Raw genomic sequence first — 44,867 nt, forward strand, 5'->3', positions numbered from 1 at the left:
GAATTTAATACTGATTGCAACAGCGATTAGTAACCAATTTGCTTGGTGACAATAGCGTTCTGGACCCACCTGACCCCATGCCGAACTCAGCAGTGAAACGGAACAGCGCCGATGATAGTGTGGCATTTGCCATGTGAAAGTAGGTCATCACCAGGCTCCTATTCAGAAAAACCCGCTCAATGAGCGGGTTTTTTACGTTTGGGACCCACCTGACTGGAAGGCCAGCCCCGCCCATGCCGAACTCAGTAGTGAAACGAAACAGCCGGATGGCCGGCCCCGGTCGATGATAGTGTGGCATTTGCCTTGTGAAAGTAGAACATCGTCAGGGCCTTATTAAACGAAGAACCCAGCCTAGTGCTGGGTTTTTTCGTTTTAAAGACGTGATGTTCTACTTGAACAGGTGACAAAAATGTCGGGAACATTTTTGAACGCCGAAGGCGGCCCGTAGGGCGGAGGGCAGGATAGCCCGGAGTAAAGTAGTCGCTACGAAGTAGCGAACCAGCGCCTTATTAAAGAAACCCGTTGCAGCAATGCAGCGGGTTTTTTGCTTTCTGGCTTATGACTACAAAGCGGTTTATAACCAAGCTATAACACTCGAATAGCTGAGCCTTATTGTTATATAAGAGGTGGCGCGGTTGAGAGTGGTTTCAACAATACTTCCCTGTAGCTTGGTTACATCGCTTGTCCCCCTCCTAGCAGACCTCGTCACCTTCAAGTGGCATGAGTGAAACTGTTCACTCACTTAATTCCACTTTCAGCCATGCAGTATTGAATACGTCCTGTACTCACCCCTTCGGGCCAGCTAACGCTGTTCAAATCTGTTCCAGACAGATTTGTCACCTCAGAAGCTTCGAAGCAGTGCTTCGGTCTTCTTCGTCTAACAAAACCTTACAATGAATTGTTTGCCTTAATAACAGGAAAAGCGATACAAATAGGTAATAATTAGGGTAATTCTTCACCGTTTGGCTTAATGGAGTGCCTATGCGAGTTGTGTTGTTATGCTTATTGCTTGCAGGTCTGCCCCTGGCTGCGTCGCAAGCGCCAATACAAACGGCTTACGACTGTACTGCCGTGGAAATAGATGAAATCGATCCGGCTACTTTGACTAAGCAGGAGCGTATTAAGTTAATGGAAAATGCGCTGCTTGATTCGGTAAATAAATACAGCACCTGTTTGGATAAGGTGCAGCAGCAAATGGCCAGCGATCAGGCCCAAGCCAGCGCATCGGCTCAGGGGCAGGAACAGCAAGACGCGCAGGCCCAGTCTCAGTCCCAAGGAACTAGTACTGAACAAATGACCCAAGAATTGCCCTTATCAACCCAAGATCCAGCGCTTACCAAGGAGCAGGAAAAAATGAAATCCGGCGGTGGTCGGGCGCAACAGGTGGTTAAGCCTAAGGATAACGATTCTATTATTTGCACCATGCTCTATGAAGAGATCACCAAAGAAACAAACGATGCCACCAAGCAGGCGTTAATTAAGCAATATGAAGACTACAATTGCACTAAGTAAGCAAAGGTATTGAGATATGATATCTAAGAACCCTTATAGGCTAGCTGCGCTGTTGATCATAATGATGGTCACCCTCAGTGCCTGCCAATCGACCTCAAACAAGAATACTCGTAATGCTCCCCTAGCGGTCGGTCCGAACGCAATGGGGCAGGACTCATACAGCACAGCTAAGGCGCTACCTCAGAGCGATATTTTTTTAGATGTTGCGGTGCCGGTATTTGATCCAGGCTTACCCATGGACGGCAATAAGGTCGATTATGATGAGTTGGATGAAATGGATATTTGGCCGCAATTGCGTCGTGCCGAGGCCAAGCGCTTTGCGGTAGAGACCAAGCGCGCCATTGCTGCTACTCAGGCTTTCGGCTCTGTGTCTGTGGTGCCCGATGCCAATACCAGTGCCGATTTATACGTGCTGGGTACGGTATTGCACTCTGACTCCGAGTTTGTGCGTCTTGAGGTAACCGTGGTCGATAGCAGTGGTGAGCCTCTGGATAGCGAAGAGTTTGAGCATCAGGTGTCCAAGAGTTATTTCCGCGACGCCTTAAATGAAGGCAAAGATCCCTATCAGCCGGTGTTTGATCAGGTGGCTGACTATGTTTACCGGCTGTTGATGGATCTTTCCGAGCAACAAAAGCAGACCTTGAAAAACACCACTTTAGTACGTTATGCCCATTATTATTCTCCCGAGGCCTTTAAGGACTATCTCAAGGTATCTATCGACCGTAAGAACGGCACCCGTTTTTACAAGTATGAGCTTAATGGCCTGCCAGCGGCTGACGATGCCATGTTGCAACGCATTGAGGTGCTGCGTAATCAAGAAATGTTGTTTGTCGATCGTCTCCAGGATCAGTTCGATGTATTCCAACAAAGCACAGATGATCCTTATCACGAATGGCAGCGTGAAACCTTACCCGAGGCTGTCAGGGCACGAGAGGCCCGTGCCGAGCGTAATACCAAGGCCGTGGTCGGTGCCCTAGGCTTTATAGCTGCCCTGGCGCTGGGCAACAACAGTAACTCAACTTCCACTTCGGTGGCTAAAACAGCAGGTGCCCTGGGCAGTGTTTGGCTGTTAAAGGATGCCTATCAAGCGAATCATAACCTTAAAGTGGCCTCAGCGGTGATCGATGAAATGGGTCAGGGTCTGGACTTAACCCTTAGTCCTCAGGTAATGGAATTTAACGAGCAGCAGGTTGAATTAAGCGGTACCGCCGCCGAGCAGTATCAGCAATGGAAAGCTCATTTAAGGAAGATGTATCATCTTGAAACCAGTGCCAATTAAGCGCCTGCCATTTTCAGTAATAAAGAACACAAGGTATTAGTGGTGGGCGAAGATAAGAAGACGAGCTTAGATCAGCAGCTGCAACAGCAAACCTCGGCCCGCGGGGCAAAGCTCAATACCTATATGCTAGTTGTTGCTGTAACTCTGGCTTTAGTGTTGGCGGTGAGTGTTTGGTATGCCTTAAGTGAGGATGCGGCGATGCCTTCGGCACACATCACATCAGTGCCAAGTGCTGAACTGGCTATTCCCCTTAATAGTGCTGCGAACGAGGTGCTGCGTGAGCAAGTGCAACAGGCCATTTTAACCTTTGAGCAGCAACACCAAGCCTTGCTAACTAACGAACAGGTGATTGCTTTCGCCCCCGAGCGACAAGTACAGGCCAAAGGTGCTTTTGAGGTTGCCCTCACGGCCTTTGCACAAGGCCAGTTTAGTCAGGCTCAGGTGTATTTACAGCAGGCCGATGAACTGGCAACCGAGTTATCAGTACAATGGCAGCAAGCCATAGATAGCTGGTATCAGCAGGCATTAAAGGCCCTAGAGGAGAAACGTCCGCAAGAAGCCAGGCTTTATGTGGATAAGATGTATGCGCTCAATGAAGAGGATGCGCGCATCGATACCTTGCAACAGCAGATCCAAGCCTTTACCCAGCAGCAAAGTCTAAGGCGTGATTATCAGGGGGCCGTGGCGGAGCGCGATATAGATAAACAGGCGGCGGTGTTGGCGCAACTTGTGGCACTGCAACCCGAAAACCAGGAGTTGCAGGATAAACTTAATGCTGCCGAGGAAAGCATACGTAAACGCCAAGTTGCCCAGGCGGTCAAAGAGGCGCAGCAGGCCTTGGTACAGCAAGACTTTATCTTGGCCGAGCAGGCGATTACACAATTGCAGCGTTTAAAAGCCGACGGCGACACCCTGAATTTATTGCGCGCGCAACTGAGTAAACAGCAGCGCCAGCTGAGTACCGAGCGCACCCGCGCCTTGTTAGTTGCCGCCAGCGAACAGCAAGAGTGGCAGCAGGTAGAGAGCCTAGCGCAGCAGTATTTGGCGCGCGCCCCCGGTGATAGCACCATTACCCACTTGTTGACCCGTGCCAAACAGGTATTGGCGGCGCAGCGCGCTTTAAGTATTTATACGGCGCGGCCCGAGCGTTTAAGCGACAGTAATATTCGCGCTCAGGCCGAGGCGGCGGTGACTAAGGCCCAGCCCTATGCCCCTTACTCGCAGCAATTGGCAAACAGCATCGAAGAGTTGAATCAACACCTGAGTCACTTTAGCACTCCCATCGCCGTGACCTTGCTGTCCGATGAGCAAACCCAGGTACGCATTTATGGCGTTGAACAGCTTGGCGAGTTTGCTCAAAAGCAAGTGATGCTCTTACCCGGCAGTTATACTCTTGAAGGGCGCAGAACGGGTTATGTCAGTGTGAAATATGAGCTTGAGGTGAGCGCAACGGATACGCCAATTACGCTTACCATAGCCTGTACACAAAGGATTTAGTGGTTATGTCAGAGCTAGACGCACAATTAAAACAACGACAAAAAAGCAGCTTGCTACCCTTGCTGATCGCCAGCTGCCTGGCGCTGATGAGTGTGGCGGCCATAGTGATCTATCTGTTTATCGCTAAGGGACATGCTATTAAGGTCTTGCCCGTCGAGGCCCAAGAGCAGGCGCAGGTTGAGATTACTGCTGGGTTTGGCTTTGTGACCGATGAGCTGGTCTATCGCTTTGCCAGCGACGTGAAAATTAAGGTCTCCTCTGCCACCTATTTTGCTCAGGAGCTAGTGCTGACAGACACCAGCCCCGCCGTCGTGACTATAGAGCTCAAACCCCGCCCAGGTACCTTGGTGGGCAAGGTCGCTCAGCCCTATGGCGAACATACCTTGTGGGTTGTTGATGGCCGCTTGCTGGCCAAAGGGGCGACCATTAGCGAGACACTGGGTGAAGGCGAATACACGCTCAGTATCGAAAATCCCTATTATCAAAACCAGCAGCAGGCGCTGATAATGGCACGGGCGCAAACGACCGAGGTAAGCCCTGAGTTAGCTCCCATCTCCGGGGTATTGGATCTGGCATCCATTCCCAATGGCGCAGAGGTCTATATGGGTGGTAAAAGCCTGGGTAAAACTCCTTTGCGACACACCTTGGCCGGAGGTAGTTATATTCTGGAGTTGCATAAGCCGGGTTATGAGCCGAGTATTGAGAATGTGGAAATTACCGAGCAATATTCGAGTGTTACCCGCCAATACCAACTTAAACCCGAACAAGCCTATTTGGAGATAACCCTGGATCCCGAGGGTGGCAGCCTGTTTATTGATGGTCAGAAGGTGGCGCCGGGGCATGTGGCCGTGGATGCCAATACCATGCACAGGGTGCGCTATGACAAGCCAGGCTATTACAGCTTTAACAGCAAGGTGATCCTGCCCCCCAAGGAGCAAAAATTCTACGCCATTACCCTAAAGCCGGAGCAAGGCAAGGTCAGCGTGCGCAGCAATGTCGAGGCCGAGGTCTATATTAATGGTCAGTTACGAGGTAAAACACCGCTGAGCAAGATCCTGCCTGCTACCGCTCATGAAATTAAGGTGAGCAAACCCGGGTACCGTACTGTGGTTAAAACCCTGACTCCAAGCGCCAAACACGCCTCTACGGTGGATGTCACCTTGCTAACGGAGTTTGATGCCCGCCGTCAGGAGGGGCGCCCCCTATTTGTTTCTACTCTGGGCATGGAGCTGCAGCAATTTAATATGACGCCCTTTACCCTGGGCTCACCAGCCAATGAAGTGGGTCGCCAGCGCAATGAGTTCCAGGTGCAGGTCGATTTCACCCGACCGGTCTGGGTGGGCAAACATGAAGTGACCGAGGCGCAATTTCATGCTTTCGATAAGCAGGTGCCTAAATCCCAATTGCCGGTAACTAATATCAGTTGGTTGGCCGCCGCACAATACTGTAACTGGCTCAGTGAACAAGAAGCCCTGGAACCCTATTACCGTATCGTTAAGAACCAGTTTACGGGTATCAATAAAAAAGCCCGGGGTTATCGTTTGCTGAGCGAGGCGGAATGGGAATGGTTGGCGAAAAAAGCCAAGCGTGCCCGCGCCAGCAAGTATGTGTGGGGCGACAGCGAGCGGGTGCCTAAGGAAGCGGGTAACTTTGCCGATGCCAACCTTAAGGGCAAGCAGGCATTTTATCTGGCTGACTATCAGGACAGCCACGCGGGTAAGGCGCCGGTGGGCAGCTATCGTGCTGATAAGGCCGGTCTTTATGACTTGGCCGGTAATGTTAGTGAATGGGTGTTTGATGTCAGCTCCTATGTCACCCCGGATTTGAACCGGGTGCACAAGGATTATCTTGGCCCAGGGGGTGGAGGTAACCATATTGCCAAGGGCGGCAACTATCAGTCCGGGCGACTGCAGGATTTACGGGCGGCGCTAAAAATCGTTACCGATGGTCCCAGTGAAACCATAGGCTTTCGCATCGCCCGTTATGAGAGGTAAGGTATGAAACGTAAAGGCATATTACTGGTGCTGGCCTTAGTCTTGGTCGGCGCCGTCACTTCGGTCGCGATGGCGGCAAAAATCAGTTTGGACTCACCGGCCACCTTCCCGGTGGATATCTAAGGAGCGCATTATGGTAACGGACAATACCCGCATGAATTTGCCGCCGCTGGTGTCTATCGGCATCTTTATTGTTACCGTCGTTGTGGTGCACTTGCTGTATCAAGGGGTGATCCGCCCTGCGGCGGAAGCCGCTATTGCCGCCCATGGCAGTGGTGCCACGACTAATCTTTGGGTGATCTTAAAAGATGCCGAGCAGCAGGCTTGTATGACCTTGGGGTTGTTCTGTCTGATCCTGATGGGCTACAAGTATTATCGTATCGTCACCAAGGAAGAGCCGGTCTTTACCTTTGACTATCTGCGCTCTTTCCCCAAGGAGGAGGAGCTGAATGTGGATGAAGCACTGGCGTTTTTAGAAGAAGGGGAGAGTGCAAAAAATAGCTCTGTGGCCACCTGGATCAATTGCTTACGTCGCTATAAAAACACCCAAAATGTGCAGCATGCCGCCGATGCTATTCGTGATAGCGTTGAATCTCTGGCGGCGCAACTGGAGGCGGGTAACGCCACCATTCGCTACTTTATCTGGGCCATTCCCAGTATTGGTTTTGTTGGCACCGTACGCGGTATTGGCTCGGCCCTGGCAAAAGCTGAAGAGGCGGTGGCCGGTGATATCGCCGGTATGGTGGATAAGCTCGGGGTCGCCTTTAACTCGACCCTAGTTTCGCTGTTGCTTTCTATCCTCTTGATGTATGTGCTATTTCATCTTAATAACCGCCAGGATGAAATGGTGCTCAAAACCAAGAACAACTGTGAAACCCATCTGTTAACCCATCTGCATAAGTAGCCAAGATGTTGAAGCGGCGCGGCGAACAAGGGTTAAACCTGTCCTTTCTCGATGTTATGGCTTGTGGCTTGGGCGCTGTTTTGATGATCCTGATCGTCATCAAGTTTCAGGCCTCAACCTCGATACCCAGCACCGAAATAGAGCGACTGCAGCAAAAGCTCGCCGCCACCGAGGAGCAGGCCAGTGCCTTGCAGCAGGAGCTGGATGAGGTGGCGCAAGCGCTGGCCGCGGCGCAAGCGCAAAACAGTGATAACGACGAGCGCGTGGCCGCGCTAAAACTCATGCAGCAAGCGGCCAGGCAGGCCTTGCAAAATCAACAAGCGGTGGTGGCGCAGTTACAGCAGTCGGTAGCCGCGGCGGCGCCGAAACAGGCGGATGATCCTATTGAGTTAAAGGGTGGTGGTGAGGAGAATTACTTATTGGGCCTCAAGGTTGAAGGTCAGCGTATAGGCATTTTGATCGATCACAGCGCCTCGATGACGGACGAGCAGCTGATCAAGGTGATACGCCGTAAGCTCGGCCCCGCCCAGCAAAAGCAACAGGGGCCAAAATGGCAGCGTACCAAGCGGGTAGCGAAATGGTTGCTGGCACGGGTGCCGAAGCAGTCTCAGGTCAGCGTGGTCGCCTTTAATTCCGGTGCTCAGGTGCTAGGCAACAGGGCCGTCAATTCGGCCAAGGTGGAGACCAGCATGCAGTCCTTGGTTAAGGACATTGACGCCCTGGTGCCGGAAAATGGCACCGACCTGTATACCGCCTTGAGCACCATCAAGAGCACCTTTGCCGATATGGATGCGCTCTATATTATCACCGATGGCTTGCCGACCATGATGTCCGGCGCCCAAGGGTTTCGTGAAACAAAAAACTGCCAACCCCTTACCGGTAATATGAAAACCATAGATGGCGATTGTCGTGCCAGAATCCATCAGTTCAGCATCGCCCAGGCCGCGCCCAAGGTACCGACCCACATTGTCTTACTGCCCTTGGAGGGGGATCCGTTGGCGCCGGCGCTTTACTGGAACTGGGCCAATAACACCGGCGGTTTGATGATAGCCCCGGCGCGGAGCTGGCCATGAAGCGGCGTGAACCGGTAGAAATCTTTAGCCTGTCTTTTTTAGACATTATTTCCTGTGCGTTTGGCGCTGTGGTGATGCTGATCCTGCTGGCTAAAAATGGCGATCAGGGTGAGTTTAATGACGCCAGTCAAATTGCCACCCTGGTTCGAGCCCTGGACGGGGCCGAGCGCAGCGTACAGCAATTACAGCAGGCCTTGAGCGAGGGTGCGGAGCAACTGGCCGCAGCAGAGGCGCAAGGGGCCAGTAATGCCGAGCAACAGCAAGCCTTACAGGTACAACTGACACGGGCCAAGGATAAGGTGCAGCAGTTGACCGATGCCGCCTCGGGGCTGGAGCAAACCCTGGTGGAGCGTCAGCGTGCCGCCATCAACGCCCCACGTGCCAGGGTGCGCGATGACGAGGTGGGCGGCATTCCCGTCGATAGCAATTATGTGGTCTTTATTATCGATACCTCGGGGTCGATGAAGACCATGTGGCCACGGGTGCTGAGAACCATGGACGAGGTGCTAAATAATCATCCCAAGGTGCAGGGCTTTCAAGTGCTGTCCGACAATGGAGAGGTGCTGGGCGGACGCTCCCTTGGTACCTGGCGCAGCGACAGTCGGGCGCAGCGCGCCGGGGTACTGCGAGGCTTACAGCAATGGCATGGCAGCTCGAACAGCTCGCCGGTGGAGGGCATTGCCGCCAGCCTCAAGGCCTATGCCCGCTATCAGGGGGATCTCGCCCTTTATGTCTTTGGCGATGACTTTACCGGTACCAGTTACGACGATGCCTTAGCGCAAATCAACCGGCTGAATCGCAGTACCGGCGGTACGCCTATCGCCCGTATTCATGGCATCGCCTTTAAGCGCAATATGGGCGCGTCACCGGATATGGTGAAGTTTTCCACCCTGATGCGTGAGGTGGCACGGCAAAATAACGGCACCTTTATGGGGCTGTAGTTTGATCTTCAGGTTGGCGCAATGGGTATAACCCTTTTTGTCATCGTACAAAGCATGTTTTAATGTCTCCCTCACACTAAAAAGACCCAGCAGCAGATGGAAAAATATCAATCTATTTATCAGCGTGCGCTTGAGCGCAAGGGCTCACAGGCGCAACTGGAAGCCTTACTCAGTAAGCCAAAAACCACCGAGCAATTAAAGCAACTAACCGATGATATCTGGTTAGAAGAGTTCACCCGAAAAATCTTTCAAAGTGGCTTTTATTGGGCGGTGATCAATGCCAAATGGCCGGGCTTTCGCGAGGTGTTCTGGGATTTTAGCGTTGAGAAATTACTGATGATGGCGCCGGAAATGCTGGAGCAAAAGGCCAGCGATGAACGTATTGTGCGCAACTTTAAAAAAGTGCAAACCTTGCCTATTAATTGTCTAATGATCCATGAAGTAGCACAAGAGCATGGCAGCTTTAGCGACTTTGTTGCCCAGTGGCCGAGCGAGGACATTACCGGCCTTTGGTTATATTTGAAAAAGCACGGCGCTCGCCTCGGTGGCAATACCGGCGCTTTTGCCCTGCGAGCTTTAGGTAAAGACACCTTTATGTTATCGCGCGATGTGGAAGCCTATTGCCGTGCCAATGAGGTGATCGACGGCGGTCTGCACTCGAAGCGCTCCCTGCAGGCCATACAAGGCATGTTTAATGAGCTGCAGCAGCAAAGTGGCCGCTCCTTAACGGAGCTAAGCCAGCTTATCGCCTTTAGCGTTGGCGACAATTATGTTGGTATGCAAACCAACTAAGGATAGCTATGAAGCTAGATAACCCCTATGCCCATATTGGCGCCCTGAGTCACAGCGCCCAGGTGCGTCAGTTTAGTCAGCCGCAGCTGTTGCTGTGGAATAGTGCGTTGGCGAAAACGCTGGGACTGAGCGAGGACGAAACCACTAAAGCCCAACTTGCCAGCGGTCAGTCTCATCCGGATGCTAATGCCTTGGCTTATGCCGGTCACCAGTTTGGCAATTACGTGCCCTTGCTCGGCGACGGTCGGGCTCATTTGCTTGGTGCCGTCACCGATCCTCAGGGGCTGAGCTGGGATCTGCAATTAAAGGGCTCAGGAGCAACCCAGTTTTCCCGTGGTGGTGATGGCCTCTGTGGTATTGGCCCGGCGGTGCGCGAATTTATTATGAGCGAAGCATTGGCGGCATTAAAGGTGCCTACCACGCGCTGTTTAAGTGTGGCGCTGAGCGGCGAGACGGTGATGCGACAACAGCCCAGCGCCGGCGCCATAGTGACGCGGGTGGCCAGCAGCCATATTCGCGTTGGCAGCTTTCAGTTTTTAGCCGCGCAGCAGGATGAGCAAGGCTTGGCCCAGTTGGTGGAGCTGACCATAACCCGTCATTACCCCGAGCTGGCCGCGCTGAGCGGGGATGAGCGCTTGTTGGCACTCTTTAGTGCGGTGATGGATAAGCAAATCGAACTGATTGTACACTGGCTGCGCATCGGCTTTATTCATGGGGTGATGAATACCGACAATACCCTGGTCAGTGGTGAAACCATAGATTATGGCCCCTGCGCCATGTTGAACGGCTTTGACTTTGGCCGGGTGTTTAGCTCCATCGACCGTACCGGTCGTTATGCCTTTGGCAATCAACCGCAGATCGCCAGTTGGAACCTGGCGCGCTTCGCGGAAACCCTGATTGACCTGTTTAGCGTAGAGCGCGACCAGGCGGTGGCAGAGTTAACCCAGGTGCTAGGCACCTTCGGCGACAAGTTTAATGCCGCCCTTAAAGCCATGTGGCTACAAAAACTGGGGCTCCTAGCCGAGGATAACGATGCCGAGGCGCTGGTGGATGAGCTATTGGGGATGATGCAAAAAGAGCAGTTGGATTACACTAATACCTTTGCGGCGCTCACCGACTACAGTCAACAGGGCAAAGGGCTGCCAGATACCCTGGCGTCAGCCTTGGGAGATTGGCTGGCGCGCTGGCAGGCGCGCGTAGCCGGGCACAAGGAGCACAGTGCGGCGTTGATGAGTGCAGCAAATCCGCAGGTGATCCCCCGTAATCATAGGGTGGAAGAGGTGATCGCCGACTTTGAGCGTCAGGGTCACAGCGACAAGCTGGCGCCGCTGCTGGCGGCCATTCGCAACCCTTATTGCCTTGACCCCGAGCATGCATATTTACAGCAGCCGCCAGAGCAGGGCGAAGACGACAGTTATCAAACCTTTTGTGGTACCTAGTGACCATTCTCCTTTGGCGTAACTAATAAAAAAGCCCAGGCAATTGCCTGGGCTTTTTTAGTAAAATGAGAAGGCTTAGTTAGCCTGGGCAAACGCCTCTGCTTGACGCCATACGCGCAGCATATTTTCGCCAAGGATCTTTTTGATATCCGCATCGCTATAGCCACGGTCCAATAAACCTTGTACCAGGTTAGGGTAGCTGGATACGTCTTTTAGGCCCACCGGCAGTGAGTCACCCACACCATCGTAGTCAGAGCCAATGCCCACATGCTCGATGCCGATCAGTTTCACCACATGGTCGATATGATCTAGCACCTGCTCCAGGCTGGCGAATGGGAAGGGGTTCTTCTTCAGGAAGGCCGCCTTAAAGTCGGTGGTGTCCTTGCCCGCTTCTTTGGCCTTATCTTGGGCCTCATCGCGACGGTCGTACCAGCTATTTGCGCTGCTGGTCACAAAGCTGGAACCGAAGTTAATTTGGATCACACCGCCGTTCTTTTTCAGCGCCAGCAGCATGTTGTCATCCATATTGCGCTCAAAACCCGGCGTGTATTTACGTAGCGAGGAGTGTGAGGCGATCACGGGCACCTTAGACAGCTCCATTACCTGATAGAAGGCCGCATCCGAGATGTGCGAGACATCGATCAGCATGCCGATATTATTCATCTCGGTGACCAGCTCTTTACCGAATGGGCTTAGGCCCTTCCATTTACGGCGGATATCATAGCTGGAGTCGGAAATATGGTTGCTTTGCGAATGCGCCAAGGTGATATAACGCACGCCACGCTCATAGAAGTGGTGCAGGTTCTTTATCTCGCCTTCGATGGGGGAGCCATTTTCCATACCCATGGCCAGCGACATCACGCCGTCTTTAAATTGCTTTTCTACATCTGCGACCGAGTCGGCAATGGCGAACTTATCGGGGGCGCGATAGGCCAGCGCTTCCATCATATCGATCAGCTGATTGGCCAGTTCATAGCTTTTACCTTTGCCTTCGAATTCCAAGTTGGCTGGAATATAGATAGACATGAAGGGCGCGTTTAAACCACCTTCAATGGCGCGAGGGTAATCGAAATCACCGCGCTCGGTGGCCTTGCTGACGTCATCCCATTTGTTATGAATGCGGTAAGGGACATCGATATGGGTATCGATAAGGATGTTTTCTTGCGCCAGTTTAATGGCTTTTTCTGATGCGTGGTAGTCATCCTGTGCTGCAACACTGGTGCTGCCCAGTGCTATTGCCAGCGCTGCCCCAAGGGTGGTGAGTTTCATAGTAGCCGCTCATTATTATTATCGAATTAAAGGCCCATTGTGGCGACATTTGCGGGGTATGACAAGGATATGAGATTAAAGTGTGCAGGCACGCAATAAGGTGCTCATAAACACAGAGTAGAGCGGCAAGGCAAAAGAGTATAAATCAAGGCGGATACCAATCCATACGTATTGTTGTACCGTAAAACACCTTCAACAAAATCGCGACAAACAGTGAATCAGCAATTTGATGAATAGAATAAACCCACGAAAACTAAGTAATAGTAAATGGACAGCCACTCAGCCGCGAAATAAAGAAAAGCACTTTTTAGTCACTGAGGTGGAATATGATGAGGACGGCACGGTGCTTTCGTGTACTTTGGAGGCGATCCTCTCGCGCAATGAATATGCAATCGATTGGACTGAGCTTAAAGATACCAGCCGATGGCAGCAAGGTTGGAAGTAGGGTGACACCTACATGCCATAATCCCGTTCGACTTTAGCGATGCGCAATTTAAACGCCGAATACCACTTTTTACGGCCGTTTTTTTGCGCTTCAAGGTGCTCCATATTCGCTTTCCAACTTTTTATTGCGGCTAAATCAGCCCACTAAGAAACCGTGATCCCCACTTCTTCACGAGCGGATTCAATGCCTAAAAAGCCGGTTTGTTCCTTGGCCAGCTCAACCATTCGTGCGGCGGTATCACCATAGCCTTCATCTTCTACCCCGCCCTGAAGAAACGTGCCATTATCGACACGGCGTGATTCTATCGCTTGGGGAGAAGATTGCAAAGTAAAGGAGTGAAGTATGGCTATGAATTTGAAAGCAAAAGCTAATCAACTTTCACCTTAGGCTCTTTAGATTGGCCACTTAGCAGTTTAGGTATGTCTATACCATTCACCGTATGAACTTTGTAGCCATCATAAGAAAATCCAAAAATGGATTGTTTACCATGGAGAGTTAATTTGTCACCTGGCGAAACCCAATGCCAATCAAAAGAACTTAAGCCGCAAAGACTGTTATTGAATAGCAGCTGATATTCTTTAATCAGTACGGAGCCATTGCAATGCTTTTGCTTATAGGAGCTGCTTTTTTTCTCAATTGTAACAACCATAGTCGCGTCATCCGCCAAGGAGTAGCTAAGATAATGCAGCGTTGTTGGGATACCTAAAGAGACAGCAATGAATACAAAGCCAGGAATTCCAAAAAGGCACATAAGCATATAAGCGACATATTGCATCCATGGACTTTTAAATTGCCCACGTGCTAATTGATAGCGCAGTTGAGAGTCCTTTTTGAAGAATGTGTAAGTCTGTAGTGCTATCAGGGCTAGCATAAGTGGAATGCTCAGCCACGCAAGTGGACGTGCAATGTGTTCATGAACGAGCACTTTTGCAGTAAAATGGAAAACTACCAGCCACAATATTACAATAATAAGGGTGAGTAACGTTATTGCCATCGCTTTATTTTGGTGATGTTTTGTTTTTACTTCCATGTATCACTCAGCTTCAAATAGATGTAACTCATCGCATCCCATCATCAGGGGGAGTTTTAGTTATGAGGTGGGTAACTAATCGATTCTCTTGCCTTGAAGGGTATGGAGTTTGTAGCCATCATATGAAAAACCAAAGACGGTCTCCTTACCATAAACGGTTATCTTGTCCCCCGGTGATAATAAACCCCATATTAAACTATTCATACCACACATGTTGCCATTAGTCGGAAGTTGATATTCTTTCAACCAAATAGAGCCGCGACATCTCCATTTCCCGGGCTTGTGGCTACTCCCTTTTCTGTCAATAGTAAGAACAAGGGTTGTGCTATTGGCAAAGGGGTAACAAATGTGGTGCAGTAGGGTTGGTATGCCAATGGCGATAGGGAAGTATACAAAGAACGGAATAAGTAAATATGCGACCGGTAGCACAAAATATTGGCCAAACTTTCCAGCTGTTTGTTCAAGTTTTTTGCGAAAGCTCTTTTTGAATAACGCATAAGTGAGTAGTGCTATTAGAGCCAGAGTCAAGGGAAGACTTAGCCATGCAAGGGCGCGTGCCAGCTCTTCATTGACGAAAACCCCTCCAAAAAGAGGGGGGAAAACTAACACACACATCGCTAAAGCAATGGCCTGAAAAAGTTTTTCCTGTTTTTTTGACAGCTGGGGTTTGCCTACTTTGCTTTTAACTTTCATGGTTCACTCAGCCCCAAATAAATGTAACTTATCACATCCCACCAGTAGGCATAGTTTCAATTGTGAGGTGGTTAGCCCATTGACTTCCCTGCCTTGCAGGGTATGGAGTTTGTAGCCTTCATAGGAAAAGCCAAAGACGGTTTTTTTACCATAGAAAATGACCTTGTCCCCCGGCGATAAAATATGCCAATAAGGTTTATACATACCACAAATAGAGTCATTGAAGAGAAGCTGATATTCTTCAAACCACATCCTGCCACTGCAACGTGTGCGCCTGTAACTAGACTCTTTATCCTTCACAGTAAGGACAAGAGTGGCTGGTTCAACCAAAGGTGAACTTAAATGGTGAAGGGTTGTTGGTATGCCCATAGCAACTATGATGTAAACAAAGTAAGGAATAGCCAAAAAGTAACCGAACAAGTATTTGAAGTATTGACAGAAAGTACTTTGGGAGCATCGTATTTTTAATTCGTAACGGAATTGGGAGCCCTTTTTGAAGAACAAGTAAGTTACCAGTGACATCAGACTTAGTGAGAGGAGTGCACTGAACCATCCGAGCGGGAGCGCCATTTGTTCATTAACGAAAATGGGCCAAATTACCGGTGATATCATGACACCAACCATTGCGAGGCCAATGACAGATTCAAGTATATTACGAGCTTTTGATTTCCTCGTCTTGTTCGTTTTGTTTTCCACTTCCATGTTTAATCCAATCCTCGAGGTTGTTACTTACATCCCATAATCCCGCTCGACTTTAGCTATACGCAACTTAAATGACGCATACCATTTTTCGCGTCCAAGTTTTTGCGCTTCTAGGTGCTCCATATTGCGCTTCCAGTTTTTTATCGATTCCAGATCGGTCCAGTAGGAGACGGTGATGCCCACTTCCTCGCGAGCAGATTCGACGCCTAAAAAGCCGGGCTGTTGCTCGGCCAGCTCTACCATGCGGGTGGCGGTGTCGCCATAGCCTTCATCTATCTCGGTGCGCAGCGACGTGAAAATAACGGTGTAGTAGGGCGGTTTAGGAGTTTGCGCAATGAGAGACATAAGACTTCCTCTTTGGATTATGAGTGTGATGTATTGAGCTCAACCGTCTACGACGAAGCTTCTATTCCTAAAGGATGTATGTGTAAGTTATGCCCTGCACTTTTTTCATTTCAGGCATCCAATTTGCGCCACCACTGACACTTGTAATGCCACCCCATAAAGGTGATATATATAAGCCACTTTCTTGGAGAGGGTTTCTTTGCAAGACAATATAAACTCCCACATTATCTACCCGCACTTCTTTTGGCTTGAGTGCTTTAATAGCGGCGGGAATTTGATCCTCAGTTAAGGTGGTGCTTTCTGACTGTGCGCCAGCGCGCAGGGTTTCTGCGGTTTGCTCTATTGATACTATGTCGAGCCCTTTTACCTCAGGGTGGTCAACACACGCACTCAAAACCAATACCAGCAGTAAAATTAAAGATATTCTCATAAACTGTCCTTGTCGTAGTTTGTATAGTTATTGTTCGTTACTTTATCAACAAAGTGTGGCGAGTTGCTATAAGTCAGTATGAAATTATCACTGCTTAAAACTCATCCCTATCAATGTGATAGTCGCCTTCCTCGGCCTGCATTTGCTTAAACTGCTGGGCGCTCATAATGTTTACTTCTTCATGGAGTTCCGAGTAAACGATCAGTGCCTCGCCGCTTTTTATCAGGCCAAGCACCTGTTCGATTTTCGTAGCCTTGTCCACCTCGGTTTCACCATAGTCGGTGCCTTCGCGAAGAATAAACTGCTCTATGAGGTTGGTAAGTGCTTCTTTACTTAATTCTTGGTAGGGAATGATCATGCGTTTTCTAATTGCTCTAAGAAGTATTGGGGTACGGTTTGCTCTAACCAAAATTCCGGTTTAAACCAGCCGCTGCAACTGATAAAGCCCACATGTCCGCCCTTGGCCGATACGCGTAAATCAACGGCGGCGGAGACATCTTCTGGGCGGGGTACCGCCGGGGTTGCCAGCATGGGGTCGTCTTCGGCATGAATTATCAGGGTCGGGGTGGCAATATGTTTCAAATAGGGCTTGGCACTGCTTTTTTGGTAGTAATCCTCGGCGCCGTTAAAACCATGCAGGGGCGCGGTGATCATATCGTCAAACTGCCACAGGTCATTGATGCTGTTGAGCTGCTCGGCACTCATATCAAGCGCACCTTTGAGGTGCGGCAGCTTGCGGGTCATGGACTTTTTCATGCGGCCAAGCAGGTAGTGCTGATAAATTTTGCCCAGGCTTTTGCGGATCACCTGACAGGAGCTGGATAAATCATGAGGGGCGCTGATCACCGCCGCGGCCTTAAGACCACTGTGCTCGCGCTGCTCGCCCAGGTATTTGGCCAGGACGTTGCCGCCGAGTGAAAAGCCGACCGCCGCCAAGGCACGTCCGGGAAAACGTTGCTGCAGGGTGCGGATAAAAAAGCCTAAATCCTGAGTTTCGCCGCTGTGATAGGCGCGGGTTTGTCGGTTTGGTTCGCCGGAGCAGTTGCGAAAATGCATCAGCACCGCATCCAGCCCTGCCGCTTGCAACGCCAGCATCATGCCCTTGGCATAAAAGCTGTCGATATTACCCTCCAGACCATGGAGGATGATCACCAGTGGCTTATCCGGCTGGGCTGGTTGTGCCCAGGCAAGATCGAGAAAGTCGTCATCTTCCGTGGTGATGATTTCGCGGCTGACATTCACCTTAAAACCGGGGCGAAAAAAGCGCGGTAAAATGGTTTGCAGGTGGCGGCCGGGCATCCACCAGGCAGGGGTAAAGTGGTTACTCACTGAATATTTACCAACAAAATCAGAATACATCGCGCACTATAGTAACAAAGTTTGGCGACATGCTCATTTTTATCGGATAAAAATAAAGCCTCCGCTAATGCAAGATTAGAGGAGGCTTTGTGCGTCGTGCTTAATTTGGTTGGTAGCCAAGGGCGTATAAGCTTGACCCGTGGCAGGGTAATTAGTTTCCTTCAGGAACCTCGGCGTCCATGACTTTCTTCACGAAATAGCCCACATAGAACAAGCAAAGTAAAATCACTACAGTCAGTATGCCGAAAGACATAAACAGCACCGGGTCTGAGAAAAAGTCGCGAAAGAATACTTGCATGATGGCGTCTCCTGTTCCTTTGATATGGCTAGTGTAGGAGAGCCGAGCCGGTGGCAATATGACCTAGATCAAGGTTATTTTAGGGTTAGTCTGTGATTGCGTGCAGAGCTTGATCCAGATCAGCATTTAGCGGCAGTAGGGAGCTGGGTAGATACAAAGCCAGGTTGTAGGCCTTACTCTCAGAGCACAGCTTCAGGCTGTTACAGGCCTGTACCAACTGCATTTGCTGCTGGCGTTCAAATTGCAGTTCGAGGTCGAGTAGTTGTTGGCGCAGTGCCGGGTAGTCATGCAGTGACTCCTGCTGCGCCTTAACCTCGGCGCGCACCTGGCGCAGGGGTTTAAGGGCAAGCTGGTTAAAGGGCGCTATGGCCGTTTGCAGCGCCTGCAACTGGGAAGAGTCCAGGGCTTGCTGGTGGCAGTCTAAATAGGCCAGCAGCAGGCAAAGATTGACGTTCAGGTCGTACTCGTCCTGCCACTGCAACAGGGCTTTTTGCACCTGGGGGTTGGCGTACACAGTGAGGCTAAAGCGCCATAACTCTGCGGCGCTAATCTTGCTCATAAAAGGCCTGCTCTTGCTCTTCGAGCTCGGTCATCAGCTCCAGCAATTCTTCTTCCACCTGCTCCTGCTGTTTTGCCGCCTCGGTTTGCTGTGCCAGCAGTTGCTTGAGCTTTTCCTTATGCTGCTCTTCATACAGGCTGTTATCGCTGAGTTGCTGCTCTATCTCGCTTAGCTGTGGGCTGAGCTTATCGAGCTGCTTCTCCAGCTTCTCAATGGCTTTTTTCAGCGGTTGCACTTGCTTGCGAAACTCGGCTTCCTTACGCTTTTGCTCCTTGCGATTGGCGCTGGAATGGGCCTTATCTTCATTGTTTTGTACGGGCTTTTCCGCCTGATTGGCCTTAAGCAGCCATTGGTAATAGGCATCGAGATCATAACCAAACTGGCTCACTTCGCCGCTGTCGACCAGATAGAACTCATCGGCGGTGTTCTTTAACAGGTGGCGGTCGTGCGATACCGTCACCATGGCGCCTTCAAAACCTTGCAATGCCATAACCAAGGCATGGCGCATTTCCAAGTCCAGGTGGTTGGTCGGCTCATCCAGTAACAGCAGGTTCGGTTTTTGATAGACCAGCATGGCCAACACCAGGCGGGCTTTCTCGCCACCGGAGAAAGGCGCCACCGCCTCCAGCGCCTTATCGCCGATAAAGGCAAAGCCGCCAAGGAAGTCGCGCAGCGACTGCTCGCTGGCCTGAGGGTCCAGGCGTTGCAGGTGGGTCACTGGGCTGGCCTCTAGATCCAGGGCTTCCAACTGATGCTGAGCAAAGTAACCCACCTTGAGACCTTGGTGATAAAACACCTCACCGGCCTGGGGTTTGATCTCCTGAGCCAGTAATTTGATCAGCGTGGATTTACCGGCACCATTGCGACCGAGCAGGGCGATGCGGCTACCCGGTACCAGGTTGAGCTTAATGCTGTGCAAAATGGTGGTGTCGCCATAGCCGGCCTGGGCGCCATCAAGGGCGATCAAGGGATTGGGCAGGGCATCGGGCTCGGCAAAGCTAAAGTCGAACGGTGAGTCGACATGGGCTGGGGCCAGCTTTTCCATGCGCTCTAAGGCCTTAACCCGGCTTTGGGCCTGTTTGGCCTTACTGGCCTTGGCCTTAAAGCGGGCGATAAACTTTTCTAAATGGGCAATTTGTTCCTGTTGTTTAACAAATTGCGCCTGATGCTGGGCCAAACGCTCGGCCTTTTGGCGTTCAAACTGGGAGTAATTGCCCTTGTACACATTGATCAGCTGTTGATCTATGTGCCAGATTTCACCGACCACGGCATCTAGAAACTCTCGGTCGTGCGAGATAAGTACCAGGGTGCCGCTGTAGGCACGCAAAAAGCGCTCGAGCCAGTACACGGCATCGAGATCCAAGTGGTTGGTCGGTTCATCGAGCAACAGCAGGTCGGCATCGCGGATCAGCGCCTGCGCCAGGTTGAGGCGCATACGCCAGCCCCCGGAAAAGTCGCTGACCGAGTAATCAATTTGATTATTGGAAAAGCCTAAACCGTGCAGCAGCTCTCCGGCCTTGGCCTCAATGCTGTAACCCTTCATCAATTCCAGCTGTTGGTGCACCCTGGCCTGGGTATCGCCGTCGCCACTTTGTTCCGCTGCTTTGAGCTCGGTGCGCAGCGCATAGTATTGCGGATGGCCCTGCAACACATACTCTAGGGCGCTGATATCCAGCGCCGGAGTTTCCTGCTTAACCGAGGCTATGGACCATTCCTTGGGAATTTTGGCTTCACCGGCATCGAGTTGCAGTTCGCCTTTAAGCAGGGCAAACAGGCTCGATTTACCACAGCCATTACTGCCCACTAAGCCCACTTTATGTTGTGGGAAGAGGGTTGCACTGGCATTTTTTAACAGGCATTTTGGGCCGCGTAAAAGCTCGATGTCGCTGATTTGAATCATAGTTACTGCATGGTGTGAATAATGGCCGATATCATATCATGGAGTCCTTGTCCTAGCGGGAAAGTTTTTATGATAAACTGGCGCTTTAAAGCCGGGTGTTTTCGGCCAAGGGGTTGAGAGTATGAAACAGAAAAAGCGTTTTATTGCCGGGGCCAGTTGTCCCGAGTGTCAGCAAATGGATACCATGATGCTGTATAAAGAACATGATGTGGAAAAAGTGCAGTGTGTTGAGTGCGGTCATATCATGACCCAGCCGGAAAACGCCGTACAAGCCTCAACACGTCAGTTTGAGCAGGTGATCGGCGTTTTTAAACCAGAATAAGCTTAGGGTTTGTTAGTAGTGCGGCGGGGGCGGCTCTTGCTCCTGCGGCATCATTGTCGAACTGCTTTGCACTTCACGGAACTTCTCGCCCAATAGCTCCATCTGACGGCGCATCTTCGCCATCTGCTGTTGGTGCGCCTTAAGCTCATCATTCAGTATATCTATGGTCTCGTCTTGAAACGCCACCTTGGCCTCGAGACTTTCAATACGTGCTTCTAAGTGGTTCATGGGGCTCTCTTAATCTCAAAATACTCGGACCGAACACTGGAACTTTTGGTGCTCGGTTGATTCTGTTCGTTAAGGCAACGGCTGGCCGCAACCTGATAATCCAACACGCGTTTGCTGCAGAGGATATTCCACAGCGTTGGACATTTTCTGGCAGGCAATATACTGCAAATTACTGTGCTGTGCACCTGTTGTCAGCTCCCCAACCCCTGCTTGGCATCTGCTGCCGTGCTGTTATCGGCGTAAATATCCAGGGCGATAACCAGATTCTGTTCATCTTCACTCAAGTACCATTGAAATTTTAGCGCCCTGACTTGATTGTTGCAGGTGATGACACCATGTCTATCCCGGACACCAGGCTATAACGACCGCCTTCTTATATGGCGGCGTGTGGGTGCTGTTTAACAGCATAGAATTGCTGCGGCTGACGGGCGACAATCAGGCTTCACAAGGCCGTAACGACTAGTGTGCAAATTATTATCATAAATTTGCACGTGTCCCTTAACTCTGTTGCTTCAAGCAGTTAGACTAGGGTCGCAACTCAAGGTTGTTTTTCTAATTATTTCATTAAAGTAATTTGAAAAACAGCCTCATGCTGGAGTTGGAAAAATGGGCTTTACGGGTTAAGGTCTGTTAATCAAAATTTAGTTTTGTAACCTTAAATTGGCAACCCTATGTTGCCGGAGATAGATATGAAAAAAACAATTAAGCTATCGCTTGTAGCGGCATCAGTACTAGCCCTTGCAGCGTGTAACCAAGAAGCAGCTAAGCAAGAAGTAAAAGAAGTAAAACTAGAAACTGAAGCTCAGCAACAGGCTTATGGTATTGGTGCCTCTGTAGGTACTTTCCTAAACAAAGATCTAGCGGACAAAAAAGAGCTGGGTATCGTGCTTGACCAAGAGCTATTGCTACGTGGTTTTAAAGATGCGCTAGCCGGTGAAGCCAAGCTAGACGAAGAGAAAATTCGTGAAGTGCTAACTACTCTTGATGAGTCAGTACGTACTAAGCAGCAAGAGCAAGCGAAAGCCGCTGCAGCCAAGAGCAAAGAAGAAGGTGAAAAATACCTAGCCGATAACGCTAAGAAAGAAGGCGTGACGGTAACTGAGTCTGGCCTACAGTGGGAAGTGCTGACGGCTGCCGAAGGCGACAAGCCAGCTGAAACCGACACGGTTAAGGTACACTACAAAGGCACCTTGATTGACGGTACCGAGTTCGACAGCTCTTACTCACGTAACGAACCTACCAGCTTCCCGCTTAACCGCGTTATCCCTGGCTGGACTGAAGGTCTACAACTTATGCCTGTTGGCTCTAAGTACAAGTTCACTATTCCTTCAGAACTTGCTTACGGCGAGCGTGACCTAGGTAAGATCCCTGCTAACTCAACGCTGGTATTCGAAGTTGAGCTGCTTGAGATCGTTAAAGCGGAAAAGACTGACGCTGAGTAATCAGGGTTAGTTGTTGTGCGGTGGTCAACACTGCCGCACACAAGCATAAACGCAAAAAAAAGCCCCACTCAATGAGCGGGGCTTTTTTGTGTATTGAATTAAGTGTGATTGGTGTAGAGGTTGTGGATCAACTCATCTTCCAATTCAAAGCGAATGCTCAGTGCTTCGCCGAGCTGCGATAGGTCTTTATCGAAGTTCTCAAGTAAATCGTCGCTTTTGGTTTCCGCGTAGTTATCGTTAAAGTCGAGGGCGATATCTGTGGTGGCGGAAATTTGCGGATACAAGGAGCGCGCTAATTTCAGGCTGTCTTCGCCGCGGCTTTCGCATTGCTTAACTATGTCGTCGTAGATTTCAAAATGGCCGGCTGAGAGGTAGTCCATCAGTAATTGGCAAAAACTCTGGATATTGGCTTGCTCCGGTAATGCCTGATCATGCTTACCATGGTGCGCCGGACCCGCTAGGCCGCAGTACTGCACCAATAGTTCCTGGCGGTCGGTTAACCACTTATCGATGACGCTATGGCTACCACCCCATTTTTGTTGTGCTTTTTCCAATTGCGATAACATCATTGCTCTCCTAACCTCGCTGGCGTTACCTTCTATAAAAGGGAAATCTGAGGCAAAGGTCAACCTATTTTTCACAATTATTATTTCAGATTATTACAGGGCGGAGGTCGGATGATTGTTATCAGGCAGGTTAGAGAAATAAAGCGCTGGAAAAGAAAAAGCCACCGCAAGGGTGGCCGAATTTCTTTAGCAGTCTCGTTGTACGAGCTTCTTTTTATTATGTTTGTTCTAACTTTTTATTATTATTCTCTAGAACGGCATTAGTTATACCAAGGTCGTATAAGCGTTGCAAGTTCTTTTAACAAAAAAATTTACATTTTTTTATCAAGCTTCACATTTGCTGATGCACAAATGTGCATTTCCATGATCTATTTCATCATAGTGAATCTAGGTTATGGTAGAATCCCGCCCAACTAAAATTTGAACCGAAAGAGTTACGCCATGAGCGAATTGAAAAATGATCGTTATTTACGTGCCTTAGCTAAACAGCCCGTTGATAAAACGCCGGTATGGATGATGCGTCAAGCCGGTCGCTATTTGCCAGAGTATCGCGCTACCCGATCTCAGGCCGGGGACTTTATGAGCTTATGTAAAAATGCCGAGCTCGCTTGTGAGGTAACTTTACAGCCATTGCGTCGTTATCCTTTGGACGCGGCGATTCTGTTCAGCGACATTCTGACCATTCCTGATGCCATGGGCTTGGGACTGTACTTCGAAACCGGTGAAGGCCCTAAATTTGAGCGCCCGGTAACGAGTTATGCAGATGTTGCCAAGATCGCCATTCCCGATCCGGAAGACGAGCTGGGCTACGTGATGAACGCGGTACGCACCATTCGTCGCGAGCTTAAGGGCGAAGTGCCTTTAATCGGTTTCTCTGGTTCACCTTGGACCCTGGCGACCTACATGGTTGAGGGCGGTTCGAGCAAAACCTTCGGTAAAATTAAGAAAATGGCCTTTGCTGAGCCTAAAACGCTTCACTTGTTGTTAGACAAGCTGGCCGACTCGGTTACTAGCTATCTGAATGCGCAGGTAAAAGCCGGTGCGCAGTCCTTAATGATTTTCGATTCATGGGGTGGGGTATTAAGCCCGCGTGACTACGAAGAGTTCTCACTGCGTTACATGCACAAAATCGTTGATGGCTTAATTCGTGAAAACGATGGCCGCAAGGTACCGGTCACCCTGTTCACTAAGAGCGGTGGTCAGTGGATCGAAAAGATTGCTGCGACCGGCTGTGATGCCATAGGTCTGGATTGGACCATAGATATTGCCGATGCCAAGCGCCGTGTAGGCGACAAGGTGGCACTGCAGGGTAATATGGATCCATCCATGCTGCATGCCTCACCTGAGCGCATTCGTGAAGAAGTAGCGTCGATTCTGGCCGGTTTTGGTCATGGCAGCGGTCATGTATTCAACCTGGGCCATGGTATTACCCCGGACGTTGATCCTGAGCACGCCGGTGCCTTTATCAATGCCGTACATGAGCTAAGTGCGCAATACCACAAGTAATTACAGCCTAAAGAAAAAGCCCGCAGTTGCGGGCTTTTTTTGTGTCTGTTAGCAGCCTTTAGTAAATCAGGCTGGTGCCGTTGGCCATCATGGAGGCACGGCCTTCCATCAGCTCCAGGTAATTCTGCGTTGGCCAGTTACGGCGCTTGGCTTCGTCGTATGCCTGGCGCAGGTATTTTTCACCTTGCTGCATGCGTCCCAGTTCGCTGTAGGCAACACCCAGTACGGAAAGCAGGACCGGGTTATCCGGTGCTTCGGCGCGAGCAAGCTCGGCGTATTTTACCGCTTCTTCATAGTTGCGGATCGATTCCTTATCGGCAAAAGCAAGCAGCTTGGCATAGGCGATCATCGCCGGCAGATACTGCTGATGCGTGGCTTGTTTAAGAATTTTCGCCGCTTTATCCAGGTCATAATGCACAGTTTCATAGTCGAGCAGCTTGTTGGCCAATTGATATTGAGCGCGCTCGTTACCGCTGTGGCTGGCTACTTCCAACCAGTTATAAGCCTTTTGTTTATCGGCTTTACAGGCAGTGCCGTATTCAAAGCAACGAACCAACCATAATTGCGCGTCATAGTTGCCGTTAATGGCAGCGCGGTAGTACCAATCCAGGTAATGCTCATCGCTGTTGTCCACTAAGCCGGCTTCCAGCATCATGGCGTAGCGAGCCTGGGCGTAGTTATTACCTTGAACGGCGAGCGCTTTAAGCTTTTGTGAATACTCCGCCAATTGTGACTTATATTCACGGCGATAATTGTTCTGGCTGCTTTGTAATTCAAAGGTGTGAGTTAGGTCGAACACAGCTTGCGGTTCGCCGCTGTAGTCGTTAGGTACATTGTATTGCCACTGGGTAATAGCGGCTAAGGCGGCGTCATCTATTACTCCTTTCGGGAAGGAGGCGATCACCCGCTCATTTATAACATGACCCTGCTGGTTAACGTCAAAGCTCACCGTAGCCCAGGCGCTTTGAATACCGCCCTCATCGTTATATTCCGGATTTACCTTTTGTTTAACCGAAATATAGCGAGCATCGTGGCCGGATTTATCTTCAATGGGCGCCAGGGTTTGCTGGTGTTTGTCATAACCGAATTTGTATGACAATGCCTTGTAGTGGTCTTTCCCGTCTTTACGAGAGGGGACAGTACTGCGGATATCACGATAGCGATCTTTGGCGTCGTCGTTACCGTAATCCAGGGCGAGCATATACCAAGAAAAAGCGTTGTAGATATCGGCTGGGGCTCCAAGGCCCTGCTCATACATCTTGGCCAGCTCGAACATGGCTTGGGGGTGCCCCTGCTCGGCGAGCTTTTTAAATTCAGAGAAGGCGGCGTCGAAATTTTTATTTTGGAGATCTTTCTGCGCGCTGGAATAATCGGCGAATGTGGCGAAACTTGCCAGACTTAATGCTGCACAAAGACCAAAAGCACGTATTTTCATTCCCTTTTCCTAACTTTTTCTTATTATATCACCGAGTTTACAATAATTTTACAGTTGAACAAGGGCTGAATGCTAAAAAATGGGCACAAGGCCCATTTTTGTATTTATAAAGGGTATTTTCTTAATCTATATCAAACTAAACGATTAAGCCCGTTTAGTGCCGCCACCCGGTAGGCTTCGGCCATAGTCGGGTAGTTAAAGGTGGTATTGACGAAGTACTCGACATTATTGCCACCATTTTTCTGCTCCATAATGGCCTGACCGATATGCACTATCTCCGAGGCACGCTCACCAAAGCAGTGTACCCCTAGGACTTCCTTGGTTTCGCTATGGAATAGAATCTTTAGGCTACCCACATCTGTGCCGGCAATTTGCGCCCGAGCCAGGTGTTTAAACTGGGCCCGACCTACCTCGTAGGGAATTTTGGCGGCGGTAAGCTGCTGTTCGGTTTTACCTACCGAGCTCATTTCCGGAATGGTGTAGATGCCGGCGGGGATATCTATGATCAGCTTTTCGTTACATTCCCCTTTGACTATGGCATCGGCACAAATACGCCCCTGGTCAAAGGCGGCGCTGGCCAGGCTGGGGTAACCAATGACATCGCCGACCGCATAGATATTATCGACGTCGGTTTGGTAGCTCTCATTAACCTTAAGTTGGCCACGGCTGTCGGCCTTTAAGCCTACCGCTGCCAGGTTTAAGGTGTCTGTGTTACCGGTGCGGCCATTGGCAAAGAGCAGGCAGTCGGCCTTGACCCGCTTGCCCGACTTCATATGCATAATGATGCCGTCGTCGCGGGTTTCTACGCGATCGAATTCTTCATTGTGGCGAATAAATATGCCGCTGTTCCAAAAGTGGTAGCTTAGGGCATCGGAAATCTCGTCATCCATAAAGGCCAGTAAGCGATCACGGGTGTTAACCAGATCAACCTTGGTGCCTAAGCCTTTGAAAATAGAAGCGTACTCACAACCAATCACACCTGCGCCGTAAATTAGAATGCGCTGTGGATCGTGTTGCAGATTTAAAATGGTGTCGCTGTCATAGACGCGGGGATGATTAAAGTCGATTTCCGCCGGACGATAGGGGCGTGAGCCAGTGGCTATCACTATGGTTGGCGCGCTTAGTTGCTCGATTGACCCGTCCTGATGTTGCACCTGAACCGTATGCTGATCGATAAAGCTGGCATCACCTTGATACAGGTCGATGCGGTTGCGTTCATAAAAGCTGCTGCGTAAGCTCGACTGTTTAGAGATCACCGCGCTGGTATGACGTAGAATATCACCAAAGGTCAGGCGGCTAGGACGCTCTGAGATATGGAACAAGGGGTTGGCCTTGTATTCGATATAACGGCTGACCGAGTGGCGCAGAGCCTTGGAAGGAATGGTTCCCCAATGCACGCAGCCACCACCGACTGCGCGCTGGCGTTCGATCACTGCCACCCTTTTATTGCTTTTGGCCAGGTTCATGGCGGTGCCTTCACCCCCAGGGCCTGTACCAATAATAATGGCGTCATACTGGTATGCCGCCTCGGGCTTCTTCTTACTTGTGGTTTGTTTGGCCACGCTCACTCCTTTACCCTTTTAAACCCAACAATCTGCTCTTAGCTATACGCCTTTAGTAAGCGCGCATTTAACGCCAACCAGGCCTGCTTTTGTGTTTGCCAAGCATCTTCTAGTTCATGATATTGCTTCATTAAAGCGGATTTTTCGCATTGTTGCAGCATCGAATTCTTTTTTGCTTCAAGCACCTGTTTCTGTACCTGACAAAAATGCTGCAGTTTTTTCAGCAATACTTCGTACTCGTTTTGCAATAGCGCCAGTTTATCATGAGCGACTTCCTTAGCGGCAAGTTCGACCTTGGTTTTAGTCAATAAGGTTTGCGCCTTGGCCTGCTCGATGCGTTCTATGGGTGTGCGTTTAAGTTTTTTCGCCAGCCCCACATAGGCGAAGGTGCGGATCATCCATTTGGTTGGATCGTAGTGCCACCAACGAATGCCATTGCGGTAGTCGCTGGCAAAAATGTGGTGGAAGTTATGATAACCCTCGCCATAGGTAAGCAGCGCCAGCAAGCCATTATCACGGGCGGTATTTTTTTGAGTATAAGGACGCGAACCCCAGATATGGGCCAGGGAGTTAATAAAGAAGGTAAAGTGCTGAGATAACACCAGACGCAGTAAGCCCGCCAGTAACAGCATGCCGATGATGTCGCCAAAAAGAACCCCGAGCAGCAGGGGCAGGCCGATATTCATCAAGATCACCAACTTCATATAATGCTTATGTTGCCACATGACCACCTTGTTGCGTTGCAGGTCGCGGGCGTTGTTGTAGTTGCTGTAGGCCTCACCCTGGTAATCGCGCAGCATCCAGCCAATATGGCTGTACCAAAAACCTCGGGTGGCGGCATAGGGGTCCTTCTCCGGATCGTCGACTTGACCATGGTGTACCCTGTGGTCACTGCTCCAGTGCAAGGCACTGTTTTGCAGAGCAAAGGCGCCGCCGAGGGCAAAGATAACTTCAATGACTGGGTGCACCTCATAGGCTTTATGAGCCCATAAACGGTGGTAGCCGGCGGTGATTGAAAGACCGGCAAAAAACATACAGGCAACAAAGGCCCACCAATGAGAAGCGCTGTAACCCTGGGTTATACCGTACCAGGGAACAAGGGTAAGAGCGGCCAAAAAAGATAGGCTGAAAAACAGCACATTGAGCCATAAAAGAGGGGGTTTTTTCATTAACAAAGAATCTCAGCGTACAAGTGTACGCTAAAATAGAGGTTCAATCTCTTAGCGTCAAGTATTAGACTTGAGTTTTTATCAGCTTAGGTAGCAACCATGGCCGGAGTTCGTGCCCAGCAAAAAATGAAAACCCGTCAAGCATTGATTGCGGCGGCCTTTAACCAATTGAGTGCTGAGCATAGCTTTTCTAACCTCAGTTTGCGTGAGGTGGCCCGTGAAGCAGGCATTGCCCCGACGTCCTTCTATCGCCATTTTAAAGACATGAACGAACTGGGTCTGACCATGGTTGACGAAGCCGGTTTAACCCTGCGCCAGTTGATGCGCCAGGCGCGTCGTCGCATTGCCAGTGGTGGCAGTGTGATCTCCACCTCAGTGCTCACCTTTATGGAGTTTATCGACAACCAGCCCAACCAGTTTCGACTGCTGCTGCGGGAGCGCTCGGGTACCTCGAAAGCATTTCGTTCCGCCGTTGCCCGAGAGATTAAACACTTTATTCTGGAGCTGGCTCATTATCTTGAAGGCGAAACTCAGTGTGATAGCCATCATGCCTATATGCAGGCCGAGGCCATGGTGACAATCGTTTTTACCTCAGGAGCGGAAGCACTGGATTTAGAAGGTCAGGCCCGCGAGGAGCTGGTAGAGCGTTTGCAGTGGCAGCTTAGATATATTTCCTTCGGCGGGTATCATTACGCGCAAAAAAACAGCAAATAAACCCAGCTATTAAAATAAAATAATATACGCAGAGATCCCCAGGCGCAGAGTTAGCCTCTGTGCCTTTCCTTCTTATCTTGGTTTTTATATTCCACTTTTTGTATTTGCTTGGAATTATTTTCCTTAAACACAGGTTAAAATCCCTTTTTATTGGATTTTTTATGCTTGCTTCTGCCCCTTGGTTAGTGTTAAAAAATAGCCAACTTACTAACGAACGAATACCCATGATGCACACTACCCAGTCAATTACTCGCTTACTCAACCTGCTGCTCCTAGAGCAAGACTGCGGGGCGTAGCGCATTGGCTGTGTGTGACACAGACTTTGAATAAGACCCCGCACTGAGCGGGGTTTTTTATTTCTAACGGGTTAATTTTTGGCATTGGGCACTGAGGATGAGGACAGAATATGCAAGACAAGGTTTGGATCTTTGACACCACCTTACGCGATGGTGAGCAGGCGCTAAAGGCAAGTTTGACCGAAGATGACAAGCTGCAGCTCGCTCATGCTATCAGTCGCCTTAATGTTGATGTGATGGAGGTGGGCTTTCCTGTTTCCAGTCCCGCCGATTTTCGTGCCGTGCAGCGCATTGCCAGCGAAGTAAAGGGGCCGATTATCTGCGGTTTGGCACGAGCGGTAGCTAAAGACATTGAAGCTTGCGGCGAGGCCTTAAAAACGGCGCAGCAGGGGCGTATTCATACTTTTATAGCCACCAGTCCACTGCATTTAGAACATAAGTTACGAATGTCTTTGGATGATGCTACCGCTATGGCGGTGAAGGCCATTAAGCAAGCCCGTAACTACACCGATGATGTGGAATTTTCCTGCGAAGATGCCGGGCGCACGCCTCATGATCACCTATGCCGCATCGTCGAGCAGGCCATAGCCGCTGGCGCCAACACCATTAACCTGCCGGATACCGTGGGTTACGTCACCCCGGATGAGTATGCGGCGATGATCCATCATTTAATGAACCATGTGCCAAACATAGATAAGGCACGCTTAAGCGTGCACTGTCACAATGATTTGGGTTTGGCGGTGGCCAACTCCATTGCTGCGGTGCAAGCGGGGGCGCGTCAAATCGAATGTACGGTTAACGGCATAGGGGAACGTGCCGGTAACTGCTCCTTGGAAGAGGTGGCGATGATCATGAAGATGCGTCAGGACCACCTTAAGGTGCATACGGATATTCGTAGCGAGGAGATTTACCGGGCGTCACGTCAGGTGGCGAAAATCTGCAATATGCCGGTGCAGCCAAACAAGGCCATTGTCGGCGAAAACGCCTTTGCCCATAGCTCGGGTATCCACCAGGATGGCGTCCTAAAAGCACAAAACACCTATGAAATCATGTCGCCGGAAAGTGTTGGCGTGCCCAGCAACCAGTTAAATATGACCTCGCGCTCCGGTCGTCATGTGATAGAGCACCGCCTAAGCGAGCTTGGCTATCATAGCGACGACTATGATATGGACAGCTTGTATACCAGCTTCCTGGAGCTGGCCGACCAAAAAGGCACGGTTTATGACTACGACCTGGAAGCGATGATCTACTTTAATCAAATCCGCGACAAGGATGAGCATTACCAATTGCAGTATGTCAATGCCACTTCAAACTCCCAATCCGTGGCTACTGCGACTATCGGCCTTAGTGTGGCCGGCGAGCAGAAACAAGAAGCGGCCACGGGCAATGGCCCAGTCGAGGCCTCGTTTGCTGCCTTAGCGCGCTTAACCGGCATGGATGTGGATGTAATCGAATACAACCTGGACGCCACAGGTCAGGGCGCCAGCTCCTTGGGTCAGGTAGATATTATTGCTAAATATCAAGGGCGCACCTATCACGGCGCAGGCCTGGCGGCAGATATTGTCGAAGCCTCGGTGCATGCCATGGTGCGTGTGTACAACATTATTTATCGAGCCCAACAGGTTTCGAGCTTAAAGCAACAAAGGAAAGCAGGATGAGTCAACAAAGTTATAGTATCGCCGTACTAGCGGGTGACGGCATAGGTCCGGAAGTCATGGCGGCGGCCGAGCAGGTTTTGGCGGCCACCAGTGAGGTATTCGGGTTTTCCCTAACCCTGGCGCATCATGCGGTTGGCGGTTGTGCCATCGATCAGTTCGGTGAAGCCTTGCCGGCGCACACGCTAACAGCCTGCGAGCGTGCCGACGCCATCTTATTTGGTGCCGTTGGCGGCCCTAAATGGGAAGGCCTGCCGCCGGAACAACAGCCGGAGCGGGCTTCCTTGTTGCCGCTACGCAAACACTTTGGCTTGTTCTGTAACCTGCGCCCGGCGCAACTATTACCGGCGTTGAGTCATTCCTCACCGCTGCGCCAGGACATCAGCGCCAACGGTTTCGATATTTTATGTGTGCGCGAGCTGACCGGCGGCATTTATTTTGGTGAAAAGGGTCGCAGTGGCACGGGGGCTCAGGAAGCGGCGTTTGATACCCAGACTTATTCCCGTGAAGAAATCGAGCGCATCGCCCGTTTTGCCTTTGATGCCGCGCGCCTGCGTCGAAATCATGTGACTTCGGTGGATAAGGCCAATGTGTTGGCAACCAGCGTGCTATGGCGTGAGGTAGTCAATGAGGTGAGTCGTGACTACCCGGATGTCACTTTAGACCACATCTATATAGATAACGCCGCCATGCAGTTGGTTAAACAGCCCAGCCAATTTGATGTGTTGCTGTGCGATAACCTGTTCGGCGATATTCTTTCCGACGAATGCGCGATGATCACTGGCTCCATGGGATTGCTGCCTTCGGCAAGTCTGAATCAATCTGGCTTTGGTCTGTATGAACCGGCGGGGGGCTCGGCCCCGGATATTGCCGGTCAGGGTATTGCCAACCCCATAGCGCAGATTTTAAGTGCGGCGTTAATGCTGCGTTACTCCCTGGGCCAGGACGAAGCGGCGCGGCGCATTGAAAAAGCGGTGGCCGAAGCGGTGGCCGCCGGTGTCGGCACCCCGGATATCTTCCCGCACGCGGGCTATAGCACCAAAGATGTGGCCAAGGCCATTGTTGAGCGTATTTAACCGAGAATGAGGAACCAGCAAGTGGCCCAGACCCTATACGACAAAATTTGGCAGGCGCATTGTGTTGCCCATTTAAACGAACAAACAGATTTACTTTATATCGACCGTCACCTGGTGCATGAGGTGACCTCGCCCCAGGCCTTTGCTGGTCTGCGCGAGAAAAACCGCCCGGTGCGTTGCCCGCAAAAAACCTTTGCCACCATGGATCATAACGTTTCTACCAAGAGCCGTTCATTGGCTGCCGCCAGCGAGGTGTCGCGTAATCAGTTGCAGGCCCTGGCGCAAAACTGCAAAGACTTCGGCATCGTCTTGTACGATCTTGATTCCTTAACCAAGGCATAGTCCATGTCATGGGGCCTGAGCAGGGCATCACCTTGCCCGGCACCACCATAGTCTGTGGCGACAGCCATACCTCAACCCATGGTGCCTTTGGTGCCTTGGCGCACGGCATAGGAACTTCCGAGGTCGAGCATGTGCTGGCGACTCAAACTTTGCAGCAGAAAAAAGCCAAGTCGCTGAAGATTCAAGTTAATGGCGTTTTGCGTCCGACGGTGACGGCAAAAGACTTAATCTTGGCAGTGATAGGTCAATTAGGCACCGCCGGTGGTACAGGCTATGTCGCCGAATTCTGCGGCACCGGCATTGAAGCACTGTCGATGGAAGCGCGCATGACGCTGTGCAATATGAGTATAGAAATGGGCGCCAAGGCCGGCTTAATCGCCCCGGATGAAAAAACCTATGCCTACCTTGAGGGTCGTCCTTTTGCACCGCGCGGTGAAGACTTTGCCGCCGCCATTGCCTACTGGCAGACCTTGCGCAGTGACGCCGATGCGGTATTTGATAAGGTTATCGAAATTGATGCTGCCCAGATACAGCCGCAAATCACCTGGGGCACCAGCCCGGAGCAGGTCATAGGTGTGAATGAGCCTATTCCCGATCCGCAGCAAGAGACGGATTTAATCAAGGCCGATGCCATCCGCAGCGCCTTGAAATACATGGATCTTAAGCCGGGGCAAAAGTTGAGCGAGGTCAGTGTTGATACCGTGTTTATCGGCTCCTGTACCAATAGCCGCATTGAAGATTTGCGCGCTGCCGCCGAAATTGTTGCCGGTAAGCAGGTAGCTCCTGGTATTGAAGCCTTGATTGTACCCGGCTCAGGATTAGTGAAAAAACAAGCGGAAGACGAAGGCCTCGCGGAAATCTTTAAGGCCGCTGGCTTTGAGTGGCGAGAGCCGGGTTGCTCCATGTGTCTAGCCATGAATGATGATCGTTTAGCGCCGGGTAAGCGCTGCGCCTCCACCTCTAACCGTAATTTTGAAGGCCGTCAGGGGCGCGGTGGTCGCACTCATTTGGTCAGCCCAGCTATGGCCGCTGCTGCCGCCATTGCCGGCCACTTCGTCGATATTCAAGGAGCCAACTCATGAGCTATTTTCACACTGGGTTAGTCGCCCCTTTGGACAAGAATAATGTCGATACAGATCAGATAATTCCAAAACAGTTTCTAACCTCCACCAGTCGCGATGGTTTTGATAAGGCCTTGTTTTACGACTGGCGTTACCTGGAAAGTGGAGAGCCGGATCCAAGCTTTGTGCTTAATTACCCGCAATATCAGGGCGCCAGCGTGCTGCTTAGTCGCGATAACTTTGGTTGTGGCTCATCCCGTGAGCACGCGCCCTGGGCGTTAAAGCAATATGGCTTCAGTGTGATTATTGCCGAAAGCTTTGCCGATATCTTCTTTAATAATTGCGCCAATAACCAGATGCTGGCTATTACCTTGTCGGGCGAGCAACTCGATGCCTTATTTGCCTTGGCGCAGGGTGACAGGCCCTTGCATATAGATGTTGATTTGCAAAACCAGCAATTGCTGAGCCCAGCCTTTGCACCCATTGCCTTTGAGGTGCGCGCCGATATTAAGGAGCGTCTGCTGAGCGGCCTGGACTTTATCGGGGTCACTGAGCAGTTTAATCCGCAAATTGAAGCCTTTGAGCAGCAGTTGCAGGCAGAGCGTCCTTGGCAATAATCTCAAAAACTCGCAATACCTATAATTAAAGCGCTACTATGGCGCTTTATTTTTGTAATGGATGAACATCATGAAATTAGCTTTTGCCATGAGTGCGGCAGTATTAAGTCTGAGTACAATAGCCGCTGCACGCCCTGCGCCTTTAGTGTCTATTCCCAGCCACGATGCTTTCTTTAACAATCTCAAAGCCCATTGTGGTAAGGCCTACCAAGGTGAAGTGAGTGTTGATAACGCCGGTCCAAGCAGCTTTAGCGAGGCTAAGCTGGTGATGCATGTGCGCCGTTGTAGCGACAGCGAATTGCAAATTCCTTTTCATGTGGGCGAGGATGCGTCACGGACCTGGATTATCACTAAAACCGGTAGTGGTTTAAGTCTGAAGCATGATCACCGCCATGAAGACGGCACCGACGATGCCTCAACCATGTATGGCGGTCATACTTTGGATGCTGGCTATGCCAATGTGCAGTCTTTCCCTGCGGATCAGTATTCCAAAGAGTTGTTTGTTGCTCAGGGTATTCCCCAGTCTATCGGCAATACCTGGCAAATGTATATCTACCCTGAAAAGTTCACTTATCGCTTAGTGCGCGAAGGACGTGAGTTCCGCGTTGACTTTGACCTGACCAAGCCCATTGCAGCGCCAGCCGCGCCTTGGGGTTATACGGACTAATCGCAGCTGACTTCGGTCAATAGATTGGGTTCATAGGCGCGTGGGGTAGTGGGGAAGCGATCATATTCCTGCACCCCTTCAAATACTTGTATGTTAAACGCTGCGCTGCGGCACAACTTGCGTGCGTGACGCAACAGAAACACACTCTGGCGTTGAAAGTGCTCGTAATCATCGGCCACTACTTCCAGGCGATAGCGCTTATCGGCCAGCTTGGTTTGGTAGTAATGTACCTTTTCGTCGAAGTCATAAAGCTTCTCGCGTTTGCCCTCGGGCGTTTGCGCGTAGCTACTGGCTGCCAGCAATATCAACATGCTTGCCAGTAAAGGTGTATGTAGAGTCATAATCGCCCCTGTTGTCTCTGTACTGCGTATCCATTACAGTGAGTGTAACACTTAGCGAGGGCCCTGCCATGTTAGAGCATATTAAGCAGTTTTTTACGTCCCTGGCGGCAACACCCGAGCAGCCGCAGTTACCGGATTTTAAAATCTCGGTGGCCGCCCTATTGGTTGAGGTGATGCGCGCCGACAGCGAGCTACAGGCGCAAGAGCAAGCAAGCTTGCAGGCTTTATTGCAAAAGTACTTTGCCCTAGATCTGGAGCAGGTGGATACCCTGATCAAGGCCGCCACCCGGGACCTGGACGACGCCATAGACTACTTCCGCTTTTCTAAACAGATCAATGACAACACCAGTGCCGAGCAAAGGGTGGAAATAGTGCAACTGCTGTGGCAACTGGCCTATGCGGATGGCGAGCTGGATAAACACGAGGAGCACGTGGTGCGTCGCGTTGCCGACTTGCTCTATGTTACCCACAACGACTTTATTAAAGCCAAATTAGCGGCCCAGTCGGCTGGCCAGTCGGCAAGTTAAAGGAGCCGACATGGCTTATGAAGGACTGGGGGAGGTCAACCCTGAGCTTAATCGTCAGCTGCAAGCGCAGATAGAGGCAACAGCGGATAAGTCCTACCTAGACATGGCGCCGGGACAACGCCTGCTTAGCCAGGGAGAGATGCAGGAATATGCTTACTTTATTGTTTCCGGCGTGCTGGTGGCGACCCATCTGGATGAAGCGGGCTGCGAACATTATAAAGAGTTCTATTTTGCTGGGGAGTTGGTGTTCTTATACAGCGCTTGGATCAATCAAGGTGCTGCCCAATACAATATTGAGGTGCTTAAACCGAGCCAGGTATTGCGCGTGCCTATTGATGCCCTCTCTCGGCCTGAATGGCAAGCCCTGGTGCTGGCACTGTTAAAACAGCAGGTGCTGTATAAGGAAGCCAAAGAAGCGTTTCTCTTGCTGCAAACACCGCAGCAGCGCTATCAATATCTCTATCAACATCGCCGCCACTGGTTGGCACAGCTGAGTTTACATCAGGTGGCTAAGTATCTGGGGATCAGCGCGGTCAGCCTGTCACGTATTCGTGCTCGATTAGGGATCAATTAACAAAGGTTAAGGCGCTCTTGCCGTCGTCCGTTCATTATCGGCGTGCGGAGGAAGCATGACCTATTATCTTATTTCCCAAGTGCTTGCGGCCATTGCCGTGGCGCTTGATTTAATGTCGTTTCAATTCTATCGCCGTCATTATGTGCTGGCCTGTTTGGTCGCCTCGACGGCATTGACGTCTATTCATTATGTGTTGTTGCAACAAGCGGCGGGAGCGGCCTTAATGGCGCTGGCCTCGGTACGGTATGCCATCAGCATCCGCTATCAGCGGCGGCAACTAATGTACTTTTTTATCCTCAGTGCCTTAGTGTTAGGCGTCTTGGTAATGGATTCCTGGTGGTCGTTATTGGCGGTGGCCGGCAGTTGTTTGCAAACCTATGCGGCTTTTCAGGGGGAGCAGGTGCGTATGCGTGTCAGCATGTTGTTCGGCACCTGCTTTTGGTTGGCCTTTGCGGTGATTGCTGGCTCGCCGGTCGCCATGGTGATGGAGGCCCTGTTCCTTACCAGCAATCTTATTGGCCTGTATCGGTTTCGCCGTAGCTTAACCCTTTAGTTTCTCGGTGACATAGACCAGTTGCGCCGTTAGTGCATTGATTTTCTCGCTGGTGGCGGCGTCATTGATCTGACCTTGTTCATCAACCAGGGTATGTACGCCACCTATGGCAAGCTGATCGCCTAGTACCAGGGCGCCGATGCCGCTGAGAATATCGCGAACATGGTTAAGGCCACGCAGACCACCCAGACCACCGGGTGAGGCGGCAAATAAGGCTACCACCTTATTGCGAAATGCCGGCATGGCGCCTGGCTCGGTGCGTGATGCCCAGTCGATGGCATTTTTTAACACCGCGGTGATAGAGCCGTTGTACTCTGGGTTGGCCAACAAGATGGCATCTGCAGAGCGCAGCTTGTCTTTGAGGATATTGACGCTTGCGGGTGTGCCTTGGGCTTCAATGTCTTCATTAAACATAGGTAGATCAAGTTCGGCCAGGGATAGAACTTCAACTTCCGCGCCTTGCTGCCTTGCCAGCTCGGCGGCATGGGCGATAACTGCGTGGTTAAAACTGTTGCTACGTAGGCTGCCCGCCAGGGCGATGATTTTTGCGTTAGTCATATTGGTGATCCTTATGCGGTGGCAATGGTTGCTGAGTGCTTGGAGGTTACTTTAAAAGAAAATCGCCTTGCAAAAAAGCGTAAAAAACGCAAAGCTTATGTGCATATAAACACATAAGGACGAAGCCATGGCGAGTGAGTTTAGCGATTGGCAGGATATTAAGGTGGCCTTTGAGGTTGCCCGCCGCGGCACCCTGACTTCGGCAGCTCAGGCGCTAGGTGTGCATCACAGCACAGTGTTAAGGCGCATTAACCATCTCGAGCAAAGTTTGAATACCCGTTTGTTTCATCGTCATGCCCGAGGCTATACGGTGACAGAAACCGGCGCCCAGCTGTTTGCCAGTGCCGAGCAGATTAACGAGCAGCTTGAATCTCTGCACAGCAGCATCATGGCCGCCGACACCACATTAAGCGGTTCATTGTTGTTGACCACGGTCAGTGGTTTTATCGATCTTCTGGCGCCCGTGTGCGAGATTTTTCAACAGCGTCATCCGCAAGTGCAGTTAGAGATACTCTTAGATCAAAAGCGCTTACGTCTGGATCATGGTCAGGCGCATATAGCCGTGCGCGCAGGTCCGCGTCCCGACGAAGGTGACTATATTGCTCAGCACCTGTGTATCCGAGATTCAGGGCTTTTTGCCCACGAGCGTTACTTGGCACGCATGGGGGAGCCCAAGTCGTTAAGTGAGTTGCAGCAGCATCACTTTATTTCCGGGGTAGCCGGTTTTAATAGCCGGGTTCCTTACTTTGCCTGGGTTGATGAGCATATTAACGCGTCGCAAATCACCCTGCGGGTGTCGGAAACATCCGACGCCAACCGCGCCGTGGTCAATGGTCTGGGGATTGGCGGCATGCAAAAAGAGGTGGCCCGCCTATACCCTCAGCTGCGCCCCGTGCTGCCCAAGGAACTGAATTGGCAGCACGATATCTGGTTGGTAACGCACCACCAAATGCACCGCAGTGCCAAGGTTCAAGCCTTTGCGCAATTGCTCAAGCAGCACTTTCGCTCCTAACGCAAGGCTAGGGCAGGCATATAAAGGGCGCCCATTTATAAACAGTTCAACTATGTTTAAAAAGGCGTTTATTCACTATTGTTATTGCCAAGGGTTGGAGAACTCCGGTGTACGCCCTTGTTATTAATGGTCAATATGACACAATGGCGCAGATTTAAACTTAACCGGCCTGTGGCGTAAACGGGAGCAAAACACTAGATGGCAGACATTCAATTTCTTAACGTTGATCTTGAACTGGAATCGCAACAGGACATTAGTGCCCTGGTTGCCGACTTGGATAAGCGCGCCGTGGTGCTGCATTATGACAAGGATGATACCCGCCAGTTGGCTCGTTTTGAGGCCAACAGCGATGCCATCAGCCCGGATAAGGCCATTAATGAATTGTGTGAACTGATCGAGTCTTGTTCTAAGGCCGCGTTAAAACAATGGCTGACCTGCTCGCGTCGTACCTTCGACTTGGGCTTTAGCTCAGGGCATTCACCAAAATGTTTTAATGAAGCGATCAGCGCCGATACCTTACTGCGTATCTCCGCCATCGGCGCCGGTATAGAAGTCACCATCTACGCCGTAGAAGACTAACAGAGCGCCAAAAGGCGCTTTTTTGTTGCTCTGTATGCACTCCCACATTTAATCAGCTTCCCATTATTGGGGGCTCCCCATCCATCTAACACATTCATTTAAACTGTTTTTGTTGGAAAAAAACGAAATTAATAACCAATTGGAATAACAAAGCAGATTCTATTCTTTTTTCCTGCCTTCGCACCTAGGTATGCTTCAGGCTCACCATAGCCTGGTATTGACCTTTTTTGTTGCCGGGCAAACACACATTTTACACTGCATGGCACAAGGGCGATGTAGTTTTGGGTTAGAGGAAAAAAGATGTTGTTAAACCAGCTGAACGCGGCGGCAAGTCCGCTTACACCGGAGCAGGTGCAAAAACTTCAAGGTTTGGTGGCCGAATTAAATCCAATTCAGCAGGCCTGGGTAAGTGGTTATCTGGCTGGCAATGCAAACAGTGCCGCTTTAGCTGGTGGCGTGGCGACCAATGCCGGCGAAGCCGCAACTCTGACCATCCTATACGGCTCACAAACCGGTAATGCCAAGGGTGTGGCTACGCAATTGCAAGCGCAGGCACAAGCACGCGGCCTGGCAGTAAACCTAGTGAGCATGGCCGATTATAAGCCGACGGCACTGAAGAAAGAGCAGTTTATCAGCATAGTGGTATCTACCTATGGTGAGGGTGAGCCGCCTGAAGATGCCGAAGCCCTGTATGAGTTTTTAGCCACGAAAAAAGCACCAAAATTAGAAGGTGTAAAAATTGCCGTGTTGGGTTTGGGTGACTCCAGCTATGAGTTCTTCTGCCAAACCGCAAAAGATTTTGAAGAGCGTTTAGTTAAGCTCGGAGCCGAAGTGATCCTGCAACGTGTCGACCTGGACGTGGATTATGAAGATCACAGTGACGCTTGGATCAATGGTGCCCTGGATGCTTTCGAGCCCGACCTTAAAGCCCAACAAACGAATAACAATGTAGTAAGCATGCCGATGACCGCGGGTGCGGCGAGCCAGTACAACAAGCAAAATCCATTTACCGCCGAATTGCTGACGGTACAGAAGATCACAGGTCGCGACTCAACAAAAGATGTGCGCCATATCGAGATCTCTTTAGAGGGTTCTGATATCCAGTATCAACCTGGAGATTCATTGGGCGTGTATTTCCTTAACGATGAAACCAAGGTCGATAAGGTTTTAGCGACTTTAGAGCTAGATGGCGAGACTCAGGTAACTTTGGGCGATGAAGCTTTAAGTTTACGTGATGCATTAATCGAGCGCCTAGAGCTAACGCAGTCTTACCCTGGCTTCGTGGAAAAATACGCGGCTGTGACCGAGAACGCCGAATTATTGGCACTAGTTGCAGATAAGGCGGCGATGCGCGAGTACATAGAAGCGCGTCAAACCTATGATGTTATTTTCCAAAACCCAGCCAAGGTGAGCGCTCAAGAGCTAGTAGACAGTCTGCGCAAAGTGCAGCCCCGTCTTTACTCTATCGCCTCAAGCCAGGCGGAAGTTGAAGACGAAGTGCACCTTACTCTTGCCGTGGTTGAGTTCGACGGTTTTGGCGAGCAGCACCTGGGTGGTTGCTCAGGTTATCTGGGTCGATTTGCCGAAGAAGGCGCGACCATTAAGGTATTTACCGAGCACAATGATAATTTCCGTTTGCCTGCTGACGATAATACGCCAGTGATCATGATAGGTCCGGGGACGGGTATTGCACCTTTCCGCGCCTTCTTACAAGAGCGTGAAGCCCGTGATGCGCAAGGTAATAACTGGCTGTTTTTCGGCAACCCGCACTTTACTCAGGATTTCTTGTATCAAACTGAAATTCAAGGCTACTTGAAGTCGGGCCTGCTGACTAAGGTTGATGTGGCTTGGAGCCGCGATCAGGCGCAGAAAGTATATGTACAAGACCGTATCCGTGAACAGGGCGAGCAGCTGTTTGCCTGGTTAGAGCAGGGCGCTCATGTGTATATCTGTGGTGACGCTTCACGCATGGCCAAAGACGTGCACCAGGCCTTAGTTGATGTGATCAAAGCCCAGGGTGGCAAAGATGATGACAGCGCCGAGCAATATTTGAAAGAGCTACGCAGCGCTAACCGTTACCAAAAAGATGTTTATTAAGCGCCCGTCAGCGCCCCGAATGTAGGAATTGAAATGAGCGATTACAAGCCAAATAGCAAGCATGATCCACAGGCCAAACTTGCTGACAACGAGCGTTTAAAAACCGAAAGTAACTTTTTACGCGGCACCATAGAAGCGGATCTTAAGGATCAGATCACCGGTGGCTTTACCGCCGATAACTTCCAGCTGATCCGTTTCCACGGCATGTACCAGCAGGACGACCGCGATATTCGTCCCGAGCGAGCGAAACAAAAGCTTGAGCCTTTGCACAACGTGATGCTGCGTGCCCGTATGCCCGGCGGCATCATCAAGCCGGAGCAATGGTTAGCCATCGACAAATTTGCCGAAGAAAAGACCATGTACGGTTCGATTCGACTGACGACCCGTCAAACATTCCAGTTTCACGGTGTTTTAAAGCCGAATATTAAAGACATGCACCAGATGCTTAACAGCGTTGGCATTGACTCGATAGCTACCGCCGGTGATGTAAACCGTAACGTACTGTGCACCACTAACCCGGTGGAGTCGGAACTACATCAGGAAGCCTATGAGTGGGCGGCGAAGATCTCTGAGCATTTGCTACCAAAAACCCGAGCCTATGCAGAGATCTGGTTAAATGGTGAAAAGTCGGAAACCACCGAAGAGCCAATCTTAGGTTCAACCTATTTGCCACGTAAGTTCAAAACGACCGTGACCATTCCACCGAACAACGAAGTGGATGTGCATGCCAACGACTTGAACTTTGTGGCCATTGCTGAAAACGGCAAGTTGGTTGGTTTTAACGTCTTGGTTGGTGGTGGCCTGGCCATGACTCATGGTGATGTAAATACTTACCCGCGTAAGGCGGATGACTTTGGTTATGTGCCGCTTGAGCACACCCTGGCCATCGCCGAGCACGTTGTATCTGTGCAGCGTGATTGGGGTAACCGAGTGAACCGTAAAAATGCCAAGACTAAATACACCCTAGATACCTTTGGCAGCGATGCCTTTAAGGCAGAAGTTGAAAAACGTGCCGGTGTGAAGTTTGAAGAAAGTCGTCCTTATGAATTCACTCACCGTGGCGATCGCTTCGGTTGGGTTGAAGGTATAGATGGTAAACATCACCTCACCGTGTTTATCCAAAACGGCCGTATTTTAGATTTCCCTGATAAGGCCTTAAAAACTGGTTGTCGCAAAATTGCCGAGATCCACCAAGGTGATTTCCGCATGACGGCTAACCAGAACCTGATCATTGCCGGTGTTCCTGCGGAGCAAAAGGCGGTGATTGAACAGCTTGCTCGTGAACATGGCCTTATCGACGATACCCATACCGAGCAGCGTAAGGCGTCAATGGCCTGTGTGGCCTTGCCTACCTGTCCATTGGCCATGGCGGAAGCGGAGCGTTACTTGCCGGATCTGATTGAAAAGACGGAAGCGCTCTTGGCTAAGCATGGTGTTGCTGACGATCACATTATCTTACGTGTGGTTGGCTGCCCTAATGGTTGTGGTCGTGCCATGCTGGCCGAAGCTGGCCTGGTAGGTAAAGGTCCGGGTAAATACAACCTTTACTTAGGCGGCAACCGCGAAGGTACACGTATACCTAAACTCTATTTGGAGAATGTGGGTGAAGATGTGTACCTCAATGCCCTTGATGAACTGATTGGTCGCTGGGCCAGTGAGCGCAATGATGCGGAAGGTTTCGGTGATTTTGTGATCCGCCAAGGGATCGTGGCCGAGGTCAAGGTATCAAAAACAGACTTTTACGCTTAAGCGTACTGTGAGGACGAGATAATGAGCGCATTTAGTCAGATATTAACGCTTGATAAAGCCGAGCAGCAGGCTCTGTTGGTGGATATCAATACCATCTTAGCCGATAAAACCCCCGAGCAAAGGGTGCAATGGGCGATGGAAAATTTGCCGGGTACGCATATTTTGTCCTCCAGCTTTGGCATACAAGCTGCGGTGATGTTGCATTTGGTGACCAATGTAAAGCAGGACGTTCCCGTGGTCCTGACCGACACCGGTTATCTGTTCCCTGAAACTTATCAATTTATTGACCAGTTAACGCAGCGCTTACAGCTGAACTTAAAGGTCTATAAATCACAGCTAAGTCCTGCCTGGCAAGAAGCCAAATACGGCAAGCTATGGGAGCAGGGTGAAGGGGGTATTAAGCTCTATAACCAGCTTAATAAGGTAGAGCCTATGACTCAGGCCCTGCAGGAACTTGAAGCGGGAACCTGGTTCAGTGGTCTGCGACGTCAGCAATCAAGTACCCGTCAAGGCAAGAACATTGTCGAAATCAGTCGGGGAACCGTTAAGGTGTATCCCATCATTGAATGGGATAACCGCGACGTCTACCAATATCTGAGCAAGCATGACTTGCCTTACCATCCACTGTGGGAGCAGGGTTACGTGTCTATGGGGGATGTTCACACCACGCGCAAGCTTGAGCCGGGGATGACAGAGGAAGAAACGCGCTTCTTTGGTTTAAGCCGAGAGTGTGGTTTGCATATAGATGGTGATGGTATCTAACTGACCTGAGTACAGGTAAGTAATAAAAAAGAGGGCTTAGCCCTCTTTTTTATTCGTCGTTATCTTGTTTTTGCTTCGCTTCTCTGACCTTAAGCGTTCTTTCCTGATATTCCTTATCATTAAGCTGGTTGATCATTAGGTCGGCGTCTTTTAATGCAACCTCGACAAAACCAAAGCCACGGCGTTTGCCCGTATGCTTATCTTTTAATAAGCGCACACTAAACACCATGCCGTGTTGTTCAAATAGTTCTTTAACCATATGTTCATTGGCACGGTAGGGAAGATTACCTACATAAAGCGTTTTTGTATCCGTTGCGGCTTCCTCTGCAGCCGCGCTGTTGCTTTTGCCGTTAAGCACCAACAACAGGATCCCTGTGAGCGCCGCACCCAAAGCAAATGCCAATGGTGCAGATAAAGAGGATGTAGATAAAACGAAAGCGAGAAGAACGTAGCCTAAAACTGCGCTACAAACGGTGATTATAATTGTTTTTAGATTAGCTGATGTCATTGTGATCTACCAATATACATGGAGTAAACATTAATTTAACAAAACGAAAAGCCTTATCTTAACCAGATTAGTTCACATAGCAACATTTAAAGGAAGGATCTTCATTTATATTCCCCAAAATTGACTAATATCTGGTCGTTTAAGTAGTAAAACAGCCCTCTTTGCTTACATTTTGAGCGAACGGAAAAGATCTTTAAAAAAAGTGTTGATCTGAATTTCGATCTCCCTATAATGCGCATCCACCGACACGGAGCACAACGCTGAAAAGCAATGAGCAAAGTGGTCGGGAAAGTTAGACGGAAAAGTTACTTCTCTTCGAGAAAAAGAAAATTAAATTTTCTAGTTGACTTTAAGTCAGGAAGGCTTAATATACGCAGCCCTGACGCGATGAAGAGTCATCGCAACGTTCTTTAAAAATATGAAGCAATCATCTGTGTGGGCACTCGTACAGATTGAGTTCTAACAGCAGATTCTAGTTCGCTAGATGA

At 50.4% G+C, this 44,867-nt stretch carries 45 protein-coding genes, 1 rRNA gene and 2 pseudogenes; 28 read left to right on the top strand and 20 right to left on the bottom strand.

Features of this window, described 5'->3' with window-relative positions; genetic code table 11:
- The first annotated feature begins 41 nt into the window (after positions 1-41).
- From rrf to C2M34_RS06095, 10 genes are all read left to right on the top strand, one after another.
- Positions 42-156 (top strand): 5S ribosomal RNA (gene rrf / locus C2M34_RS06050).
- An 825-nt stretch (positions 157-981) separates the two neighbouring features.
- A complete protein-coding gene (locus C2M34_RS06055; RefSeq protein WP_105200428.1) occupies positions 982-1,512 on the top strand; it encodes a hypothetical protein in 531 nt (176 codons plus the stop codon).
- A 16-nt stretch (positions 1,513-1,528) separates the two neighbouring features.
- Entirely contained in the window at positions 1,529-2,791 is a 1,263-nt protein-coding gene (locus C2M34_RS06060; protein ID WP_233997947.1) for a hypothetical protein, read from the top strand.
- Between the two features lie 42 nt (positions 2,792-2,833).
- Entirely contained in the window at positions 2,834-4,288 is a 1,455-nt protein-coding gene (locus tag C2M34_RS06065; protein ID WP_105258319.1) for a hypothetical protein, read from the top strand.
- A 5-nt stretch (positions 4,289-4,293) separates the two neighbouring features.
- Positions 4,294-6,282 carry a PEGA domain-containing protein gene (locus tag C2M34_RS06070; RefSeq protein ID WP_105258320.1) on the top strand — a complete coding sequence of 663 codons (1,989 nt, stop codon included), beginning with the start codon at positions 4,294-4,296 and terminating at the stop codon, positions 6,280-6,282.
- Positions 6,283-6,415: 133 nt separating this feature from the next.
- Complete coding sequence (locus C2M34_RS06075) at positions 6,416-7,186, top strand: MotA/TolQ/ExbB proton channel family protein (protein WP_105258321.1); 771 nt, start codon at positions 6,416-6,418, stop codon at positions 7,184-7,186.
- A 5-nt stretch (positions 7,187-7,191) separates the two neighbouring features.
- The gene (locus C2M34_RS06080) at positions 7,192-8,259 is read left to right on the top strand and encodes a vWA domain-containing protein (RefSeq protein WP_105258322.1); all 1,068 of its coding nucleotides are present in this window, start codon (positions 7,192-7,194) and stop codon (positions 8,257-8,259) included.
- Positions 8,256-9,200 carry a hypothetical protein gene (locus C2M34_RS06085; protein WP_105258323.1) on the top strand — a complete coding sequence of 315 codons (945 nt, stop codon included), beginning with the start codon at positions 8,256-8,258 and terminating at the stop codon, positions 9,198-9,200. The genes C2M34_RS06080 and C2M34_RS06085 overlap by 4 nt, the downstream gene beginning before the upstream one ends.
- A 96-nt stretch (positions 9,201-9,296) precedes the next feature.
- A complete protein-coding gene (locus C2M34_RS06090; protein WP_105200421.1) occupies positions 9,297-9,992 on the top strand; it encodes a DNA-3-methyladenine glycosylase I in 696 nt (231 codons plus the stop codon).
- 8 nt (positions 9,993-10,000) lie between these two features.
- The gene (locus tag C2M34_RS06095) at positions 10,001-11,431 is read left to right on the top strand and encodes a protein adenylyltransferase SelO (protein WP_105258324.1); all 1,431 of its coding nucleotides are present in this window, start codon (positions 10,001-10,003) and stop codon (positions 11,429-11,431) included.
- A 75-nt stretch (positions 11,432-11,506) separates the two neighbouring features.
- Here C2M34_RS06095 and C2M34_RS06100 read toward each other — a convergent pair whose 3' ends face one another.
- Entirely contained in the window at positions 11,507-12,700 is a 1,194-nt protein-coding gene (locus C2M34_RS06100) for a dipeptidase (RefSeq protein ID WP_105258325.1), read from the bottom strand.
- Between the two features lie 229 nt (positions 12,701-12,929).
- Here C2M34_RS06100 and C2M34_RS06105 point away from each other — a divergent pair, with 229 nt between their 5' ends.
- A complete protein-coding gene (locus C2M34_RS06105; RefSeq protein ID WP_105190307.1) occupies positions 12,930-13,145 on the top strand; it encodes a TIGR02450 family Trp-rich protein in 216 nt (71 codons plus the stop codon).
- Between the two features lie 8 nt (positions 13,146-13,153).
- Here the strand turns inward: C2M34_RS06105 and C2M34_RS06110 are convergent.
- The 11 genes and pseudogenes from C2M34_RS06110 to C2M34_RS06155 form a co-directional block, all read right to left on the bottom strand.
- Positions 13,154-13,369 (bottom strand): annotated as a pseudogene (locus tag C2M34_RS06110) (antibiotic biosynthesis monooxygenase family protein).
- 143 nt (positions 13,370-13,512) lie between these two features.
- Positions 13,513-14,175: a hypothetical protein gene (locus C2M34_RS06115; RefSeq protein ID WP_105190306.1), complete on the bottom strand. Its 663-nt coding sequence runs from the start codon at positions 14,173-14,175 to the stop codon at positions 13,513-13,515.
- 75 nt (positions 14,176-14,250) lie between these two features.
- The gene (locus C2M34_RS06120; RefSeq protein ID WP_105258326.1) at positions 14,251-14,868 is read right to left on the bottom strand and encodes a hypothetical protein; all 618 of its coding nucleotides are present in this window, start codon (positions 14,866-14,868) and stop codon (positions 14,251-14,253) included.
- Between the two features lie 3 nt (positions 14,869-14,871).
- The gene (locus C2M34_RS06125; RefSeq protein ID WP_105258327.1) at positions 14,872-15,570 is read right to left on the bottom strand and encodes a hypothetical protein; all 699 of its coding nucleotides are present in this window, start codon (positions 15,568-15,570) and stop codon (positions 14,872-14,874) included.
- 27 nt (positions 15,571-15,597) lie between these two features.
- Entirely contained in the window at positions 15,598-15,915 is a 318-nt protein-coding gene (locus tag C2M34_RS06130; protein ID WP_105258328.1) for an antibiotic biosynthesis monooxygenase family protein, read from the bottom strand.
- A gap of 67 nt (positions 15,916-15,982) precedes the next feature.
- Entirely contained in the window at positions 15,983-16,345 is a 363-nt protein-coding gene (locus tag C2M34_RS06135) for a hypothetical protein (RefSeq protein ID WP_105200416.1), read from the bottom strand.
- Between the two features lie 94 nt (positions 16,346-16,439).
- Complete coding sequence (locus C2M34_RS06140) at positions 16,440-16,703, bottom strand: YheU family protein (protein ID WP_105258329.1); 264 nt, start codon at positions 16,701-16,703, stop codon at positions 16,440-16,442.
- Positions 16,700-17,674: a hydrolase gene (locus C2M34_RS06145; protein ID WP_199775682.1), complete on the bottom strand. Its 975-nt coding sequence runs from the start codon at positions 17,672-17,674 to the stop codon at positions 16,700-16,702. The genes C2M34_RS06140 and C2M34_RS06145 overlap by 4 nt, the downstream gene beginning before the upstream one ends.
- Before the next feature lie 181 nt (positions 17,675-17,855).
- The gene (locus C2M34_RS15700; RefSeq protein ID WP_158677986.1) at positions 17,856-18,002 is read right to left on the bottom strand and encodes a DUF3149 domain-containing protein; all 147 of its coding nucleotides are present in this window, start codon (positions 18,000-18,002) and stop codon (positions 17,856-17,858) included.
- Between the two features lie 85 nt (positions 18,003-18,087).
- Entirely contained in the window at positions 18,088-18,561 is a 474-nt protein-coding gene (locus C2M34_RS06150; protein WP_105258330.1) for a TIGR02444 family protein, read from the bottom strand.
- Positions 18,548-20,461 (bottom strand): ATP-binding cassette domain-containing protein, encoded by a 1,914-nt coding sequence (locus C2M34_RS06155; RefSeq protein WP_105258331.1) that lies wholly within the window; start codon positions 20,459-20,461, stop codon positions 18,548-18,550. The genes C2M34_RS06150 and C2M34_RS06155 overlap by 14 nt, the downstream gene beginning before the upstream one ends.
- A gap of 121 nt (positions 20,462-20,582) precedes the next feature.
- On the opposite strand from C2M34_RS06155, the gene C2M34_RS06160 reads away from it, so the two are divergent.
- Entirely contained in the window at positions 20,583-20,783 is a 201-nt protein-coding gene (locus C2M34_RS06160; RefSeq protein ID WP_105190300.1) for a YheV family putative zinc ribbon protein, read from the top strand.
- 12 nt (positions 20,784-20,795) lie between these two features.
- Here the strand turns inward: C2M34_RS06160 and C2M34_RS06165 are convergent, their stop codons facing one another.
- Entirely contained in the window at positions 20,796-21,011 is a 216-nt protein-coding gene (locus tag C2M34_RS06165; RefSeq protein ID WP_105200413.1) for a SlyX family protein, read from the bottom strand.
- Between the two features lie 689 nt (positions 21,012-21,700).
- Between C2M34_RS06165 and fkpA the strand changes: the two genes are divergently transcribed.
- Complete coding sequence (gene fkpA / locus C2M34_RS06175) at positions 21,701-22,453, top strand: FKBP-type peptidyl-prolyl cis-trans isomerase (RefSeq protein WP_105200429.1); 753 nt, start codon at positions 21,701-21,703, stop codon at positions 22,451-22,453.
- Between the two features lie 98 nt (positions 22,454-22,551).
- Here the strand turns inward: fkpA and rsd are convergent, their stop codons facing one another.
- On the bottom strand, positions 22,552-23,019 hold the full coding sequence (gene rsd, locus C2M34_RS06180; RefSeq protein WP_105258333.1) for a sigma D regulator: 468 nt from the start codon (positions 23,017-23,019) through the stop codon (positions 22,552-22,554).
- A gap of 441 nt (positions 23,020-23,460) precedes the next feature.
- On the opposite strand from rsd, the gene hemE reads away from it, so the two are divergent.
- Positions 23,461-24,525 carry a uroporphyrinogen decarboxylase gene (gene hemE / locus C2M34_RS06185; protein WP_105200411.1) on the top strand — a complete coding sequence of 355 codons (1,065 nt, stop codon included), beginning with the start codon at positions 23,461-23,463 and terminating at the stop codon, positions 24,523-24,525.
- Positions 24,526-24,583: 58 nt separating this feature from the next.
- On the opposite strand, the gene C2M34_RS06190 is transcribed toward hemE, so the two are convergent.
- The 3 genes from C2M34_RS06190 to C2M34_RS06200 form a co-directional block, all read right to left on the bottom strand.
- Positions 24,584-25,960, bottom strand: a complete 1,377-nt coding sequence (locus tag C2M34_RS06190) for a TonB family protein (protein ID WP_105200410.1) — start codon at positions 25,958-25,960, stop codon at positions 24,584-24,586.
- Positions 25,961-26,091: 131 nt separating this feature from the next.
- Positions 26,092-27,522: a Si-specific NAD(P)(+) transhydrogenase gene (sthA, locus tag C2M34_RS06195; protein ID WP_105200409.1), complete on the bottom strand. Its 1,431-nt coding sequence runs from the start codon at positions 27,520-27,522 to the stop codon at positions 26,092-26,094.
- Between the two features lie 38 nt (positions 27,523-27,560).
- On the bottom strand, positions 27,561-28,691 hold the full coding sequence (locus C2M34_RS06200) for an acyl-CoA desaturase (protein WP_105258334.1): 1,131 nt from the start codon (positions 28,689-28,691) through the stop codon (positions 27,561-27,563).
- Between the two features lie 99 nt (positions 28,692-28,790).
- Here C2M34_RS06200 and fabR point away from each other — a divergent pair, with 99 nt between their 5' ends.
- The 6 genes and pseudogenes from fabR (at position 28,791) to C2M34_RS06230 (ending at position 35,119) form a co-directional block, all read left to right on the top strand.
- On the top strand, positions 28,791-29,405 hold the full coding sequence (fabR, locus tag C2M34_RS06205) for an HTH-type transcriptional repressor FabR (protein ID WP_105200407.1): 615 nt from the start codon (positions 28,791-28,793) through the stop codon (positions 29,403-29,405).
- A 406-nt stretch (positions 29,406-29,811) separates the two neighbouring features.
- Positions 29,812-31,359 (top strand): 2-isopropylmalate synthase, encoded by a 1,548-nt coding sequence (gene leuA, locus C2M34_RS06210; protein WP_105200406.1) that lies wholly within the window; start codon positions 29,812-29,814, stop codon positions 31,357-31,359.
- Positions 31,356-32,432 (top strand): 3-isopropylmalate dehydrogenase, encoded by a 1,077-nt coding sequence (leuB, locus tag C2M34_RS06215; protein ID WP_105258335.1) that lies wholly within the window; start codon positions 31,356-31,358, stop codon positions 32,430-32,432. Before leuA ends, leuB begins: the two co-directional genes overlap by 4 nt.
- 21 nt (positions 32,433-32,453) lie before the next feature.
- Positions 32,454-33,856, top strand: a pseudogene (leuC, locus tag C2M34_RS06220) (3-isopropylmalate dehydratase large subunit).
- The gene (leuD, locus tag C2M34_RS06225) at positions 33,853-34,452 is read left to right on the top strand and encodes a 3-isopropylmalate dehydratase small subunit (RefSeq protein ID WP_105258336.1); all 600 of its coding nucleotides are present in this window, start codon (positions 33,853-33,855) and stop codon (positions 34,450-34,452) included. The pseudogene leuC and the gene leuD overlap by 4 nt, the downstream one beginning before the upstream one ends.
- 70 nt (positions 34,453-34,522) lie before the next feature.
- Positions 34,523-35,119, top strand: coding sequence for a hypothetical protein (locus C2M34_RS06230; protein ID WP_105200402.1), 597 nt, complete (start codon positions 34,523-34,525; stop codon positions 35,117-35,119).
- On the opposite strand, the gene C2M34_RS06235 is transcribed toward C2M34_RS06230, so the two are convergent.
- Positions 35,116-35,460 (bottom strand): hypothetical protein, encoded by a 345-nt coding sequence (locus tag C2M34_RS06235; RefSeq protein ID WP_442792498.1) that lies wholly within the window; start codon positions 35,458-35,460, stop codon positions 35,116-35,118. The two genes, C2M34_RS06230 and C2M34_RS06235, sit on opposite strands and share 4 nt — an antisense overlap.
- A gap of 68 nt (positions 35,461-35,528) precedes the next feature.
- Between C2M34_RS06235 and C2M34_RS06240 the strand changes: the two genes are divergently transcribed.
- The 3 genes from C2M34_RS06240 to C2M34_RS06250 are packed head-to-tail and all read left to right on the top strand — an operon-like array spanning position 35,529 to position 37,114.
- Positions 35,529-35,987 carry a tellurite resistance TerB family protein gene (locus C2M34_RS06240; protein WP_105258337.1) on the top strand — a complete coding sequence of 153 codons (459 nt, stop codon included), beginning with the start codon at positions 35,529-35,531 and terminating at the stop codon, positions 35,985-35,987.
- A 10-nt stretch (positions 35,988-35,997) separates the two neighbouring features.
- Positions 35,998-36,561, top strand: coding sequence for a Crp/Fnr family transcriptional regulator (locus tag C2M34_RS06245; RefSeq protein WP_105213156.1), 564 nt, complete (start codon positions 35,998-36,000; stop codon positions 36,559-36,561).
- A 55-nt stretch (positions 36,562-36,616) separates the two neighbouring features.
- On the top strand, positions 36,617-37,114 hold the full coding sequence (locus C2M34_RS06250) for a YgjV family protein (RefSeq protein ID WP_105258338.1): 498 nt from the start codon (positions 36,617-36,619) through the stop codon (positions 37,112-37,114).
- Here the strand turns inward: C2M34_RS06250 and C2M34_RS06255 are convergent.
- Positions 37,103-37,672, bottom strand: a complete 570-nt coding sequence (locus tag C2M34_RS06255) for an NADPH-dependent FMN reductase (RefSeq protein ID WP_105200397.1) — start codon at positions 37,670-37,672, stop codon at positions 37,103-37,105. The two genes, C2M34_RS06250 and C2M34_RS06255, sit on opposite strands and share 12 nt — an antisense overlap.
- A 127-nt stretch (positions 37,673-37,799) precedes the next feature.
- On the opposite strand from C2M34_RS06255, the gene C2M34_RS06260 reads away from it, so the two are divergent.
- The 5 genes from C2M34_RS06260 to C2M34_RS06280 all read left to right on the top strand — a co-directional run bounded on the left by C2M34_RS06260 (position 37,800) and on the right by C2M34_RS06280 (position 43,871).
- Positions 37,800-38,684 (top strand): LysR family transcriptional regulator, encoded by an 885-nt coding sequence (locus C2M34_RS06260; protein WP_105200396.1) that lies wholly within the window; start codon positions 37,800-37,802, stop codon positions 38,682-38,684.
- 198 nt (positions 38,685-38,882) lie between these two features.
- Positions 38,883-39,263: a hypothetical protein gene (locus C2M34_RS06265; RefSeq protein ID WP_105200395.1), complete on the top strand. Its 381-nt coding sequence runs from the start codon at positions 38,883-38,885 to the stop codon at positions 39,261-39,263.
- A 300-nt stretch (positions 39,264-39,563) separates the two neighbouring features.
- Positions 39,564-41,360 carry an assimilatory sulfite reductase (NADPH) flavoprotein subunit gene (locus C2M34_RS06270; protein WP_105258339.1) on the top strand — a complete coding sequence of 599 codons (1,797 nt, stop codon included), beginning with the start codon at positions 39,564-39,566 and terminating at the stop codon, positions 41,358-41,360.
- A 33-nt stretch (positions 41,361-41,393) separates the two neighbouring features.
- A complete protein-coding gene (gene cysI, locus C2M34_RS06275; RefSeq protein ID WP_105213153.1) occupies positions 41,394-43,109 on the top strand; it encodes an assimilatory sulfite reductase (NADPH) hemoprotein subunit in 1,716 nt (571 codons plus the stop codon).
- Between the two features lie 21 nt (positions 43,110-43,130).
- The gene (locus tag C2M34_RS06280; protein WP_105258340.1) at positions 43,131-43,871 is read left to right on the top strand and encodes a phosphoadenylyl-sulfate reductase; all 741 of its coding nucleotides are present in this window, start codon (positions 43,131-43,133) and stop codon (positions 43,869-43,871) included.
- Between the two features lie 49 nt (positions 43,872-43,920).
- Here the strand turns inward: C2M34_RS06280 and C2M34_RS06285 are convergent, their stop codons facing one another.
- Positions 43,921-44,379, bottom strand: a complete 459-nt coding sequence (locus tag C2M34_RS06285; protein ID WP_105213152.1) for an RNA recognition motif domain-containing protein — start codon at positions 44,377-44,379, stop codon at positions 43,921-43,923.
- Positions 44,380-44,867: the final 488 nt, after the last annotated feature.

Source organism: Pseudoalteromonas sp. T1lg88, assembly GCF_002964765.1.
Taxonomy (GTDB): domain Bacteria; phylum Pseudomonadota; class Gammaproteobacteria; order Enterobacterales; family Alteromonadaceae; genus Pseudoalteromonas.

What these genes read in the sequence shown, in the direction of transcription:
- C2M34_RS06055 (WP_105200428.1), top strand. Translation starts at nt 982, where the DNA reads ATGCGAGTTGTGTTGTTATGCTTATTGCTTGCAGGTCTGCCCCTGGCT.
- C2M34_RS06085 (WP_105258323.1), top strand. Translation starts at nt 8,256, where the DNA reads ATGAAGCGGCGTGAACCGGTAGAAATCTTTAGCCTGTCTTTTTTAGAC.
- C2M34_RS06280 (WP_105258340.1), top strand. Translation starts at nt 43,131, where the DNA reads ATGAGCGCATTTAGTCAGATATTAACGCTTGATAAAGCCGAGCAGCAG.
- C2M34_RS06135 (WP_105200416.1), bottom strand. Translation starts at nt 16,345, where the DNA reads ATGAGAATATCTTTAATTTTACTGCTGGTATTGGTTTTGAGTGCGTGT.
- cysI (WP_105213153.1), top strand. Translation starts at nt 41,394, where the DNA reads ATGAGCGATTACAAGCCAAATAGCAAGCATGATCCACAGGCCAAACTT.
- C2M34_RS06120 (WP_105258326.1), bottom strand. Translation starts at nt 14,868, where the DNA reads ATGAAAGTTAAAAGCAAAGTAGGCAAACCCCAGCTGTCAAAAAAACAG.
- C2M34_RS06115 (WP_105190306.1), bottom strand. Translation starts at nt 14,175, where the DNA reads ATGGAAGTAAAAACAAAACATCACCAAAATAAAGCGATGGCAATAACG.
- C2M34_RS06075 (WP_105258321.1), top strand. Translation starts at nt 6,416, where the DNA reads ATGGTAACGGACAATACCCGCATGAATTTGCCGCCGCTGGTGTCTATC.
- fkpA (WP_105200429.1), top strand. Translation starts at nt 21,701, where the DNA reads ATGAAAAAAACAATTAAGCTATCGCTTGTAGCGGCATCAGTACTAGCC.
- C2M34_RS06155 (WP_105258331.1), bottom strand. Translation starts at nt 20,461, where the DNA reads ATGATTCAAATCAGCGACATCGAGCTTTTACGCGGCCCAAAATGCCTG.
- rsd (WP_105258333.1), bottom strand. Translation starts at nt 23,019, where the DNA reads ATGTTATCGCAATTGGAAAAAGCACAACAAAAATGGGGTGGTAGCCAT.
- C2M34_RS06060 (WP_233997947.1), top strand. Translation starts at nt 1,529, where the DNA reads ATGATATCTAAGAACCCTTATAGGCTAGCTGCGCTGTTGATCATAATG.
- C2M34_RS06125 (WP_105258327.1), bottom strand. Translation starts at nt 15,570, where the DNA reads ATGGAAGTGGAAAACAAAACGAACAAGACGAGGAAATCAAAAGCTCGT.
- C2M34_RS06250 (WP_105258338.1), top strand. Translation starts at nt 36,617, where the DNA reads ATGACCTATTATCTTATTTCCCAAGTGCTTGCGGCCATTGCCGTGGCG.
- C2M34_RS06080 (WP_105258322.1), top strand. Translation starts at nt 7,192, where the DNA reads ATGTTGAAGCGGCGCGGCGAACAAGGGTTAAACCTGTCCTTTCTCGAT.
- C2M34_RS06235 (WP_442792498.1), bottom strand. Translation starts at nt 35,460, where the DNA reads ATGACTCTACATACACCTTTACTGGCAAGCATGTTGATATTGCTGGCA.
- fabR (WP_105200407.1), top strand. Translation starts at nt 28,791, where the DNA reads ATGGCCGGAGTTCGTGCCCAGCAAAAAATGAAAACCCGTCAAGCATTG.
- leuB (WP_105258335.1), top strand. Translation starts at nt 31,356, where the DNA reads ATGAGTCAACAAAGTTATAGTATCGCCGTACTAGCGGGTGACGGCATA.
- C2M34_RS06160 (WP_105190300.1), top strand. Translation starts at nt 20,583, where the DNA reads ATGAAACAGAAAAAGCGTTTTATTGCCGGGGCCAGTTGTCCCGAGTGT.
- C2M34_RS06140 (WP_105258329.1), bottom strand. Translation starts at nt 16,703, where the DNA reads ATGATCATTCCCTACCAAGAATTAAGTAAAGAAGCACTTACCAACCTC.
- C2M34_RS06270 (WP_105258339.1), top strand. Translation starts at nt 39,564, where the DNA reads ATGTTGTTAAACCAGCTGAACGCGGCGGCAAGTCCGCTTACACCGGAG.
- C2M34_RS06245 (WP_105213156.1), top strand. Translation starts at nt 35,998, where the DNA reads ATGGCTTATGAAGGACTGGGGGAGGTCAACCCTGAGCTTAATCGTCAG.
- C2M34_RS06230 (WP_105200402.1), top strand. Translation starts at nt 34,523, where the DNA reads ATGAAATTAGCTTTTGCCATGAGTGCGGCAGTATTAAGTCTGAGTACA.
- C2M34_RS06150 (WP_105258330.1), bottom strand. Translation starts at nt 18,561, where the DNA reads ATGAGCAAGATTAGCGCCGCAGAGTTATGGCGCTTTAGCCTCACTGTG.
- C2M34_RS06165 (WP_105200413.1), bottom strand. Translation starts at nt 21,011, where the DNA reads ATGAACCACTTAGAAGCACGTATTGAAAGTCTCGAGGCCAAGGTGGCG.
- C2M34_RS06105 (WP_105190307.1), top strand. Translation starts at nt 12,930, where the DNA reads ATGAATAGAATAAACCCACGAAAACTAAGTAATAGTAAATGGACAGCC.
- C2M34_RS06200 (WP_105258334.1), bottom strand. Translation starts at nt 28,691, where the DNA reads ATGAAAAAACCCCCTCTTTTATGGCTCAATGTGCTGTTTTTCAGCCTA.
- C2M34_RS06070 (WP_105258320.1), top strand. Translation starts at nt 4,294, where the DNA reads ATGTCAGAGCTAGACGCACAATTAAAACAACGACAAAAAAGCAGCTTG.
- C2M34_RS06190 (WP_105200410.1), bottom strand. Translation starts at nt 25,960, where the DNA reads ATGAAAATACGTGCTTTTGGTCTTTGTGCAGCATTAAGTCTGGCAAGT.
- C2M34_RS06100 (WP_105258325.1), bottom strand. Translation starts at nt 12,700, where the DNA reads ATGAAACTCACCACCCTTGGGGCAGCGCTGGCAATAGCACTGGGCAGC.
- C2M34_RS06255 (WP_105200397.1), bottom strand. Translation starts at nt 37,672, where the DNA reads ATGACTAACGCAAAAATCATCGCCCTGGCGGGCAGCCTACGTAGCAAC.
- C2M34_RS06260 (WP_105200396.1), top strand. Translation starts at nt 37,800, where the DNA reads ATGGCGAGTGAGTTTAGCGATTGGCAGGATATTAAGGTGGCCTTTGAG.
- C2M34_RS06285 (WP_105213152.1), bottom strand. Translation starts at nt 44,379, where the DNA reads ATGACATCAGCTAATCTAAAAACAATTATAATCACCGTTTGTAGCGCA.
- C2M34_RS06095 (WP_105258324.1), top strand. Translation starts at nt 10,001, where the DNA reads ATGAAGCTAGATAACCCCTATGCCCATATTGGCGCCCTGAGTCACAGC.
- leuA (WP_105200406.1), top strand. Translation starts at nt 29,812, where the DNA reads ATGCAAGACAAGGTTTGGATCTTTGACACCACCTTACGCGATGGTGAG.
- C2M34_RS06240 (WP_105258337.1), top strand. Translation starts at nt 35,529, where the DNA reads ATGTTAGAGCATATTAAGCAGTTTTTTACGTCCCTGGCGGCAACACCC.
- C2M34_RS06090 (WP_105200421.1), top strand. Translation starts at nt 9,297, where the DNA reads ATGGAAAAATATCAATCTATTTATCAGCGTGCGCTTGAGCGCAAGGGC.
- C2M34_RS06265 (WP_105200395.1), top strand. Translation starts at nt 38,883, where the DNA reads ATGGCAGACATTCAATTTCTTAACGTTGATCTTGAACTGGAATCGCAA.
- C2M34_RS15700 (WP_158677986.1), bottom strand. Translation starts at nt 18,002, where the DNA reads ATGCAAGTATTCTTTCGCGACTTTTTCTCAGACCCGGTGCTGTTTATG.
- C2M34_RS06130 (WP_105258328.1), bottom strand. Translation starts at nt 15,915, where the DNA reads ATGTCTCTCATTGCGCAAACTCCTAAACCGCCCTACTACACCGTTATT.
- hemE (WP_105200411.1), top strand. Translation starts at nt 23,461, where the DNA reads ATGAGCGAATTGAAAAATGATCGTTATTTACGTGCCTTAGCTAAACAG.
- leuD (WP_105258336.1), top strand. Translation starts at nt 33,853, where the DNA reads ATGAGCTATTTTCACACTGGGTTAGTCGCCCCTTTGGACAAGAATAAT.